Raw genomic sequence first — 56,829 nt, forward strand, 5'->3', positions numbered from 1 at the left:
CGGCTCCCTGCTGGTGCAGGCGGTGACCGCCAAGGACTTCGCCGTCGTCCAGGCGATCACGCTGCTCAGCGTGGCGGCGTTCGTCGTCGTCAACCTGATCGTCGATCTGCTCGTGCCGGTTGTCGATCCCCGGCTGTCCCTCTACGGGGAGGCTTCCCGATGACCACTGCCATCTCCCCCGCGCCCCCCTCCCCGGGCGAGCTGCGCCGCCGCCGGGGCCTGCGCGGACTTCAGGTTCTCGGCCAGGGCCCACTGTTCACGGCAGGTGTCGTCGTGCTCGCGGTGCTCGTCCTGATCGCCGTCCTCGCCCCCGTACTCGCACCGTACGACCCCGACGTGCTCGACCTGTCGGCGAGCCTGACAGGCACCAGCGCCGACCATCTCCTCGGCACCGACCAGTCGGGCCGGGACATCCTTTCGAGACTCATCCACGGTGCGCGGACGGGCCTGCTCGGACCGCTCCTCGTGGTCGGCGTCTCGACCCTCCTGGGCACGCTCGTCGGCCTCGTCGCCGCCTGGCGCGGCGGCTGGGCCGATGCCCTGCTGTCCCGGTCGATGGACCTGGCCTTCGCGATCCCCGGACTGCTGCTGGCCATCCTTCTGGTGGCCGTCCTCGGCTCGGGCATGGCCGCGCCCGTGATCGCCATGGCCGTGGCCTACACCCCGTACGTCGGACGCCTGGTCCGAGGCCTCGCCCGTCAGGAGAAGGCCCGCGCCTACATCGAGTCCTACCGCGTGCAGGGCTGGTCGGGCTGGACGATCTGCCTGCGTCATCTGCTGCCGAACATCGCGCCGACCGTGTTCGCACAGTCCGCGATGAACTTCGGCTACGTGCTCATGGATCTCGCCGCCCTGTCCTTCCTCGGGTTCGGGGTGCAGCCGCCCACGGCCGATTGGGGAGCCATGATCAACGAGGGCCAGTCGGCGATCCAGCAGGGAGCGATGCTGCCGGCGCTCGCGCCGTCCGCGTGCATCGTCCTCGCCGTGGTCGCCTTCGGCATCGTCGGCGAAGGGCTCGCCGACCGAATCGCGAAGCGGGAGCGGTGAGTTCCATGACCGAGTACGAATCCCCGGCGCTGGAGATCGACGGGCTGGGCGTCCGCCTGCCCGGCGAGCAGGCGGCCCGGCCCATCCTCGACGGCGTCACGTTGCGGGTCGACGCCGGCGAGACCGTCGGCCTGGTCGGCGAGTCCGGCTCGGGCAAGTCGGTCGCGTGCCGCAGCGTGCTCGGGCTGCTGCCGCCTCGGGCGCGAACGAGTGGTGAGGTGCGGGTCGCGGGCCGCGACGTCCTGGCCATGAACCGCGCCGAACTGGCCGGGCTGCGCGCCAGGGAGGTCGCGATGATCTACCAGGACCCGCGCGCGTCCGTGAACCCGCTGCGCCGCGTGGGCGACTTCCTCACCGAGGGACTGCGCGGTGCGGGCACCCCTGCCGCCGCGGCCGAGAACCGGGCCGAGGAGCTCCTCGACGCGGTGGGCATCCGCGATCCGAGGGGCGCGCTGCGCCGCTACCCGCACCAGTTCTCCGGCGGGATGCTCCAGCGTGTGGTCATCGCGGCCGCCCTCGCGGGCGAGCCCGCGCTGCTGGTCGCCGACGAGCCGACCACGGCCCTCGACGTCACCACCCAGGCGGAGATCATCGCAATCCTCACCCGCCTCCAGGCCGCACGCGGCACCGGAATGCTCTTCGTCACCCACGACCTCGAACTGGCCTCGGCGATCTGCGACCGCGTGTACGTCATGTATGCGGGCCGGATCGTCGAAACCAGCAGCACCGACGCGCTGTTCGACCAGCCACGCCACCCGTACACGGCGGGACTCCTCGCCTGCACGCCCCGTATCGAGGCCGGAGCCGCCGCCCCACGCCCGATCCCGGGCCGGCCCGTCTCCCTCGCCGAGGCCCCACCGGGGTGCGCCTTCGCAGCGCGCTGCGCCCACGCACAGCCGCGCTGTTTTGAGGGAACACCCGAACTTGCGCACCACGGCGACGGACTCGCCGCGTGCCACCGCGCCGACGAAGGGATCACACTGTGACCGGGGCAACCGAGGAACTCGTCGTCCAGAGACTGTGCAAACGGTACGGAGACCACACGGCGGTGCAGGATGTGTCCTTCACCCTGCCGCCGGGCTCCTCCCTCGGCATCGTCGGCGAATCCGGCAGTGGCAAGACCACGACGGTGCGGATGCTCGTCGGCCTGGAGCGCCCGGACCACGGTACGATCCGCATCAACGGACGTGACCGGTCGGCACCCGCCCGGGGCAGAGCCGAGCGACTCGCCCGCGCACGCGAGATCCAGATGGTCTTCCAGGATCCGTACCTGTCCCTCGATCCACGGGTGACCGTGGGCCGGTGCATCGAGGAGGTCCTGCGCCTCCACTTCCCGATGGACACAACGGCCCGGCGGGAGCGCGTCATCGAGCTCCTCGACCAGGTCGGGCTCGGGGAACGGGAGGCAGCCGCCTTGCCCGGCAAGCTGTCCGGCGGTCAGCGCCAGCGCGTGGCGATCGCCCGCGCGCTGGCCGCCGAACCACGCGTCCTCGTCCTCGACGAGGCCGTGGCGGCCTTGGACGTGTCCATCCAGGCGCAGGTGCTCGAACTCCTGGGCACCATCCGGCGCGAGGTCGGCATCGGCTTCCTCTTCGTCACCCATGACCTCGCCGTCGTGCGGCACATCACCGACGAGGTGATGGTCCTGAGGGAGGGACGAGTGGTGGAGGCGGGCCCCACGGCCGAGATCCTCGACGCGCCTCACCACCCCTACACACGCCTGCTGCTCAGCTCCGTCCCCCGACGCGGCTGGGACCCGGCCGACGCCGCGGCCGCCCGCCGCTCCCTCGGCTGACCCTGCCGTTCCAAGCCCCGCACCCGGACCGAGGGGCGGCGTACGCGCGCGTCCCGGCTGCCCGACCGCCGGCAGGACGTACCCGCCGCGTCCTGCCCGCCCTTGCGGTTCGTGAGCAGAGCCCCACAACATCCACGCATCGTCACCGTGTACATCTTCGGGACCGGCCTGCACACTGGGCAGCCCTTGATCCCTCTTGTCACGGTGCCCGGCGCAGGGCGCCGATCCCGAAGTCGTAAACAGCACTGCCCCGTCCGTACGCGGTCCTCTGGAGGACACAGTGAGACGAACCCTGTTCCCGGCACTGCTGTCGGGGGCGCTGTTCCTCGGAGCGCTCGGAGCTGCCACGGCGGCTGCTGCCACAGACACGTCGCCCACGACCCGCGTGCCGGCCGCGGGTGACACGGGCCGGCTCGCCGATGCGTGGACTGCGCCCCTGAGTACCCGGGGCCGGTACATCGTCGACGCCTCCGGCAACCGCTTCAAGCTCAAGTCCGCGAACTGGCATGGCGCACAGGGTTCCTGGAACGGGTCCGGAGACATCAACGCCCCCGCGAACCATCACGACGGCGAGAAGGCCGACCAGATGCCGCTCGGCCTGGATCGCGCGCCGGTCCAGGCGATCCTCGCCGATTTCCACGAGTTGGGCATCAACAGCATCCGCCTGCCGTTCTCCAACGAGATGCTGCACGATCAGCGGCCGGTCTCCGACGCCTCGGTCGCCGCCAATCCGGCGCTGCGGGGCAAGACCCCGCTCCAGGTCTTCGACGCCGTCATCGCCGCCACAACGGCGGAGGGCTTCGCGGTGATTCTCAACAACCACACCAACACCTCGCGCTTCTGCTGCGGCCTGGACGGCAACGAGCGCTGGAACACGAGCCAGTCCACCGCACAGTGGGAGAACGACTGGATCGCCCTCGCCCGCCGCTACAAGGACAACAAGCGCGTCGTCGGAGCCGACCTCTACAACGAGGTTCGCCGTACCGTCACCGACGACGCCAACTGGAACCGGGGCGACGAACACGACTGGTGGGCCGCTTCCCAACATCGGCAGTGACGAGATCAACCCGCAGGCCCGTGCGTGGTTCGGCAACTTCGTGGACTATCTGATCGACCGGGACGCCGACTTCGCCTACTGGCCGCTGGTCGGATGGACCGGACACGGCACCTGGTCGATCCTGAACTACGACACGCAGGGGCAACGGTCGGGGATCCTCGACGGCAATGACTGGCGCGCGGCCCACTGGAGCCGCCTCGTCGGCGCACCGCAGAAGAGCAGCCCGGTCGCGGACGCCGATACATGGGACATGCTCAACCTCGATCACGCGGACGCGGTCCAGTCACTCCGGACACGGGCCCGGGCAGACTGGGATCCGGGAGCCCGTAAAGGGGTGTGCCCCGACGGACAGCGTCTCACCGGTCTCGCCCACAGCGGTGGGCGGGGGCTGTGCACCGACGCCGGTCTCTCCCTGACCGTCCCTGCCGGGGCGCAGTCCGACGTGGTGCGCGACGAGCGTCATGTCCAGCAGGGCGACTGGGCCGGTGGGTACACCAAGTACCAGTGCGGAGTGGACCAGTTCGTCTCCGGGTACAGCGTGCGCGGCCAGGAGGTGTCGGCGGTGCTGTGCTCTCCCGCGGGCCGCGGGCTCGGGACGAGCGGTCGGACGGTGTGGTTCGACCGTGGGGACAACCGTCCTGCCGGTGAGCCCGGGGGCGAGTTCGCCCTGGGCAACTTCAAGGGCCAGTGCCGCACCGATGAGTATCTGGCGGGTGTCGCCTTCACCGGCGCCTGGGCCAAGGGGAAGACCCCGGACGCCCTTCTGTGCCGGAAGCTTGAGGGCTGACGCCCGCGACCTCAGGTCGTACTTCAGCGCGTCCGCTCCCCGCCCCTGGCCCCCTCGGCCACGCAACGGGTCACCCGGAAGGAGAAGCCCCGGCGGAGCGCCGTAACGGATCTTGTCCGGGGCCTCTGTCACACCTCGTGCGCAAGCCGTTCGACCGCCCGGCGGGGATCCTTGCCCGGGTGACCGGCCATCAGCTTCCGAAACCGAGGCCGAGCCGGTCGAGGGTCTTGAGCCAGAGGTTACGACGCCCGGAGTTCTCGTCCGCGCGGGCGAGGGACCACCTGGTGGCCTGGATTCCCGCCCATCGGACCGGTTCCGGCGGGAAGGGAAGGGGCTTGCGCCGCACCATCTCCAGTCGTGTCCGTTCGGTGCGCTCGCCGGCCAGGAGGTCGAGCATCACCTCGGCACCGAAGCGGGTCGCCCCCACGCCGAGGCCGGTGAATCCGGCCGCGAAGGCGACCCTGCCCCGGTGCGTGGTGTCGAAGAACGCGGAGAAACGGCTGCAGGTGTCGATTGCGCCGCCCCAGGCATGGGTGAAGCGCAGCCCTTCCAGCTGGGGAAAGGTCCGGAAGAAGTGCCGGGCCAGGGTGGCGAAGGTCTCCGGCCGCTGGTCGTGTTCGGCTCGCACCCGGCCCCGGTAGTGGTACACGGTGTCGTAACCGCCCCACAGAATCCGGTTGTCGGTGGAGAGCCGCACGTAGTGGAACTGGTTGGCGACGTCGGAGAATCCCTGCCGGTTGCGCCAGCCGACGGCGGCCAGCTGATCGTCCGTCAGCGGCTCTGTCATCAGCGCGTAGTCGTACACGGGGACGGTGTAGAGGCGGTGCCGCTTGACCAGGGAGGGGAAGGCGTTGGTAGCGAGTGCGACCCGGTTCGCCAGGATGCGTCCGTACGGCGTCCGCACCGTGATCCCCGGGTCGGCCTCCTCGATGGCCGTTGCCCTGGTGCGCTCGTGGATGCGTACGCCGAGGTCCAGACAGGCCTCTTTGAGGCCCCATGCCAGACGTGCGGGGTTGAGCATCGCCGTGCCCTCCTCGTCCCAGAGCGCACCCAGGAAGGTCGGCGAGGCGATCTCGGCCCGGACCTGGTCGGCGTCGAGCACCGTCTGCTCGGAACCGTAGCGGGCGGCAAGCGCGGCCAGCTCGTGCAAGTCGTCGACCTGGTACGGCTCGGTCGCCACGCTGAGGGAGCCGGTGCGCTCCCAGTCGCAGTCGATGCCGTATCTCTCGATCGCGTCCTCGATGGCCAGGAGGTTCTGGACGCCGAGCCGTTCCAGCTCGGCGAGCTCGTCGGGCCAGCGATCGAGGCCGTTGCCCAGACCGTGGGTGAGGCTGGATTCACAGAAACCGCCATTGCGCCCGGATGCGGCCCAGCCGATCTCCTCGCCTTCGATCAGGACGACGTCACGGGAGGGGTCGCGCTCCTTGGCGATCAGAGCGGTCCACAGGCCGCTGTAACCCCCACCCACCACGAGCAGATCGCAGCGGGTGTCGGCGACCAGGGCCGATATGGCCTGCGGGCGGCCGGGGTCGTCCAGCCAAAACGGGGTGGGGGCGGCATCCCGGAGCGCGTGAACGGGATCCATGGCGGACTCCTCGGGTGGTGCGTAGTGCGGCTGGTCCTACGGGTTCCGCCATCAGACTCCGGTCCGAAATTGATGTCAACGACGTTGACATAAGCCTCGTCACCGCAGCTCGACCGGACCCGGGACCGCGACCCGATCAGGACCTGCTGCGATCCGTCCGATCCGCGTCCCGGCGGGGCGTGCGGCGAGAGCGCCCGGTCCGGCCCCGGCCGGCCTCTCCGGCCGCCCCGGGCAACTTCGCTTCGACGGCGTCGAGCAGTAGCTCCAGCGCGAACGGATAGCCGCTGAGCATCATCTCGGCGGCCAACAGGCGCACGGTGGCGGCGATGTGGGGATAGTCGTTCGCATCCAGGAGGCCGTAACGGTCCTGCCACACCTGCAGATCGGCTGCCTGAGCAGGTGCCGGAAGGGCGAGCGCCGCCGCGTCCAGGGCCGCGAAGGCGAGCGCCTGGTCCACGAAGGCGTGATAGATCCGCACCGCTTCCCGATCGGGGAAACCCGCCGACCGCAGCACGCCGAGGATCGTCTCCACGGCCCGCATCTCGTTGTTCCGCCCGGTCGTCCGGTGCGCCGCCAACATGGCTGCCTGGGGGTGCGCCTGGTAGGAGGCGTGGATGCGCAGACCCAGCTCGCACAGGTCGGTACGCCATTCGCCGGTGGGCCGCCAGCCCCGCCGGGCACGCCCGATGAGTTCATCGGCGATCGCCAGCAGCAGGTCGTCGGTGTTGCGGAAGTACCGATAGAGCGCACTGGGGTCGGCACCCAGGGCGGCTCCCAGCCGCCGGACCGTCAGAGCGTCCGCACCATGCCGGCCGACCAGCCGCAGGGCCGTCTCCACGATGATCTGCTCGGACAGCACCGTGCCCTGCTTCGTCGGCCTTCTGCGCCGCCGCTGCGGCTCCGGAACCACACGCTCATTCATGGCGCGGAGCTTATGACAACGCCATTGACGTGTGAAGGGGGCAACGGTTTCATGGCCTGCCATCCGGGTCCTCCGGCCATCTTCCCCCGAAGCAAGGCGACGACCGTTGGCGGTACCAGTGAAGTACGCAAGCACCGCGCCGAGAACAAGCGCCCAGGCCCCGCAGGCCGCGATGGGGAAGTCCATCGGCGTCGTCGACGGCATCGTCCTCGCCGCGTCGAGCACAGCGGCCACCAGCAGTATCGGCATCGGACTCGGTCTGATGGCGAGCATCGTCGGCCTGCACCTGCCGGCGATCATGCTGCTGGCCTTCCTGCCCGTGCTCGGCATAGCCGGCGGATACGGGCGGCTCAACCGGGTCGAACCCCACGCCGGCAGCAGTTACAAGTGGGTCGGCCGCATCCTCAGCCCCTGGCTGGGCTTCCTGGTCGGATGGGTCAATGTCATCGGCACCATCGTGTTCATGGCCTACACCACCACGGTGACGGGGTCGGCGGTCATCCAGCTCCTGGTCCAGGCCGACCTCCACAGCGTCGGCGGCCTCTCCCTCGATCCCGACTCCACCCTCCAGTCCACGCTTCTCGGCATGGCCGTCCTGGTCGCCGCCGCGCTGGTCGCCGTTCGCGGACTCGGCCTCGCAGCGCGTCTCCAGAAGTACCTGCTGATCTTCGAGTACGGCGTGCTGCTCGCGTTCTGCGGCTATGGCCTGTTCGCCGGGGACCAGCCCTTCTCGATCCAGTGGTACAACCCCTTCGACATCCCCTCGGCCGCGGCCCTCGCCCAGGGCATGGTGCTCGCGGTCTTCTGCTACTGGGGCTTCGAGTCGGTCTTCAGCATCGGTGAAGAGGTCAGTGACCCGCGGGACGCCTCCCGCGGCGGTTTCATCGCCCTGACCGTGATGCTCCTCCTCTTCCTGCTCGCCGGCACAGCCTTCCAACGCGTCCTGCCGCTGGACGAGTTGGCGGGCAACGGCGCGCAGGGGCTCGCCTACTTCGGTACGAAGCTCGCCGAGCAGCCGTTGGCCGCACTGCCGCTCATCGCCCTCATGTTCTCCGCGGTGGCATCGCTCCAGGCCTCGGTCATCCCCACCGCCCGAGGGATGTACGCGATGGGCCGCGACGGCGTCCTCGGCCCCGTCTGGACTCGCCTGCACCCCAAGCACGGGACCCCCGCCGCCGGCACCCTGCTGATCACCGCGATCGCCCTGGTCCTCGCCGCGATGGCGCTGGTCATCCCCACCGTCAACGATCTGATCTCCGCCGCCGTCAACGCGATCGGAATCGTCGTCGCCCTTTACTACGCCCTCACTGCGGCGGCGGCCGCGGTGAGCTTCCGCCACTTGCTGCGCACATCACCGCTGGAGGCCCTGCGCGCGGTCGTCGGACCGGTGCTGGGCGCGCTCGCGCTGCTCGCCACCGGCGGCTACCTCACGTGGACGTTCTACCGCTCCACCGATCACTTCGAAGTCTCCGCCGACAACGGCTGGTTCGCGCTGCTCGTCCCGGTCCTGATGGTCGGCTCCGGCCTGCTGGCCGCCGCGTGGGCCCGCTGGCACCACCGGTCGCCCTACTTCACCGATACCCGTGAGGCCGCCGGCAGCGAACCGGTGAGCGCCGCCGTCTGACCGGCCATGACCAAGGCCGATCCGGTCTTCACCCGAGGCCCGTGCGCACCGGGGCTCCACCCGAAGCCGGGCGAGGAGCCTCGCCGTCATCGGGGAGCGGACCTCGGCCGTCGGCCACGACGGGGTACGGGATCTGATCGGCCCGAAGACAGGGGCGGCCGGCCTCGGGGGCAGGCCGCCTGTTGGTTCCCCGCCGCCAGGACTTCCGCATCCGAGATCACCGGTCCCCGGGCCCACCACACGCGCCGTGACCGGTCCCCGGCCTTCCCGCACCCGCCACTGGACTCCGGGGCCGCAGCCCCGGACGGGATCCGGCCCCGCACCCGCGCACGCTCCCCCGCGCTCACCCGATTCCTCCGATTCCACGAAAAGGACCACCGCATGACCGACCTCACCGACCTTGCCTATCTGCCGGCAATCGAGGCCCTGCACCGATTCCGCGACCGCTCCCTCTCACCGGTCGAGCTGATGACCGCGGTCATCGCGCGTGCCGAAGCCGTCGAGCCGAAGATCAACGCCCTTGCCGAGCGGACCTTCGAGGAGGCGCTCGCCGCCGCCCGCGTCGCCGAAGCGCGGTACGGCGGCAAGGGGGAGGCACCTCGCGCTCTGGAGGGCCTCGCGGTCGCCACGAAGGAGGAGCAGCCCATCGCGGGCCGCCGCAGCACGGACGGCTCCCTGGCGTTCCGGGAGGAGATCGCCGAGCAGACGCACCCGGTGATCGAGCGGGTCCAGGCTGCCGGCGGCATCGTGCACGCGCGGACCACAACCCCGGAGTTCAGCTGCGCGGGATACACACAGTCCCGGCTGTGGGGCGTCACCCGCAACCCGTGGAACCTGGAGTTCTCTCCGGGCGGCTCCTCGGGCGGCGCCGGCGCGGCGCTCGCGGCGGGCGCGGCGACGCTCGCCACCGGCTCCGATATCGGCGGCTCGATCCGCATCCCCGCTTCGTGCACGGGCACGGTCGGCTTCAAGCCGCCGTACGGGCGCGTGCCGGCGATGACGCCGTTCAACCTCGACACGTATTGCCACGACGGTCCGATGGCGCGCACCGTCGGCGACTGCGCACTGCTGGAGAACGTCATCGCGGGGCCCCACCCGTTGGACGCGGTCTCACTGCGGCCCGCACTCGTGCTGCCCGAGCGGTTCGAGGGCGTCGAAGGCCTGCGGGTGGCACTCTCCGTCACCCTCGGGGACTGGCCGGTCGATCCCGAGGTCGAGGCCAACACCCGCGCGGTCGCGAAGGCACTGCACATGGCCGGAGCCGTCGTCGAGGAGGTGGAGGTCCCCATCATGCGGGCGGACGTGACGCGGGCGGCGCTGATCCACTTCGGCTCGATCTTCGGCCCGTACGTGGCATCGGTTGCTGCTGAGCACAGCGACCAACTCACCGCGTACGCACTCGACTTCGCCCAGCGGGCTGCCGAGGCCGTCCGCGAGCCCGGCAGCTTCCTGCAGGGCCTTGAGATCGAGGCCGCGATGCAGACGACGCTCGGCTCCCTGCTGGACCGCTACGACGTCCTGCTGTGCCCGACGACCGCGATCCCGGCGCTCAGGGCGGACGACGACTACCTGTCGACCAAGGTCGTGATCAACGGCGTCGAACTGGACTTCTACCTGGAATCGGCGATGACCACAGCCTTCAACATAGCCAGCCGCTGCCCGGTGCTGAGCGTGCCGTCCGGTTTCGCCTCGACCGGAGTGCCGACGGGGGTACAGCTCGTCGGACGCACCTACGACGACGCCACGGTGTTCCGTGCCGCGGCAGCGATCGAGTCCATCCGCCCCTGGAACAGCGTCCCAGTCCTCTGACTGGCATCATGCCGCCGGAACCACGGACGCGGCCCCAGGGCGTTTTTCAGAAGTTCCGTCACACAGTCCGAACACGGTCGCGCAGCAGGTTCAAGGAGCCGCCTGGCCCCTCCGCGACAGCCAGGGCCTCTCGTTTGGAGTGTGACCCGACGGCCCTCCTGTCCAGGCAGCGTGCCTGTTCGGGAGGCCGTCGGTCGTTACGGGCGGCGCTGGTGGCCGACGTCGCGGGCGAGGTCCAGGCCGAGGACGCGGTCGAGGTGGGCGAAGGTCTCGAACTTGGCGCCTGACGGCATGTCCGACCGTCCCGCCACATCGGCCAGCAGCGCCAGGACGGCGGCGACGTCGAGGTCCTCGGCGAGCGCCGTATGCGACTGCCGCAGCAGGTCGGCGGGGATCGGCCTGGACGGCTCCTGCGCCCAGTCGGCGACCGACCTGCGCCATTCGCGCAGGGTCCGCCGGGCCTCGGCGAGCGCTGAACCGGTGACCGTGACCGGAGTTCCGTAGGGACGACCGAGCAGCAGCAGGCGCACCGCCAGTGGATCGGCGGTCTCCGGTTCCGTTGTGTCCGGGAGATCCGGGTCGAGGAGGTGGCGCGGGTCGGGGACGTCCTCCGTCGGTGGAGCCGTGCCGACCTGCGCCACCTCGATCCGGGCCCCGTCCGTGAGGTCGCCCGGGTCGGCGCCCATGGCGACCACGTGTACGTCGGCGGGGCCGCCCAGTGCCCCGTCAGGACGGTGCGCTCCGACGACGACGGGGGGATGGATGCCGAGCACCGCCATGACCCGGTCCAGTGCCCGGGACCGGTCGGGCGTCAGCTCCGGGGTGGTGAGGACCGTGACGACCTGGAGGCCGTTCAGCTCCGCGGTGCGTGCCAGTACGTCACCGATCAGCGGGACGCGCAGGTGCACCGGGCCGATCCCGGTTCCGGTGTCCACCCCCTCGCCGATGGCCGGCAGATGGACGCAGCTGCGCAGCAGGCGGCGCGGTGCGGCGGGGATCTCCACGAGGTGACCGGTGCGGGTGTCGGCGATACGCAGCATGATGCGGAGGCTAGTCGCGGAGGCATCCCGCGCACGAGAGCCCGTGCGCACCGTTTGCTCCTTATGCCATAAATGCCCTCCTGGGAGTAGCCTGGGTTGTGGGTTGGTGCACGCTCACGTGCACCGCCTGAAAGGGCGACCCCGGCGCGTATTACCGGGGTCGTTGTCATGTCGGCCGCCGGTGCAGGGCTCCCCGGCTACGCGGGGGTGATGCCGGCGGCGTCGAGTATCTGCACTGCGGAGGTGCGGTTGTCGTCCTGTACGGCCATGGTCATCGCGGTGTGTGCGGCCTCCGCGGAGGTCTGCGGTGGGATGACCAGGAACGCGAAGTGATCGTGGTGACCGCGAGTGATGATCATCGTGCTGTCGTCGACATCGGACCAGTCGATACGGACCTTGTGGTCACCGACGACGAGATGGGCCGGGACCTCGTCCCAGGCACTCGCGTCCAGGCCGACACGTGCGATGGGTCCGAGACTGGCCGTCAGCGCGTCGATCAGGTCGGGCAACTGGCTTCTGATGTCGCGCGAACGAGGCCACCAGGCACCGTCGAAGAACCCGGCACGGCTGGAGGTCGTCTCCAGCCGCAGTACGGCACTGCCCGGGACCACCGGCTGGTCGACGGTGTCCCGGAGAAGCAGGAGAGGTGCCGGGGTACGTGAATCGGCAGTCATCGGTTGCCACCCGTCCGCCCGAGACACGGGGTCGTTTCCGGGCGGACGGGCCGTCGGGGTGCCGGCGTCCGGGGCGCTGTGCCCTGGCCGCCCTCGGAGTCCCAGGCCAGTTCCCGGGTCGAGTCCCAGTCGGCCTCGGCCGCGATCCGGAAGAACTCCGCCTCACGCATCAGGCCGCTCGCGGTGAGAACCCGGAGGGGATCAGCGGCTGCGGTCATCAGCCGGGCGGCTGTGGCCGGGCCGGTCTCCGGCGGGATCACCAGCAGGTCCCAGCGACCGGTCGTGTAGGAGAGCAGCAGGAGCTTGTGCGGGTCCTGCTCGGCCTTGAACCAGCCGACGTGGACCAGATGCCCGGTGACCTGCACCTTGCGCGGGACGACCGGCCAGAACGTGGGGTTGACGGTGACCCGGGTGATCCTGCCCCAGAGCGCATCGAGTACGGCCATCAGCGGCGGCAGTTCCGCCGTCAGGTCGCGGGAACGGGGCCACCAGGCACCGTCGACAAGGGCCGGAGAGGTGCCGACGGGCGCCAGCATGAGTCGGAGCGGCAACGAAGGAGGGGTCCGGTCTTCGACCGCCTGCGGATACTCAATGATCGCGGTCATGACGCGAACCCTGCTCCGGGCCGGTCATGACCGGCCCGGTGTTGTGAATCGCCGAGAGCGGCACCGGCCTGAAAGCGGGTGCGCGAATTGTCCTCGGTCACTCCAGGGTACTCCTGACCAGGGGGCTTCCGGTCCGTGATGCCGGTCAGTTCTCCTCGGTCAACTGCTCGTCCAGTTCATCGAAGAGCAGCTCGCCGTGGTCGATCTGGCCGGTCCGGTAGGCGGTTCGCGCCACCAGGTGGGCGGCGACGGGGCCGGTCATCAGCTGGAAGAAGCCGATCAGCGCGAGGGTGGCGAGATCCATGCCGCTGCGCAGCCGCAGGGCGACCCCGGCGAGGACCAGGAGCATGCCGAGGGTCTGCGGTTTGGTCGCGGCATGGCTGCGGGAGAGCACATCCGGCAGCCGCAGCATCCCGATCACACCGAGCAGGCAGATGCCCGCGCCGATGAGGACCAGGACAGCGCCCGCCATGTCGAGGATCCGGAGCCAGGTGTTCACCGCGATTTCCCCTCGGAGCTGTCGGGGCCGTCCCCGTTCACGCCGTGTCGGGGCGGCCGGTCTCGTACGGCGATGAAGCGGGCGATGCCGACCGACCCCGTGAATCCGAGGAACGCCAGCACCAGCATGATCGGGAAGTAGAACGAGTCGCGCGCGAAGGCGGACTTGGCGCCGAGGCCCGCGATGATGAGGGCGGCGCACACGTCCAGCGAGATGGCCCGGTCCAGCATGGAGGGGCCTCGCCAGATCCGGGCCAGGAGCCCCGCTCCGGCGACGACGATCACCACGACGGCCGCGGTGAGCAGCGCCCGGTCGACGGTCTCCGGCACACTCATGCGTCGCCCTCCCTGTCGGGTGGTGTGGTCGAGGGTGGCGGTCCGGCGACGCGGGCGATCTCGTCCGGGGTACCGAAGGCCCGTACGGTCAGCCGTTCGAGGCGCCAGACGGAGCGGCGTGCCGCGTCGAGTACGGCGGGTCTGTCCGCGTCGAGGACGTGCAGAAAGACGGTGGCCGTGGCGCGGCGTACCTCGACGACCGATCCGCCGGGCACGTTGGACACGGCGACGGCCGTGGCCGCGAGCATCAGGTCGGAACGGCAGCGCAGCGGTACCGCGATGACGGCGGCCCGGTGCGGGTGGTCGACGAAGATCTGCCGGGTGACGCGTACGCCCGAGGTGTACATGTCGTAGAGCAGGTACCCGGCGAGCATCAGGATTCCCCAGGGGTGCAGGCGGAGCCCGAGGTCGACGCGGGGCAGTGGGAAGGCCAGGCAGACGGCCACCGCGACGACCGCGCCGGTGAGCAGGTTGGCGGAGTTCGGGCTGGACCAGAGCAGCACCCAGATGAGGGTGAGCCAGGCGATCAGCGGGAGGTCGAGCACGCGTCGTCGCCGCCCGCCGAACTCGCAGCTGAAGGGCGGCAGGTCCTTGTTCCGGAAGGACAGCGTGATCAGGCGTTTCACCGGCCGAGCACCGCCTGGACGTAGGGGGCCCGCGCGATGAGTTCGGCGGCGGCGCGGTCGGTGTAGGAGGTCAGTGGTCCCGCGAACACGGTGAAGGCGAGGCCGAGCGCCACGGCCGCGGCGGTGGCCGCGGTCATCGGCCGCGGCAGTTTCGCGGTGGTGGTGACGGCGTGTCCGTGGAGGGTGGCCGCGACCGCACGCCCGGCGGGCTGATGGCGGGGGCGGACCGGTTCGTCGCCGGTTCCGGGGATGCGGTCGGGGCCCTCGTCGGCATCGTCGTCGTCCTCGTCGGAGTCGGACTCCAGGACGGTGCCGTCGGCGGCCTGTCCGGGGGGTGCGGCCCGCCAGAACGCCAGGTTCCAGACCTTGGCCACCACGTACAGGGTGAGGAGGCTGGCCACCGCCGACCCGGTGACGAGGATCCATGCCCAGACGCTGCCGTCGGCGACCCCGGCCCGCATCAGCCCGAGCTTGCCGATGAAGCCGGACAGCGGTGGGATGCCGGCCAGGTTCATGGCGGGTACGAAGAAGAGGACGGCGAGCAGCGGGGCGGCCTTGGCGAGGCCGCCGATCCGGGTGAGTTCGGTGGTGCCGCCCCGGCGTTCGATCAGCCCCGCCACCAGGAAGAGCGTGGTCTGGACGGTGATGTGGTGGGCGACGTAGACGATCGCGCCGCCGTACGCGTCCCGGGTGGCGAGGCCGATGCCGAAGACCATGTAGCCGATGTGGCTGATGAGGGTGAAGGAGAGCAGCCGTTTCAGGTCGGTCTGGGCCACGGCTCCGAGGATGCCGACGACCATCGAGGCGAGTGCGGCGGCCATCAGCAGATCGCCGAGCCGGTTGCCGGGGAACAGGAGTGTCTCCGTACGCAGCATGCAGTAGACGCCGACCTTGGTGAGCAGGCCGGCGAAGACGGCGGTGACCGGGGCGGGCGCGGTCGGGTAGGAGTCGGGGAGCCAGGCGGCGAGCGGGAAGACGGCGGCCTTGATGGCGAAGACGGTGAGCAGCATCGCCTGGATCAGGGTCTGGACGCCGAGCGGGAGTTCGGCGAGGCGGCCGGCCAGCTGGGCGAAGTTCGCGGTGCCGGTCGCCGCGTACGTCATGGCGATGGCGGTGAGGAACAGCATCGACGAGAACAGCGAGATGATCACGTAGGTGGAGCCCGCGCGGACGCGGGGTCCGGTGCCGCCGAGGGTGAGCAGCACGAAGCTGGCGACCAGCATGATCTCGAAGCCGACGTAGAGGTTGACCAGGTCGCCCGCGAGGAAGGTGCAGGAGACCCCGGCGACCAGGATCAGATAGGCGGGGTGGAAGACCGCCACGGGTGTCTCCTCGTCCCGGTCGGCCATGCCCTGGCCGAGGGAGTAGACCAGCACGCAGAGCGTGACGGCCGAGGAGACGGTCAGCATCAGTCCGGACAGCCGGTCGGCGACCAGGGTGATGCCGAGCGGCGGGGCGAAGTCGCCGAGGTGGACGGTGAGCGGGCCGCGGGTGTCGGCGACGATCATCAGGGTGAGGGAGAGCCCCAGTACGGCGGTGAGCACGGCGACGCTGATGAGCCGCTGGACCTGTTTGAGGCGGGTGCCGAAGGCGAGGCTCAGGCCGGTGGCGCAGAGCGGCAGCAGCACCGGCAGGGGGACGAGTGCGTTCATCCGGTGGCTCCCGGGTCGGCGTCGGGGTGGGCCTGCTGTGATGCGTAGTCCTCGGGGTCTGCGCCCAGTACGTCGTGCCAGAGGTCCCCGGTGGCGTCCCGGCCGCGGGCCTGCAGGGCGCGGTCGGCGCGCAGCCGGGCCCGCAGGCGGCGGCGCTCCTCGCGGTAGCGGGCGCGTTCCTCGTCCGTGACCTCGGAGGCGGCCCGGTAGCGGGCGCGCAGTTCGTCCCGCTCCCCCAGCACCTCGGAGCGCAGCGCGATGCGACGGTCCTCCAGGTCGTCGTGGACCTCGTCCGTGCCGGTCAGCTGGTGGCTGCGGTACGCCATGGCGAGGAGGAAAGCCGTGGTGGCGAGGGTGATGACGATCGCGGTGAGCGCGATCGCCTGCGGCAGCGGGTCGGTGACCCGTCCCAGCGGGACGCCGTAGAGGAGCGGTTCCGCCCCGGCCCGTCCGCCGGCGGCGAGGACGAGCAGGTTGATGCCGTTGCCCGCGATCACCGCGCCGAGCAGGATGCGGGTGAGCGGCCGGGTGAGCATGAGGATGCCGCCGACCGCGCACAGCACCGCGGCGGTGGCCAGGAGGGAGACGCTGACGGTCATCCGGGGGTGCCTTCCGTGCCGGGTGCCGCTCGCGGTGGTGTGGCGGTGCTCGCAGCCGCCTTCTCGGCTGCCGCGCGCTCGATCTGACGGTCGATCTTGGCGCCGAGCGCGCGCACGATGTCCAGCACCACGCCCAGGACCAGCAGGTAGACCCCGAAGTCGAAGAGGATGGGCGTACCGATGTGGTATTCGCCGATCAGGGGCAGCCGGCCGTGGTGGGTCCAGGCGTGCAGGACCGTTCCGTCGGCGAGGCCGAGCAGGGCGACGCCGGTGGAGACGAACAGCCCGAGGCCGGTGAAGAGACCGGGCTGCAGAGGGGCGGCCTCGGCCAGTTCGAACCGGCCACCGGCCAGGTACCGGGTGATCAGGGCGAGTCCGGCGACGAGCCCGGCGACGAAGCCGCCGCCCGGCATGTTCTCGGCGCAGAACAGCAGATACAGCGAGAGCACCAGGACCGGGTGGAACAGCAGCCGGGCCACGACCTCGAAGACGACGGAACGGTGCTCGGGCGCCAGCGTCGAGCCGGCCGCGAGCCAGCCGCGCTCCGGCGCCCCTTCGTCGCCCTGCGGAAGTCCCGTCATCCCGGGGGCCGTCAACGACCAGGCGGTACGTCCGCCCACCTCTTCGCGCAGCGACGGTCCCTCGGTCCGGCGGTGCAGATAGATCAGGCTCGTGACGCCGACCGCCGCGGCGGCGAGCACTGCGGACTCCCCCATCGTGTCCCAGGCCCGCAGGTCGACGAGGATGGTGGCCACGACGTCCTTCAGTCCGTGGTGGGAGACCTCCGCCACCATGGCCGCGCCCGCCGAATCCGCCGTACGGGCCGCCGCCGCGACCCACACCACCACGCCGAGCGTCGCCGCCGCGGCCAGCGCCACCGGGATGCGCACGGCACGTCGCCAGCTGCTGACGGACTCCTGGAAGTGCACCGGCATCCGCCGCAGCACCAGCACGAACACAATCATCGACACGGTCTCGACGCAGAACTGGGTGAGCGCCAGGTCCGGGCCGCCCTGGACGACGAAGAGCAGCGCCGCGCCGTATCCGGTCAGCCCGGCCAGGACCACGGCCTTCATCCGGCGTCTCACGGTGAGGCACAGTAGTGCGGCCGCGCAGGTCAGCACGGCGATGGCGCCCTGCAGGGGGGCGTCCCAGATCCTCGGGGCGGCGGCTGCACGCCAGGGCCGGTCCAAGCCGAGGACGGTGAGTTGACCGGCCAGCATCACGAGCAGGGTGGTGGCGAGGTAGACGGAGAGCGAGCCGCGCTGGACGAAGCCGGTGAGCTGGAGGGAGAGCCGTTCCAGGCCGAGCAGCAGATGCCCGAAGACGCTGTCGGCGGTCGGCCAGGCGATCCGCCGGGAGAGCCGGGTCACGGTGGTGCGGCCCATGAAGAGCACCACGCCGCCCGCGATGGCGACGGCCGAGAGCAGCAGGGCCGTCCCGAAGCCGTGCCAGAGCGCGAGGTGGTAGGGATGGGCGGACGGGGGGAACGCGTCCGCGTACGCGCTGAACAGCCGGTCGGTCCATCCGACGCCCGGCCCCAGCACCAGTCCGCAGAGCGCGAGCAGAGCGGGCGACGCGAGAAACGCCCAGCCGACCCGGTGGACCGGAGTGTCCTCGACCCCGGGCTTGCGGACGAAGGCGCCCCAGACGAACCGCACGGTGTACGCGACGGTCAGCGCCGAGCCCGCGACCGTGACACCCAGCGCCCAGCGGTCGGCGGCCGATCCGTGCAGCAGTGCCTCGAAGGCGGCCTCCTTCGCGGCGAAGCCGAGCAGCGGAGGCAGGGCGGCCATGGACGCCGCGGCCACCACCGCGACCGTGCAGACGTGCGGCAGCGCCCGGCCCACACCGGAGAGCTTCCGCAGATCACGGGTGCCGGCCGCGTGGTCGACGATGCCGGTGACGAGGAACAGCGGGGCCTTGAACAGCGCGTGGCCCAGGATCATGACAGCGGCGGCCAGTGCCGCGTCCCGGTTGCCGACCCCGGCGAGCAGGGTGAGGAAGCCGAGCTGGCTGACGGTGCCGTAGGCGAGGACGAGCTTGAGGTCGTTCAGGCGCAGCGCCCGCCAGCCGCCGAGCAGCATGGTCGCGGCGCCGAGGACGATCACGACGGGGCGCCAGACCGGTACGTCGGCGAAGCCGGGCGCAAGCCGGGCGACCAGGTAGACACCGGCCTTCACCATCGCGGCGGCGTGCAGATAGGCGCTGACCGGGGTGGGCGCGGCCATGGCGTTCGGCAGCCAGAGGCTGAACGGCCAGATCGCCGACTTCGACAGGGCCCCGCACAGGATCAGCACCACGGCGACCGAGACGGCGAGGCTCGCCCCGGGCGGGTCGGCGAGGATGGCGGAGATCCGGTAGGTGCCCGCCGACTGACCGATGATCAGGAAGCCGACGAACATCGCGAGGCCGCCGAGAGTGGTCACGGTGAGCGCCTGGAGCGCGGAGCGGCGGCTGTGCTTCTGCTCGCAGTCGTACCCGATCAGCAGGTACGAGAAGACGGTGGTCAGTTCCCAGAACACATAGAGCGAGATCAGGTCGTCGGCGAGGACCAGGGCAAGCATGGCACCCGCGAACGCGAGGAGGTTCCCGGCGAAGCCGGCCAGTTGCGGGGTCTCGTCGGTGAAGTACGAGGAGCAGTACAGCAGGACGAGCGTGCCGATTCCGGCCGCGAGCAGCACCATCAGTTCGGCGAGCGCGTCGAGCCGCAGATCAACGGTGACGCCGTACGCCGGCATCCACTGCCACGACCAGGTGACCGAGCCGCCGGACGCCGCGGTGTCCCACTGTGTGGCGGCCCACACGGTGGCGGCGGCCGGCGGCAGCGCGAGCACGACGAAGGCGCGCCTGCCCAGCGCTCGTACCAGCGGGCGCGCGCAGGCGGCCAGGACGAAGTGGCAGACGATGAGCGCGGTCATACGGCCCCGGGGGGCGTCCCGCGCCCGCCCCGGTCGGGAATCCGGGGCCTGGGCGATACATCATGAACAAAGGGCACTGAATACAGATATATCCCCGACCGTGCTTCACCCGTACGGCGCGCCGCGCCCCGCTCGGCACGGTGGGTTCACCTGCGCTCGCCGCAGGGCGCGGGGGCGGTTCGGTGCCCACCGGTGACCTTCCTCGGTCGGTTCGTGGCTCCTTACGGACGCCTCAAGCGTCCCGCGCGATCACCCGGCCCGCTACTCGAACCGGCCCGAACCGGTTCGAACCGGTCACCTCCGGGACTCGGTGGCAGAGATGTAGTTGATCAGCGATGCGCTTGTGAGCCCACTTTCTTGCCATTCTTGCAATGCAACTAATATCAATGTGTCAAAGTTCTCAACTGATTTGACCAGTCGTGAGGCTGGCACCACCATCAAGGAGCACGCCCTGCGCACGCGCGCCTCACGGCGGACCGAGTCGACCACTATGTCGCTGCGGACAGCCCTGCTCGTACTGGCCATCGTTCCCGGCGTCACACTGGCCGCCTTCTGGGCCGACACCAGTGGTCAGACCCTGTTGGACTTCCAGCGCCAGTCAGCCCAGGGACAGTTGGCCCAGAAGGCGGGTCAGCCCTCCAACATCGTGTATTACAATCTGCAGGAGGAGCGTCGACTCAGCGCCGAGGCGCTCGCCCGACACAAGGGCGCCACCGATGCGCTGCAGAAGCAGCGCAGGCTGACCGACAAGGCGATCGAGCGTTTCCAGTCGCTCTCCGATGTGGCGGCCGACGCCGCCCCCGCCGAGGTCCGTGACGCGGTCACCGAGGCCCGCAAGGAGATCAATCAACTGCCCGCCCAGCGCGCCCTCGTCAACGAGGGCGGCAACGACCAGCAGCAGGTCGTGTACGGCTACTACACGGACCTGATCGCGGTCGACCTCCAGCTCTTCACGGCGCTCAGCCATGTCGACAACGGCAGGATCACCACGCTCTCACAGCCGCTGGCCGACCTGTTCTGGACCAAGGAGATGATCTCCCGTTCGGATGCTCTGCTGGCGCGCGGCTGGTCGAAGGGGAAGCTGAGCACCGAGGATCTGAAGCAGGTTCGAGAGGCTGTTTCCGGCCAGTCGCTCCAGTACTCCACCAAGGTCGTCCCCTACCTGCCGCCGGACGAGAAGGCCGTGTGGGAGAAGATCACCCGCAGTCCGGCCTGGAAGACCAAGACGCGGGTGGAGAACGAGGTGCTGCGTCCGGCCGATGCCGACGCGGACGGGTTCGTCGCCATCGACGCCGAGGAGAAGGCCTGGCGCGGCGCGATGGACGAGGTCGGCCCGCAGATCGAGGAGCTGCTGGAGCACTCCACCGCTCTCGTGATCGAGGAGGGCGAAAGCAATGTGATGTCGCTGCTGTTCAAGATGGTGCTGACCACGGTGGTCAGCCTGGTCGCCGTGATCGCGGTCATCTGGACCACCTGGCGCCTCACCCGTAACCTCCGCCGCCGGATCGGCAGCCTGCAGGAGCGGGCCGAGGAGCTGGAGAAGGCCCTGCCCGATGTCGTCGAGCGCCTCGGACAGGGGGAGCGCATCGATGTCGAGGCCGAGGCCCGCGCCATCGAGCACGACAGCAAGGGCGGCAAGACCGACGAGCTGAGCCGGCTCGGCGACGCGCTCAATCTGGCGCGCACCAGTGCGCTGGTGGCGGCCGTCAAACAGGCCGATCAGCAACGCGGCTTCGAGCGGCTGCTCCAGCGCATCGCGCGCCGCACCCAGCAGTTGATCGGTCAGCAGCTCAAGAAGCTGGACGAGCTGGAGCGCAAGCACGAGGACCCTGAGGTGCTGGACGGCCTCTTCGACCTCGACCACCTCACCGCCCGACTGCGGCGGTACGAGGAGAACCTGGTGATTCTCGCGGGCGGTTCCCCGCACCGGCGCTGGCGCAAGCCGGTTCCACTGCTGGACGTGATGCGTTCCGCCCAGGGCGAAGTACAGGACTACCGGCGTGTGGTGCTGGATCTCGACGGCAGCCCCTGGCTGTCGGAGCGGGCCGTAGGCCCGCTCTCCCATGTGCTCGCCGAGCTCATCGAGAACGCGCTGAGCTTCTCCCGGCCGCCGAGCCCGGTGGAGGTCAGGGCCGCCAAGGTGAGCCGCGGTCTGGTCATCGAGGTCGAGGACCGTGGCCTCGGGATGGAGGAGGATCAGCTGGCCGCTGCCAACGAGCTGATGGTCCGGCCGCCCCGGATGGACATGCTCGCCCACTCCGACGACATCCGTCTCGGTCTCTACGTGATCGCACGGCTCGCGGTCCAGCACGACCTGCGGGTGGAGTTCCGCTCCTCGGCGTACGGCGGTACCCGGGTGGTCGTGCTCGTCCCCGACGAGCTCACCGTCTCCGCACCGCAGACCGGTCCGGTCGGTGTGCCGTCTCCCGCTGCTACCGCCCCCGCCGCCCCCGCCGCCCCCGCGGCCGACGGTGCACTGCCCACCCGCATCCAGGGTCAGGCACTGGCCGGAGTCACCGCGCTGAACACGGCAGGCGCGCCCTACTCCGCCCCGGAGCAGCCGTACTCGGCGCCGGAGCAGGAAGAGCAGCGGTACCAGGCGTCCGAGGACGCGTTCACGGACGGCCAGGAACAGCCCTACGCGGCACCGGAGAACACGATTCCGGTGTGGGCCGAGCCCTATGGGGCGCCTACGAGCCCGTACGCCACGCACGAGGCCCCGTACGGCCCGCCCGAGCAGCCGTACATGACGGCCGCCGGCCAGTACCCCGTGGACCAGCCGCCGTACGCGACGACCGATGAGCCGTACCCGGCCCCGCAGCAGCCTTACGCCGCCCCGTACCCCTCCGACGTCGAGGCGGACCGTCCCGGCCTCCCGATCCCCGGGCCCCGGCACTCTGGTACGGACACCGCCCGCCCCGCGCAGCTGCCGGTGTCCGTACCCGACCACTCGGCCCCGCCGGAGCCGGACGCCGCCCGCACGGAGAACCGGTCCGACCGGCACGCCCTCCCCGCGCCCGGCACGGAGCCCCCACTGCCGCGCCGGGTACGGCAGGCCAGCCTGGCAGACGAGCTGCGGGGCGACCCGGCCGCCCGGTCCGCCGAGCCCAAGCCGGCGAGCCGGTACGAGAAACCGCTGCTGCGACCAGCCCCGCAACGGGCCGGCGCCGCGATCGGGGCGTTCCAGCGTCGGTCCCGCGCAGCCCGCGCGACCGACGAGCCGCCGACACAGCCCGCCACCCCCCTCCCCACGAGAGAAGAACGGTCATGACACGCACAACTGCAACCCATCAGGATCTCGACTGGCTGCTCGACGGCCTGGTGGACTCGGTGGCCGAGACCCGGAACGCCATCCTGCTCTCCGACGACGGTCTGGTGGTGAGTCATTCGCGCACCATCGAGCGTGCAGACGCCGAGCGGCTGGCCGCCATCTGCACCGGCCAGCAGAGCCTGGCGCGCGGCGTCGGCCAGCTCTTCGACGGCGGCAGCGTGCACCAGGTCATCGTCGAGCTGAACGACCTCTGGCTCTTCATCATCGCGGCCGCCCAGGGCACCCACCTGGCCGTGATCGCCTCCCAGGAGGTGGATGCCGAGATCATGTCGCTCGCCATGCACAACCTCGTGCAGCAGGTCGGCCAGAAGCTCGGCACCCCGGCCCGCGGTGAGTTCGACGTCTTCGGCACCGGAGACGGACAGCGCGCGTGACCCCGTACTGGGAGGAGGAAGAGGAGGAGGACGGGGCGGGCACGATGGTGCGCCCGTACACCATCACCCGCGGCCGGACCGCTCCCGAGCGGGACGACTTCACCCTCATCACCGTGCTCACGACCGCGCAGGACCCACGGGACGAGCACGGTGCGCCGATCCTGCCGGGGAAGCTCCAGCCTGAGCACCGGCTGATCCTGGAGCGCTGCCGCCGCCCGTCCGCGGTCGCCGAGGTCTCGTGCGACCTCGGCCTCCCGGTGTCGGTGACCAAGATCCTGCTGGCCGACCTCGTCGCCCCGGGCCTGCTGTTGGCCCGTGCCCCGCTCTCGGTGGCGCGTGTGGCCGGCGGGGTCGACATGGGCCTGCTGGCCACCGTTCGTGACGGACTCCGGAGACTCTGAACCAAGATGACAAGCAGTCAGGCGGCTTCCGCCGCCGTCAAGATCCTCATCGCCGGAGGTTTCGGCGTCGGCAAGACCACCATGGTGGGCGCGGTCAGCGAGGTCGCCCCGCTGCGCACCGAGGAGTACCTGACCAAGGCCAGCATCGGTGTCGACGACCTCGCCGGTATCGGCGACAAGGACACCACCACCGTGGCCCTGGACTTCGGGCGGATCACGGTCAGTTCCGAGCTGGTGGTCTACCTCTTCGGCACCCCCGGCCAGGAACGCTTCTGGTTCATGTGGAACGACCTGGTCAACGGGGCGCTCGGCGGTGTCGTGATCGCCGACACCCGCAGGCTGGAGACGAGTTTCGCCTCGATCGACTTCTTCGAGAGCCGGGACATCCCGTTCGTGGTCGCGATCAACTGCTTCCACGGTCACAACACCCGTACGCCGGACGAGATCAGGACAGCTCTCGACCTCGATCCGCATGTTCCGCTGCTGATCGGCGATGTCCGTGAGCGGCCGTTCGGCCGGGACGTGCTGCTGGCCCTGGTGGACCACCTGATGAGCCTGCCCGTCGCGGCCGGCTGACCGTTCGGTTCCCCCTCGGACCGACCGGCAAATAGGGGGCGGCGTCGCGGGGCTGGGCACGCACATCTGCGCGGCGTTGTCGTCGGTCGACAGCGCTCCGCGTTGCAACTGCACGCACCCAGCCCCGCTCCCGCTCCTTCTCCCACTCCCCATTTTCCGGTCGGTCCTACTTCTCCCACTCTGGAGACACCTGAGATGGCAACACCCCTGCGCGTCCTGATGCACGGCGGCGGCATCGGCGGGCTCACCCTCGCCACCGCACTGGCCCGGCGCGGTCACACCGTCGAGGTCGCCGAGCTCCGTGACGAGCTGGACGCGCTCGGCGTCGGCATCATCCAGCCGTCCAACGCCCTCCACGTCATGCGGGAGATCGGGGCCCTCGACGACTGCCTGGAGGCGGGCTTCGAGTGGGAGATCCTGACCATCGCCGACCCGGCCGGCAACACGCTCGCCGAGATACCCCAGCCGCGGATGGGCGACGCCCCCTCGAACAACGGCATCCCGCGCCCCGCCCTCGCCCGGGTGCTGAACTCCGCCGCCGTCGGCGCGGGTGCGAAGATCCGCTTCGGCACCACGATCACCGAACTGACCGACGACGGCTCCGGCGTGGACGTCACCCTGTCCGACGGCTCCTCGGGCCGCTGGGACCTGGTGGTCGGCTTCGACGGCATCGGTTCGCCGCTGCGCACCCGGCTCTACGGGGACCGTTACACCCCCGAGTACACCGGCTTCGCGAGCTGGCGGGTGACAGTGCCCCGGCAGCCTCAGGTGGGGGGTGTGGTGATGGGTACCGCGGGCAAGGAGGCCAAGGCTCTGCTCACCCCGATCACCGATGAACTGATGTACCTGGGTGCGGTGTTCGCGGAGTCCGAGGACTTCCGTCCGGACCCGGAGCGGGCCCATGAGCAGCTCACGGAGCGGCTGGCGATGTTCTCCGGACCGGTCGCCGAGGCGCTCGCCACCGTCACCGACCCGGCCTCGGTGGTGTACTCACGGATCTCCCAGGTGACGGTCCAGGAGCCGTGGCACGTCGGCCGGGTCGTCCTGGCCGGTGACGCCGCGCACGCCTCCACCCCGCACATCGCGCAGGGCGCGGCGATGGCCGTCGAGGACGCGCTGGTGCTCGCCGAGTCGCTGGACACCGAGGCCGGTGTGGCCGCGGCCCTCGAAGCGTGGGAGGCGCGCCGCCGTCCGCGCGCCATGTGGGTGCAGGCCATGTCGCGTGCGGTGCTCAAGCAGGAGACGGGCACCGGGACCACGCCCGAGGAGGACGAGCTGCTGAAGGTCGGCATTGCGGGCGCGGCGCATGTGCTGGTGAAGCCGTACTGATCCGCGCGGATCCGCGCATTGCCGGACGGGCTCGGCATGCCCGACCCGTCCGGCGCGTTCACGGCAGCACCGCCACCCCGTCGATCTCGACGAGCGCCTGCTCGTCCCAGAGCCTGGCCACCCCGATGACCGCCATCGCCGGATAGTCGCGGCCCGCCAACTGCCGCCAGATCCGGCCCAGTTCGGCGGCCCGTTCGCGGTAGTCGGCCACATCGGTGGCGTACACGGTGACCCGGGCGAGGTCCGCCGGGGCGCCGCCCGCCGCGCGCAACGCGGTGAGCAGATTGGTGAGCGCCGTCGCGAACTGCTCGGGCAGATCGTCACCGACGACCTTGCCGTCCTGGTCGAGGGCGGTCTGCCCGGCCAGGAAGACCAGTTGGCCGCCGGTGACCGTGACGGCGTGCGAGAAGCCCGTGGGCGGGGACAGCTCGACGGGGTTGATCCGGTGGACCGGACTCATGCGGACGCCTCCCGGCTCGCGTACAGCTCCTTGGCGATGATCGTGCGCTGGACCTCGCTGGCGCCCTCGTAGATCCGTGGCGCGCGGACCTCCCGGTAGAGGTGTTCGAGGAGGTGGCCGCGGCGCAGGGCTCGGGCGCCGTGCAATTGGACGGCGGTGTCGACGACGTACTGCGCGGTCTCGGTGGCGTACAGCTTCGCCATGGCGGCCCGGCGCGGCACGCCGGACTCCCCCGCGTCGTACGCGGCGGCGGCCGCGTACACCAGGAGCCGGGCGGCCTCGGTGCGGGTCGCCATTTCGGCGACCTGGTGGGAGACGGCCTGGAGGTCCTTCAGCGGGCCGCCGAACGCGGTGCGGTGGGCGGTGTGTTCCACCGTGGCGTCGAGGGCGGCGCGGGCCATGCCGACGGCGAACGCGCCGACGCTGGGGCGGAACAGGTTGAGGGTGTCCATGGCGACCCGGAAGCCCCGGTCCGGTTCGCCGAGGACATCGTCGGGGGTGACCGGGACACCGTCGAAGTCCAGGGCCCCGATGGGATGCGGCGAGAGCATGTCGAGGGCGGTGCCGGTCAGCCCGGGGCGGTCGGCGGGGACCAGGAACGCAGTGACGCCACGGGAGCCGGCGCCCTGGGTCGTGCGGGCGAACACGGTGTAGAAGTCGGCCTCGGGCGCGTTGGAGATCCAGCACTTCTCGCCGGTCAGCCGCCAGCCGCCGGGGGTGTGTTCGGCGTTCAGGGCGAGGGCCGCCGCGTCGGAGCCCGCGCCCGGCTCGCTGAGCGCGAAGGCGGCGACGGCGCGGCCCGCGCGCACCTCGGGGAGCCAGCGTTCGCGGTGGGCCGGGGTGCCCGAACGGACCAGGGGGTGGGTGCCGAGGCCCTGGAGGGCCAGCGCGGTCTCGGCCTCCGTGCAGCCGCGGGCCAGGGACTCGCGGAGCAGGCAGAGATCGAGGGCGCCGGAGTTCAGCATCCGGTCGAGGAGGCCCGATTCGCCGAGTGCGGCGATCAGCGGGCGGTTGACATGGCCGGGGTCGCCCTTCTCCGCGAGGGGGCGCAGTTGCTGCTCGGCAAGGGTCCTCAGCTCTTCACACCAGGCGGTTTGTGCCGGATCGAGCGAGAATGCCGTCATACCGGCGCCTCTCTTGTCGCGTCTTCCCGTCTTCTCGTGCCCGTTCTTCGCATCAGTACTCCGGTCTGTCGTCCCGTCCGTTTCCGTGCTCGTCTTCCCGCCCGCTCGTTTTCCAGTCCACTCGTCTTATCGCGGACCGTTGACTACCGTCACACAAACGATACGCTCCAGAGGCGACAAGGGGGCGATCCGTCATGGACCCGAAGACCTCAGCGCACCTCGACACCTTCGCCAGGGAGCACCTGCCACCCCAGGACGAGTGGCCGGAACTGCTCTTCGACCTTCCCGAACTGCGCTATCCGGACCGCCTCAACTGCGCGGCGGAACTGCTGGACCGCACGGCCGACCGCTTCGGCCCCGACCGCCCCGCCTTCCGCACCTCCGACGGCGCGGTCTGGAGCTACGGAGAGCTGCGGGAGCGGGTGAACCGGATCGCCCATGTCCTCACCTCCGACCTGGGGGTCGTCCCCGGCAACCGCGTCCTGCTGCGCGGCCCCACCACACCCCGTCTGGCCGCCTGCTGGCTCGCGGTGCTGAAGGCCGGCGCCATCGCCGTCACGGTGCTGGACCGGCAGCGGTCCGCCGAACTCTCCACCATCTGCTCCATCGCCCGGGTGAGTCACGCACTGTGCGACGTCCGGGCGGTCGACGACCTGGTGAAGGCCGAGGTGCCGGGGCTGCGGATCACGGTGTACGGAGGCGACGCCCCGGACGATCTGCTGCGCCTGGCCGAGGCCAGGACCGGGCCGTACCGCGCCGTGGACACGGCGGCGGACGATGTCGCGCTGATCGCGTTCACCTCGGGCACCACCGGACGCCCGAAGGGCTGTATGCACTTCCACCGGGATGTGCTCGCCATCGCCGACACCTTCTCGGCCCATGTGCTCCGGCCCACTCCCGACGACGTGTTCGCGGGCAGTCCGCCGCTCGGCTTCACCTTCGGGCTCGGCGGTCTGGTGGTCTTCCCGCTGCGGGCCGGGGCCAGTGCCCTGCTGCTCGAACAGTCCGGCCCGGCGCAGTTGCTGCCCGCGCTCGCCGCCCACCGGGTCTCGGTGCTGTTCACCGCGCCGACCGCCTACCGCGTGATGCTCGACCACATCGACGACCACGATCTCGGCGCGCTGCGACGCTGTGTCTCGGCCGGGGAGAACCTTCCGGTGGCCACCTGGCACGCGTGGCACGAGCGGACGGGGCTGCGCATCATCAACGGCATCGGCGCCACCGAGCTGCTGCACATCTTCGTCTCGGCCGCCGACGAAGCGATCCGCCCCGGCACCACCGGAGTCCCCGTGCCCGGCTGGCAGGCCCGGGTGCTGGACCGCGACGGCCGGCCGGTGCCGGACGGGGAACCCGGACTCCTCGCCGTACGCGGCCCGGTCGGCTGCCGTTATCTCGCCGACGGGCGTCAGCGGGACTACGTGGCGCACGGCTGGAACCTCACCGGTGACACCTATGTGCGCGACGCGGACGGCTACTTCCGCTACGTGGCCCGCGCCGACGACATGATCATCTCCTCCGGCTACAACATCGCGGGCCCCGAGGTCGAGGACGCCCTGCTGCACCACCCCTCGGTGGCCGAGGCGGCCGTGGTGGGCCGGGCGGACGAGCTGCGCGGCCAGATCGTGGTGGCGTACGTGGTGCTGCGCGAGGGCGCGGTGACGTCGGCCGACGAACTGCGCGCTCACGTGAAGAGCGAGCTGGCCCCGCACAAGTGCCCGCGCGTCATCGAGTTCCTGCCCGCCCTCCCCCGCACCGCCACCGGCAAGCTCCAGCGTTTCCGGTTGCGCAACGACGACTGACCCGGGAGACCGGGCAACCGGCCCCGAAATACGGGTGCTTCGTATCACGCGCACCCGGCAGGATGAGGCATGCCCTGGACCTTCACCGATGACGTCGACGCCTTCCTCGACGCGGCCGGCGCCTCGCTGGCCGCCCGGCCCGCCGAGAACACCGTGGTTCTGACCGTCACCGCGACGCTTCGGCGCGACGGCCCGCACGCCTACGGCGACGGCGCCCCGCTGCTGGGCTGGTGGCGCGGGCCGGACGGCGAGGTGGCGGGGACGCTGCTGATCAGCGCGGCGGAGCAGTGAGCGGGCCGCCGGAATCCGTCTGGCTGGTCGCCGCGAACGTGGTGCTGTGGCGGCGGTACGGGGAGCTGGGCCAGGAGTTCCGCCCCGGCACGAAGGCGTACCGGGGCGGGGCGAAGGTGTACGTCGTCGACACCTACCCGGGCATGGGGCACCAGCAGCTGACCACGGTGGGGCACGGGCGGCACACCGGTCACTGGATCACCATCGACACGGGGACCCGCCATCTGCACACCTTCCGGGCGCGGTTGGTGTACGTCCCGGCCGTGCTGAAGCGGTGTGCCGGCCGGGGTTCCGCCACCCGGGAGGAGGCCGAGGAACTGGCCGCGCTGCTGGAGCGGGTCGCCCGCGAGGAGCGGCGCGCCCACCACGGGGCACCGTGCCCGGACCGGTGCCGGTGCCGGTGCCACGAGTGCCTGCCCGTCATCCCAGGGTGAGCCGCGGCTTCGGTGCGTCCGTGCGGCCGGTCGGCGGGGTGCGGCTGCCCGCGCGGTACGGGAGCGGCCAGGGCGCGCCCGGTCCGCTGTAGCCCTGGTCGGCCGCCGCGTGCAGCGTCCAGTGCGGGTCGTAGAGGTGGGGGCGGGCCAGGGCGCAGAGGTCGGCCCGGCCCGCGAGCAGCAGGGAGTTGACGTCGTCCCAGGAGGAGATCGCACCCACCGCGATGACGGGCACGCACAGGGTGTTGCGGATCCGGTCCGCGTACGGGGTCTGGTACGAGCGGCCGTACTCGGGGCGCTCGTCGGGCACGACCTGGCCGGTGGAGACGTCGATGGCATCGGCCCCGTGGGCGACGAAGGCGCGGGCGATCTCGACGGCGTCCTCGGCCGTGGTGCCGCCCTCGGCCCAGTCCGTGGCGGAGATCCGGACGGTCATGGGCCGGTCGTCGGGCCAGTCGGCGCGGATCGCGTCGAAGACTTCGAGGGGGAAGCGGAGCCGGTTGTGCAGTGGTCCGCCGTATTCGTCGGTGCGGTGGTTGGTGAGCGGCGAGAGGAAGCCGGAGAGCAGGTAGCCGTGGGCGCAGTGGAGTTCGAGCAGGTCGAAGCCGCAGCGGTCGGCGCGCCGGGCCGCCGAGGCGAACTGTTCGCGCACGGCGTCGAGCCCGGCCCGGTCCAGGGCGTGCGGGACCTGGTTGACGCCGTCCGCGTACGGGATCGGGGAGGCCGCGGTGAGCGGCCAGTTGCCGTGGTCGAGGGGCTGGTCGATGCCCTCCCACATCAGTCTGGTGGAGCCCTTGCGCCCGGAGTGGCCGAGTTGCACGCCGATGGCCGTACCGGGCGCGCTCGTGTGGACGAAGTCGGTGATCCGGGCCCAGGCGGTGGCCTGTTCGGGGGTGTAGAGCCCGGTGCAGCCGGGGGTGATGCGGCCCTCGGCGCTGACGCACACCATCTCCGTCATGACGAGACCGGCGCCGCCGAGCGCGCGTGCGCCCAGGTGCACGAGGTGGAAGTCGCCGGGGACGCCGTCGACGGCCGAGTACATGTCCATGGGTGAGACGACGACGCGGTTGCGTAGTTCGAGGCCGCGCAGTCGCAGCGGGGTGAACATCGGCGGGACGCCCGGGGCGCAGCCGAACTCCTTCTCAACGGTGGCGGTGAAGGAGGCGTCGCGCAGCCGCAGATTGTCGTGGGTGACGCGGCGGCTGCGGGTGAGGAGGTTGAAGGCGAACTGGCGGGGCGGCTGGTCGACGTAGGTGGCGAGCTCCTCGAACCAGCGCAGGCTCGCCGCGGCGGCCCGCTGGGTCGATTCGACGACCGGCCGGCGCTCGGCCTCGTACGCGGCCAGTGCGCCCGGCAGGTCGGGCTGTTCCTCGATGCAGGCGGCGAGGGCGAGGGCGTCCTCGACGGCGAGTTTGGTGCCGGAGCCGATGGAGAAGTGCGCGGTGTGGGCGGCGTCGCCGATGAGGACGGTGTTGCCGTGCGACCAGTGGTCGTTGACGACGGTGCGGAAGGTGAGCCAGGAGGAGTTGTTGGAGCGCAGCGGCCGGCCGCCGAGGGCCTCGGTGAAGATCTTGGCGCACCGCAGGGTCGACCGCTCCGCGTCGCAGGTGTCGAATCCGGCGGCCCGCCAGACCTCCTCGCGCATCTCGACGATGACGGTGGAGGCGTCGGCCGAGAAGGGGTAGCCGTGGAGCTGCATCACCCCGTACGCGGTCTCGGCGGTCTCGAAGCGGAAGGCGTCGAGGGCGAAGTCGGCGGCGAGCCAGATGTAGCGGCAGCGGTGGGTGGTGAGGCGGGGGCCGAAGGTGTCGGCGTGGGCGGTACGGGTGAGGCTGTGCACACCGTCGGCGGCGATCACCAGGTCGTGGGAGGCGGCCAGCTCGGCGGCCGGCGGCGCCTCGGTGCGGAAGCGGAGGCGTACGCCGAGGGATTCGCAGCGGTCGTGCAGGATCCGCAGCAGCCTGCGTCTGCCCAGCGCCGCGAAGCCGTGGCCGCCGGACGTCTGGGTGACGCCCCGGTGGACGATGTCGATGTCGTCCCACCGTACGAATTCGTCCTGGAGGGCCCGGTACACGACGGGGTCGGCGTGTTCGATGCCGCCGAGGGTCTCGTCGGAGAGGACGACGCCGAAGCCGAAGGTGTCCTCGGGGGCGTTGCGCTCCCAGACGGTGATCCCGCGCTCCGGGTCGAGCCGCTTGAGCAGGGCCGCGGCGTAGAGCCCGCCGGGCCCGCCGCCGATGACCGCGATGCGCTTCACGCCGGTCCGGGCCGCACCGGGCGGGGCCGTTTCGGAGGGCATCGCTACCGGCCCTGCCAATTCGGTGGCCGCTTCTCGGTGAAGGCGGCATGGAATTCCGCGTAGTCCTCGCCGTGCATCAGCAGGGCCTGGGTGGCGGCGTCCATCTCGACCGCGGCGGCGAGCGGCATGTCGAGTTCGGCGGTGAGCAGGGCCTTGGTCTGGGCGAGGGCGAGGGCCGGTCCATCGGCGAGGCGGCGGGCGAGCGCCGCCGCGCGTACATCGGCCTGGCCCTCTTCGGTCAGCTCGCTGATCAGGCCGATCCGTTCCGCTTCGGGTGCGCGGACCGGTTCGCCGAGCATCAGCAATCGGGTGGCATGGCCGAGGCCGACGACGCGCGGCAGCAGGTAGGCGGCGCCCATGTCGCCGCCGGAGAGGCCGACCTTGGTGAACAGGAAGGCGAAACGGGCCGACGGATCGGCGATCCGGAAGTCCGCGGCCAGCGCGAGCACCGCCCCGGCGCCCGCCGCCACCCCGTGTACGGCGGCGATAACGGGGAAGGGGGTTTCACGAAGGGCCCGCACCACCTGTCCGGTCATGCGATTGAAGTCGAGGAGCTGGGCGGTGTCCATGGCGAGTGTCGCGCCGATGATGTCGTCGACATCTCCGCCGGAGCAGAATCCGCGGCCCTCCCCCGCGAGTACCAGAGCGCGCACGCTGCGTTCGCGGGACAGTTCGGCAAGCAGGTCGCGCAGATCGGCGTAGGCGCCGAAGGTGAGCGCGTTGAGTTTCTCGGGCCGGGCGAGCGTGACGGTGGCAACCCCGTCGTCCGTCGTCAGCCGCAGATGGCGCCAGTCGTCCGTGTGCGGGGCGGAGCTGGGAAACGGGCTCATGGAGGGGGCTCCCCTTCAGCCGTCGGGCTGCTACCTGCACCCGAACTTATCACTCGTTCGTGACTTCCGTCATGAGCACGCGATAAGCGGAGCGTGAGAACGCAGTGACCAACGTCCCTTTCATACCTGTCGGCGGCCCCTTGCCCGTGTCATTGCACTTCGTAAGGTTGAAACCGAGATGTCTTGATACCGGAGAGTCCCCGCACCCACGAACCCGCAACCACACCCGCACCCCACCCCGGAACGGAAACCATGCCGTGCCCCCCGATGTCCCTCTCCCCGCCTCCTGGCGGATCGCGCTACCGCATTCGACGGCGGCCGTACCGATTGCCCGTGCTCTGATCCGTACCGCGCTCGCGGACATCGACGCACCGGCCCACACCGACACCGCCGAGCTCCTCACCGCGGAGCTGGTCGCCAACGCGGTCGAGCACACCCGCAGCGACGAGCCGATCGAGCTGGTCGTGGAGCTCCTGCCGAGCGGCTGCCAGGTCGAGGTGCACGACCGCGACCCCGCCCCGCCGGGCGGTCTCTCCTTCCCCCTGCCCGGCGGCGAGCCGGACCCCTGGCAGGAACACGGCCGGGGTCTGCTGCTGATCCGGACGCTCAGCTCGTCCTGCGGCCACCGCACGACGGAGCACGGCAAGGCCGTGTGGTTCACCCTGCCGTCCCTCACGCCTCAGAGCCTGTCGGGTGGCCTCTGATCGGGCGGCCACGCCCTGGCACGCACGCTTCCGGCGTTGCCGGGATGCCCTAGTAGCTCCTTCCCCGAACTCTCAACTTCGTTCGAGCAGGGGAGGCCCCATCCGAGGGCATCCCGGCGCCTTGGAATCGCACGCACCATGCCGCGTCCGCTCTCCGATCGAAGGTCACCCGACAGGCTCTCAGAGCTGAGCCGCCGCCCTCACCGGGCCGCGTCGGCGGCGGCCAGCCGGGAGCGGCTGCGGCCGTAGAAGGCGTACACCGCCGAGCCGACGATCAGGAAGACCGCGAACTGGATCCAGGTCGCCCAGCCCGTCCCGTACATCAGATAGAGGCAGAAGCCGACGCCCAGCAGCGGGCTCAGCGGATAGAGCGGCACCCGGAACGAGCCCCTCACCTCCGGGTTGCGGCGCCGCAGCACGATCACCGCGACGTTCACCGCGACCATGGTGGCCAGGGTGCCGATGGTGGTCAGATTCACCACCACGTCGAGCGACGAGAAGGCCGCCGGGACCGCGAAGACGACCGCCACGATCCAGGTGTTGGCGACCGGCGTCGCCGTGCGCGGCGAGACCCGCTCGAAGACCCGCGGGATCAGTCCGTCACGGGACATCGACATCAGGATGCGGGTCTGCCCGTACATGACCGCGAGCACGACGGACGCGATCGCGACGACCGCTCCGAAGGCGATGATTCCGCCGCCGACGGTCGAGTCGGTGACCTGGTCGACGACGATCGAGAGCGCCGCCGGCCGGTCGGCGACGGCCTTCGGCCCCAGCGCGCCGATGGCGGCGAGCGCGACCGCGCAGTAGAGCAGCGTGACCAGGCCGATGCAGATCATGATCGCGATCGGGATGTTCCGCCGCGGGTTCTTGACCTCCTCGCCCGCGGTGGTGATGGCGTCGAAGCCGATGTACGAGAAGAACGCCAGCGACGCACCGGCCGTGACCCCGCCCGCGCCGTGGGCGAAGAACGGCGTGAGGTTCCCGCGCTCGAAGGCCGTGAAGGCGACGACGCAGAACAGGATCAGGATGGTGATCTTGAGGACCGCCATCGCGGCGGTGGCCCCGGCGCTCTCCCGGACGCCGCGCACCAGCAGGGTGGCGGCCATCATGACCACCAGGACGGCGGGCAGATTGATCACACCGCCGTCGCCGGGGCCCGCCGAGAGGGCGGCCGGCAGCTGCGCGCCGAACAGACTGTCCAGCAGCTCGTTGACGTACTGGCTCCAGCCGACGGCGACCGCGGAGACCGAGACACCGTACTCCAGCAGCAGACACCAGCCGACGAGGAAGGCGATGCGTTCGCCGAGGGTCGCGTAGGCGAAGGAGTAGGAGCTGCCGGAGACCGGGATGGCGCTGCCCAGCTCGGCGAAGGAGAACGCGGTGAAGATGCAGGTGATCGCGGCGAGTGCGAAGGAGAGCACGACCGCGGGTCCCGCCTCGGCGACGCTGTCGGAGAGTCCGACGAAGATGCCGGTGCCGACGACGGCGCCGACACCGAAGCACACCAGCTGGAAGAGCCCCATGGTGCGCTTGAGGCCGTGCCCCTCCAGGTCGGCGCCGGACTCGGCGATCAGCTGGTGGGGATTCTTGATGCGCGGTCCGGACAGGTGCGGGGGGATCGGTGGGCGCAGCGGACTCACGGGGATGGTCTCTTCTCTGGTGAAGCATGTGGGGGAAGTGCGACCGAGGGCTGTGGGGGCTCCGGTGACACACAAAAAATGGGGTTCGAGCGTGCGAGCTCGAACCCCACCAGGAGGCAACATATTAGTCGCCTTTGCGCATGTTCACCCAATCGGGCGCATGTTCATGCAGCGATCAGCCCTTGACCTCCGGGGACGCCATGGTCGCCACCAGAACGGCCTTGATCGTGTGCATCCGGTTCTCCGCCTCGTCGAAGACGACCGAGTGCGCGGACTCGAAGACCTCGTCGGTGACCTCCAGCTCCGTCAGCCCGTAGGCGGCCTCGATCCCCCGCCCGACCTCGGTACCGAGGTCGTGGAAGGCCGGGAGGCAGTGCAGGAACTTCACGTCGGCGTTGCCGGTGGCGCGGAGCACGTCCATGGTCACGGCGTACGGCGCCAGGGCCTCGATCCGCTCGGCCCAGACCTCCTTGGGCTCGCCCATGGAGACCCAGACGTCGGTGGCGACGAAGTCGGCGCCCTTGACGCCCTCGGCGATGTCCTCGGTGAGGGTGACGGTCGCACCGCTCGCACCGGCCAGCCGGTGGGCCTCGGCGAGGATCTCCTCGGCGGGCCAGTACGCCTTCGGCGCGACGATGCGTACGTCCATGCCGAGCAGGGCGCCGGTGATCAGGTAGGAGTTGCCCATGTTGAAGCGGGCGTCGCCGAGGTAGGCGAAGGCGATCCGCTCCAGCGGCTTGTCGCTGTGCTCGGTCATGGTGAGGAGATCGGCGAGCATCTGGGTCGGGTGCCAGTCATCGGTGAGCCCGTTGAAGACCGGAACGCCGCCGTGGGCGGCCAGTTCCTCGACGGCCGCCTGGCTGTCGCCGCGGTACTCGATGCCGTCGAACATCCGGCCGAGGACCCGGGCCGTGTCCTTGACCGACTCCTTGTGCCCCATCTGTGAGCCGGAGGGGTCCAGATAGGTCGTGGACGCACCCTGATCCGCGGCGGCCACCTCGAAGGCGCAGCGGGTGCGGGTCGAGGTCTTCTCGAAGATCAGCGCGATGTTCTTGCCGCGCAGCCGCTGCGCCTCAGCCCCCGACTTCTTGGCGGCCTTGAGCTCGGCCGCGAGCTCGATCAGGCCGCGGAACTCCTCGGCCGTGAAGTCCAGCTCCTTGAGGAAGTGGCGGCCTGCGAGGTCTATGGCCATGGGAGAGCTCCTGGGTCGGGCGAGGATCGCACGTACAGTGATTCTGGAAGTCTATACGACACCATGCATCGCTATACGGTGCGGTCGGCTCGCGCCGCGCCCGGCCCCGCCCCTACACCGGGTCGCGCTCCACCGGACAGCTCATGCAACGGGGGCCGCCCCTGCCCCGGCCGAGTTCGCTGCCTCGGATCTCGATGACCTCGATGCCCTCCTCGCGCAGAAAGGTGTTGGTGGTGGCATTGCGCTCGTACGCGACGACGACCCCCGGCTCGACGGCCAGCACGTTGCAGCCGTCGTCCCACTGCTCGCGCTCGGCGGCGTGCACGTCCTGGGTGGCCGTGAGGACGCGGATCGAGTCCAGCCCCAGAGCCCGTGCGATCGCCCGGTGCATGTGCTCGGGCGGATGGTCGGTGACCTTCAGGTCCCTGGGGCCGTCGCCGGGCTCGATGGTGTACGAGCGGAGCATGCCCAGGCCGGCGTACTGGGTGAAGGTGTCGCCGTCGATCATCGTCATCACCGTGTCGAGGTGCATGAACGCCCGGCGCTTGGGCATGTCGAGCGCCACGATCGTGCGGGCCGAGCCGGCGTCGAACAGTCCGCGGGCCAGCATCTCCACCGCCTGCGGGGTGGTGCGTTCGCTCATCCCGATGAGTACGGCGCCGTGGCCGATGACCAGTACGTCGCCGCCCTCGATGGTGGACGGGTAGTCGTCCTGCCCCTCCGACCAGTGGTGGAAGGCGCCCGCGTCGGGGCCGGTGAAGAGGGGGTGGTGGCGGTAGATCGCCTCGAAGTGGACGGTCTCGCGCTGCCGGGCCGGCCAGCGCATCGCGTTGATGGACACCCCGTCGTATATCCAGGCCGAGGTGTCGCGGGTGAAGAGATGGTTCGGCAGCGGGTCCAGCAGGAAGTCGTCCAGATCCATGACGTGGAAGCGGACGGAGGTCGGCTCGCTGTGCCCGTCCAGGAACTCCCGCTTGGTCATCCCGCCGACGAGGGCGTCGGCCAGCTCGGTACTGGGCAGCTTCTCGAAGGCGGCCCGCAGGTGCTCGGTGGCGAGCGGGCCGTACTCCTTCTCCTCGAAGACCCGGTCCAGGACGAGCCGCCTGGCCACCGGAATGTCCAGCGACTCGCGCAGCAGGTCGCCGAAGAGGTGCACCTCCACACCGCGGTCGCGCAGTACGTCCGCGAAGCCGTCGTGCTCCTGGCGGGCCCGGCGCACCCAGAGCACGTCGTCGAACAGGAGCGCGTCCTTGTTGCTGGGGGTGAGCCGCTTCAGTTCCAGATCGGGGCGGTGCAGGATGACGCGGCGCAGCCGCCCGGCCTCGGAGTCGACATGGAATCCCATGCCTCCATCCTCACCGTGCACGGGCCCGTTCACTCCCGCGAACCGCCAGCGGGTTTTCCGGTGATCCCACCGGAGAACCCGCCGACGACGCCCCACAGCCTGCTGCGAGGCTCCTCAGAGCCGCGGGTCGACCGGCTCCGACTCCAGGGCCAGCACCGCGAACACCGCCTCGTGGACCCGCCACAGCGGCTCCCCGTCGGCCAGCCGGTCCAGCGCTTCGAGCCCCAGCGCGTACTCCCGGAGCGCCAGTGACCGCTTGTGGCCGAGGAACCTGCCGCGCAGCCGTTCCAGGTTCTCCGGGCGGGTGTACTCGGGTCCGTAGATGATCCGGAGGTACTCCCGGCCGCGCACCTTGATGCCCGGCTGGACCAGCCTGCCCTTGCCGTCCCGTACGAGCGCGGCGAGTGGCTTGACGACCATGCCCTCGCCGCCGCGGCCGGTCATCTCCAGCCACCAGTCGACACCGGCGCGCACCGACGCCTCGTCCCCGGTGTCGACGACGAGCCGGCGGGTGACCTGGAGGAGCCCGGTCGGGTCGTGCTCGACCAGCCGGTCGAGCCAGGCCAGCTGCTCGTCGTGCGGTACGGAGGCCAGTGAGCGGCCCTGGACGGCGAGGATCTGGAAGGGCGCGAGACGGACCCCGTCCAGCCCCTGGGTGCTCCAGCAGTACCGGCGGTACGCCTCGGTGAACGCGGCGGCGTCCTCGGCGCGACCCCGCTGGCGGTCGGCGAGAGCGCCGACGTCCACGCCACGGGCCGCCGCGGCCGCGAGGGCCGCGTTGGCCTCCGGGAGGACGGCGCCGGACGCGGCGCCGACCGCGGCGTACTGCGAGCGCAGCAGCCCGGCCGCCTTGAGGGACCAGGGCATCAGCTCGGCGTCGAGCAGCACCCAGTCGGTGCCCCACTCCTCCCAGAGCCCGGCGGCGGTGACAGCGGCGCGCAGCCTGCCGAGGATCACCTCGGTGAGCGCGACGTCGTCGAGGAACGGCCGTCCGGTACGGGTGTGCAGCGCCCCGGTCGGGCCACCGGCGGAACCGAGGGCGTCCGAGGTGCCGCCCACACCGAACCGCTCACGGGCGGCGGCCGCGTCCCGGCAGACGAGCGCCACCGCACGCGACCCCATGTGCTTCTCCTCGCACACGACCTTGTCGACGCCGTCCGCCCGGTACTGCGCGAAGGCCTCGGCCGGGTGCTCCAGGTAGCCGTCCTCGCGCGAGGTGGCGGTGGGCGCCATGGTCGGCGGGAGGTAGCCGAGCAGCTGGGGGTCGACGGCGAACCGGCTCATGACTTCGAGCGCGGCGGCGGCGTTCTCCTCACGGACCGCGATGCGGCCCATGTGCCGGGTCTCGACGATCCGCCGGCCCTGCACATCGGCGAGGTCGAGCGGCCGTCCCTCCCGGCCACCGGGTGCCTCGGTGGCCAGCGGCTTGGCCGGCTCGTACCAGACCTGCTCGGCCGGTACGTCGACGAGCTCGCGCTCCGGCCAGCGCAGCGCGGTCATCTTCCCGCCGAAGACCGCTCCGGTGTCCAGGCAGATGGTGTTGTTGATCCAGGAGGTGTTGGGCACCGGGGTGTGTCCGTAGACCACGGCGGCACGGCCCCGGTACTCCTCCGCCCACGGGTAGCGCACGGGCAGGCCGAACTCGTCGGTCTCGCCGGTGGTGTCCCCGTACAGCGCGTGCGAGCGGACCCGTCCGGAGGTGCGGCCGTGGTACTTCTCGGGGAGTCCGGCGTGGCAGACGACGAGCCTGCCCCCGTCGAGCACGTAGTGGCTGACGAGCCCGTCGATGAACTCCCGGACCTGCTCGCGGAAGGCCGGGTCCTTCTCCTCCTCCCGGTCCAGCTGCTCGATGGTCTCGGCGAGTCCATGGGTGTGCTGGACGTTGCGGCCCTTGAGGTAGCGGCCGAGCTTGTTCTCGTGGTTGCCCGGCACGCACAGGGCGTTGCCCGCCGACACCATGGCCATGACGCGGCGCAGCACTCCGGGGCTGTCGGGGCCGCGGTCCACGAGGTCGCCGACGAAGACCGCCATACGCCCTTCGGGGTGCGCGCCGTCGACATAGCCGAGCTTGCCGAGCAGGGACTCCAGCTCGGAACTGCAGCCGTGGATGTCGCCGATGATGTCGAAGGGGCCCGTGAGGTGGCGCAGGTCGTTGTAGCGGCGCTCCAGCACCACTTCGGCGTGGACCGCCTCCTCCTCGGTGCGCAGGATGTGCACCTTGCGGAAGCCCTCGCGCTCCAGGCCGCGCAGCGAACGGCGCAGTTCGCGGCGGTGCCGCTGGATGACGTGGCGCGGCATGTCGGCGCGGTCGGGGCGGGCCGCGTTGCGCGCGACGCAGACCTCTTCGGGCAGGTCGAGGACGATCGCGATGGGCAGGACGTCGTGGCTCCTGGCCAGCTGGACCAGTTGCTTGCGGCTCTCGGACTGGACGCTGGTGGCGTCCACGACGGTCAGCCGCCCGGCTGCCAGCCGCTTGCCCACGATGTAGTGCAGGACATCGAAGGCGTCACGGCTGGCGCTCTGGTCGTTCTCGTCGTCGGCGACCAGACCTCGGCAGAAGTCCGAGGAGACGATCTCCGTGGGCTTGAAGTGCTCGCGGGCGAAGGTGGACTTGCCGGAACCGCTGGCCCCGATGAGGACCACGAGGGAGAGGTCGGTCACCGGCAGCGTGCGTGAGGTACTGGTCATGCGGCTTTCGCCTCCTTCTCGGTCCTGTTCCTGGTCTCGTCGGCCGCGGTCATCGTGAACACGGCCATCTGTGTGGGCGGCCCCACCTCGGGGTCGTCGGGCCCCACGGGGACGAAGTCGACCCCGTATCCGTGCCGCTGCGCCACCTCCCGGGCCCAGCCGCGGAATTCGGCCCTGGTCCATTCGAACCGGTGGTCGCCGTGGCGCACATGCCCGGCGGGAAGGGTCTCCCAGCGGACGTTGTACTCGACGTTCGGCGTCGTCACGAGCACGGTCCGCGGACGGGCCGAACCGAACACGGCGTACTCCAGCGCGGGCAGTCTCGGCAGGTCGAGGTGTTCGATGACCTCGCTGAGCACAGCCGCGTCGTACCCCTTGAGCCGCTTGTCGGTGTAGGTGAGCGAGCCCTGCCGGAGCACGACCCGGGCGGCCTGTCGCTCCCCCATCCGCTCCAGTTTCAGCCGTCGTGACGCGATGGTGAGGGCGCGCATGGAGACATCGACGCCGACGATCTCCGTGAAGCCCACGTCCTTGAGCAGTGCCTGCACCAACTGGCCCTGCCCGCAGCCCAGGTCGAGGACCCGGCTCGCGCCCGCGGCCCGCAGCGCGTCGAGGATCGCGGCGCGCCGCTGCTCGGCGAGCGGGACCGGCTTCTCCTCGGTGTCGGTCGTCTCGTCCACGGCGTTGTCGATGCTCTCGACGTCGAGGTCGTCCGACTCGGCGAGCCGCACCAGTTCGAGCTGCTGCATCGCCTGCCGGGTCAGCCCCCAGCGTCGCGAGAGATAGCGGCTGGTGATCAGCTTCTGCTCGGGGTGGGTGGCGAGCCAGCCCTCGCCCGCCCGCAACAGCTTGTCCACCTCGTCCGGTGCGACCCAGTAGTGCTTGGCGTCGTCCAGCACCGGCAGCAGCACGTACAGCTGCCGCAACGCGTCCGCCAGCCGCAACTCGCCTTCGAGCACCAGCCGTACGTACCGCGAGTCCCCCCACTCCGGGAACTGCTCGTCCAGAGGAACGGCCACGGCGTCCACACTCGTCCAGCCGAGCGGCCCGAAGAGCTTGCGCACCAGTTCCGCTCCGCCACGGGCCGGCAGCGCGGGCACCTCGATCCGCAGCGGCATCGGTGCCTCCGCGCGCTCGGGCAGCGCGCGGCACGCACCGTTCAGCGCGGACTTGAAGACCGTGCTCATGGCAACGGACAGCAACGAGGACGCCGCGTACGGGCGGTCGTTGACGTATTGCGCGAGCGCCGCGTCAGGAGCGCCGCCCCGGCCCTTGCCCTTGCCCCGGCGCACCAGGGCCACGGGATCCACTTCCAGCAGAAGCGCCGCGGTGCAGCGCTCGGCGGATGCCTCGGAATAGAAGACATGCGCGGTGCCATGGGAAGTGGAGAACGTCTGCGCCTTCTCGGGATGCTTGTGCAGCAGGAAGCCGAGGTCGGTCGCTGGACGTTCCGGGTTGCCGGTTGTGCTGATTGTCAGGAACACACGTCCGAGTATGGTCCGGTCCACTCGCCTACGACCAGGTATTTTCAGGTGTCCGAAGAGTCGGCTGGGTCAGTTCTCCGGGTCGGGTCTGCTCTCCGGGTCGGGTCGGTTCTTCTCGTCGAGCTCTGCGCGGACTCGTCGGCCGTCGTCGTACCGAGCAGCCCGGCCAGTTCCGCGACGGTGTCCGGGCCGACCCGGCAGCAGCCGCCGATCAGCCGGGCCCCGGCGTCCAGCCAGGCCGCTGCTCCGCCCGGGTCGAACGTGGGAGCGCCGGCCCATCCCCGTCCCCCCGCGTCCCACCGCTCGCCGCTGTTCGGGTACACGACGACCGGCTTCCCGGTCACCTCGGCGGCCACCCGCACCGCCCGGTCCGCATCGACCGGATCGCAGCAGTTCACCCCCACGGCCACCACGTCGTCGCGCCCCGAGGCGAGAGCGAAGGCCGTCTGCAGCGACTGGCCCGCCCTGGTCCGGTCGCCCGCCACGCTGTACGAGAGCCAGACGGGCAGCCCGCACCCCTCGACCGCCCGCAGCAATGCCTCGGCCTCGTCGACATCCGGCACGGTCTCCAGCGCCAGCGCATCGGGCCCGGCGGCGGCCAGCGCCTCGATCCGGGGCCGGTGGAAGCGCTCCAGCTCCCGGACGGAGAGCCCGTAGCGGCCCCGGTACTCGCTGCCGTCCGCCAGCATCGCCCCGTACGGGCCGACCGAAGCGGCGACCCAGACGTCCCGCTCCACCGCACCGGCGGCCCGTCGCGCCAGCCGGACACTGCGGGCGAACAGCTCCGCCGCCTCCGCCCGTCCGATCCCCCGCCGCGCGAACCCTTCGAAGGTCGCCTGGTACCCGGCGGTGATGAGCACCTGTGCACCCGCGCGCACATAGGCGGTGTGGGCCGCCTCGATCTGTCCGGGCCCGTCGGTCAGCAGACGGGCCGACCACAGCGCGTCGGACAGATCGCAGCCCTGCGCCTCCAACTGGTTGGAGAGACCGCCGTCGAGCAGGACCGGCCCTGCCGCGAGAGCACGGCCGAGCGGACGGGCGGGCGTGCCCAGGGGCGTGCGGGCGGACACACGGAGGGACGGTGAGTCGTCGGCCGGGCGGGCGGGGTGCACAGGTGGCCTCCTTTGCCCTCGGTCCTCAGAGGCTGTCCGAGGTCACCCGACAGCCTCTCAGCCGAGCTGGGACTGGATCTGGGAGGAGATCAGCTCCAGGTGGTCCAGGTCGTGCAGGTCCAGGACCTGGAGGTAGATCCGGGACGAGCCGATCGCGCCGTACCGGCCGATCTTGTCGACCACCTCGGCGGGCGAGCCCGCGAGCCCGTTCGCCTTCAGCTCCGCCACCTCACGCCCGATGACGGAGGCGCGGCGTGCCACCTCGGCGTCGTTCTTGCCGACGCAGACCACCAGGGCGTTGGAGTACACCAGGTCGTCCGGTGCGCGGCCGACCTCCTTGGCTGCCTCCCTGACCCGGCCGAACTGCTTCTCGCTGTCCTCCAGCGACGCGAAGGGGATATTGAACTCGTCCGCGTAGCGGGCGGCCAGTCGCGGTGTGCGCGTCGCACCGTGACCGCCGATCAGCACCGGCACCTTGGCCTGCGCCGGCTTGGGCAACGCGGGCGAATCGGTGAGCTGGTAGTAGGTGCCGTCGAAGCTGAACGTCTTGCCGATCCCGGTCGCCCAGAGCCCGGTGATGATCTCCAGCTGCTCCTCCAGCCTGCCGAACTTCTCCTTGGGGAACGGAATGCCGTAGGCCTTGTGCTCCTCCTCGAACCAGCCTGCGCCGAGACCCAGCTCGACGCGTCCACCGGACATCTGGTCGACCTGGGCGACCTGGATGGCAAGCACGCCGGGGAGCCGGAACGTCCCCGCCGTCATGAGGGTGCCGAGCCTGATCCGCTTGGTCTCACGCGCCAGCCCGGCCAGGGTGATCCATGCGTCGGTCGGGCCGGGCAGACCGTCCCCCGGGCCCATGCGGAGATAGTGGTCGGAGCGGTAGAAGGCGTCGAAGCCGAGGTCCTCGGTCGCCTTGGCGACGGTGAGCAGGGTGTCGTAGCTCGCCCCTTGCTGGGGCTCGGTGAAGATTCGAAGATCCATGCATCCATCCTGCACCTCCGGATACCGGTCGTTCTTCTCCTGCTGCCTCCCCAGCGCCGTCGCTGTCGAAGTCCTGTACAGTCACCGCCTTCCCGTCCGACGGCGCGCTCAAGGCCGCCCGGTCACCCCCGAATCCGCTGCGCGGTCGCACCCGTCACCCGGCCCGGTCACTCCCGAAGTCTTGCGCGGCCACGGCCGGCCGCAGTCGTACCTGCCGGTCCGCCGACCGCGCCGTACGGGCCGTCCCGCCCCCGGCCGCGCTCCAGATTCTGCTGCCGCTCCCTGTCCTGCTCGTCGAGGCGGCGGAGCATTCCGTGCACCCGGTCCATGGACTCGTCGGCCGCGTCGATCGCCTCCATGCACTGCCAGTAGAGCCCCTGCTCATCGGTCTCGCAGGCCACTCCGACCAGAGCCATCCCCACTTCCCCGAGCAGTGTGCCGAGCCCCGTCAGCGTCGCCCGGGGTTCGGCGAGCTCGGAGAGCTGTGCGGCCCGTGCCACCCCGGCCCGCGCCGCCGGGTGGTCCAGCGCCCCGCTGCTCCGGCCGCCGATCTCGCTCAGTCCGCGCGCCTCGCCCCGTAACTCCTTCGGTCCGTCGGCCGCCAGTCGGCTGCCGATCGCCTGGGCCAGCGCCTGTGCCTGCCAGGCCTCCGCGATGATGTCCGGCGTCCCCCTGCTCTGCGCCAGAGCACGCCGGCTGACTCCTACAAGACGTTCCGCTTCCATGCGTTCCCCCGTCCGTACGAAAAGCCGCTCACCTCATCCATTACCCACAGTGAGGTCACCGGTACCGAAAAGCCAGGGGAATTCGGAAATCTGTGGACACTAAATCGATTGTGAACAAGTCGATCACTCCGAAGAGTGACGGTCGCTCGATTCTGTGGGGTCCTGGCGTCCCGGCACCGGAAATCGGGACTCGTTCCGGTCGATCTTCTGCGACAGCGCCGCGAGCGCGTCGATCCCCAGCACTTCGCAGAACTGCAGCAGATACGCGAGCACATCCGCGACCTCGTCCGCCACCCGGTGCGCCGTCTCGGGCCGCTCCATCACCCGCGCCGACTCCTCCGGCGTCAGCCACTGGAAGATCTCGACCAGTTCGGATGCCTCGACGCTCAGCGCCGCCGCCAGGTTCTTCGGGGTGTGGTACTGCTCCCAGTCCCGTGCGGCCGCGAACGCGGCGAGCCGTCGCTGCAGGGCCTGTACATCAAGTTCTGTCACGGTCCAGGTCTACCACCGTCACCCCGGGCGTCTCCCGGGCCCGTACCGCGCCCGGTTCCGTGACCGTCCCGGCCAGCCTGAGGTGCCCGGCCGCCCCGATCGACACGGCCAGGGACAGCAGTTCGCGCAACTGCCTTCCGTCCAGGTCCCGGTCGAGTCCGTCGGCCAGCACGGTGAGGGTCTGCATGGCCGACGGCACCTCCCCCACGGCGTCCACCGCCAGCACCCCGGGGCCGGTGAGCAGCACGAGGGCGAGCGCGAGATACCTCAGTTCGCCGTCCCCGAGCCGCCCGACCGGGGTCGCCGGGGTGGCAGGTCCCCCGCCCCGCCCGACCGTCGCCCGCAGCGATCCGTCCCCGAGCCGCTCGACGCCCAGCGCGGTCACCTGCCCCGCGCACCCGGCGTGCGCCGCGGCGACCAGCCGGGCATGGCGCTGGACGCACTGCGTGTGCGTACGCTCCAGCACCGCCGCGAGGTTGTCGCAGCCGCGTCGCAGCCTGCCGTCACCGGCCGGCACGGGGGCACGCATCCACTGCGGTTGCGGTTCGCACGCGAAGACCGACCGCAGGGCCACGACCATCTGTTCCGCGGCGGCCAGGACCCGTAACTGCCCCTCGGTCCTGCCCGCGACCCGCAGCGGCAGCAGGGCCGTGCCCAGACGGTCGTCCGGCAGCGGCGCGCGCGTCACCGGGACCGTGCCGGCGGTGTGCCAGGCCGCCTGGACCATGGAGCGCCCCGGGTCGCGCAACGCGGTGGTGAGCAGGGTCTCGCCGCCGGCGGTGAGCCGTTCACCGACGATGCGGAGCGTGGGCTCCGCCTGGACGGCGACATCGAGCCGTACCGGTCCTGCCGGGCCGTCCGCCGTGCAGCCGATCCGGAAGCCGCGGCGCCCCTGCGGGTCGGCCGCGGCCCCTTCCGGCACGCAGCCCGCCGGGTCCGGGAACACCTCGTCCAGCGGGTCCCCGCCGCCCAGGCGCGCCAGCGCCTCGTAAGCCCGTAACGCATTCGTCTTGCCGCTGCCGGCGGGCCCCGCGAAGAGCGTGACCGGACCGATGGGGAAGGCGGCACCGCGGTGCGAGGCGAAGGCGGACATTCGCAGTTCGGTGACGACGGGTCCGGCGGCGCGGTCCGGCCCGCCGGAGCGCCGCGCGGCCTCCGGACGGGCCGGCCCGGGAGTGGCGGCGGGCGCGCCACCGGCCCCGGAAGGTTCGGCGGGCAGTGGCGGGGTGGCCCCTGGTCGGAGTGCGGTCATGGACGGACGGTATGCGGGCCACGGACCGGCGAACCGTTCCGCCTGACCGGCCTTCCTACGATCGGGTTACATGAACCACCGCGCCCCGCCCACCCGAGCGCCCCGCCCCCGCCCCAGCGGCCTCCGGCGGGCCACTAACCGGGCAGTCCCGCCGCCGTGACTCCCTCGACCTCCATGCCGACCGGGGACAGCAGGAAGACGTTCCGGTCGACCCGGTGCATTCCGCTGCCGAGGCCGAAGACCACCCCGCTGGTGAAGTCCAGGATGCGCTTGGCCACATCCGTCTCGGCGCTGGTCAGGTCGAGCAGCACCGGAATCTGGGAGACCAGGTACTCGGCCACCTCCCGTGCGTCCGCGAAGACCTGGACCCGCAGCACGACGAGTCGCCGTTGCTCGGACGCCGGGCTCTCGTCGGGGACCGTGCGGTGATCCACCCTGGACGGCCACTCGTTGCGGCTGCGCAGAGGTACGACCTGGGCAAGCCCCTCCCACTGCTCGTCCGTGACGTCGTACCTGTCGTACCTGCTCACCGGACCACCCCGTCTGTGCTTCGGTTGGCGTTGCGCCGGCTGCGCTCGCTGTTCATCGGGCAATTCTCTCGCCACTCACCCGTTCGGCGTACCACCGACACGGTTCATGGGCCGATCGACACCGCCGGCGGCCCGTCCTCGGCCTCCCCGGCGGACCTGAGCCGGTGTGCTTCCGCACTCATGTCGACGGGGGTGAACCGTACCGGAAGCCGGACCAGCGCGCGGTGGAACGGTCCCGGACGCCACTTCAGAGCACGCACCGGAACGGCCAGTTCCGCGTCGCACAGCTGACTGGTGAGCTGCTCGATCGCGGTCATGGCGATCAGGAGCGCCGGCTGCTTCGCCGGGCATCGGTGCGGACCCGCGGACCAGGCGAGGTGGGCGCTGGCCCCGGAGCGGACCGTGGGGTCCGAAAGTCCGGGCGCCGAGCGGGTGTTGGCCGCGGCGTAGGAGACCAGGAGGAGTTGTCCCGCGCGCAGCCGCACGCCGTGGAACTCCGTGTCGTGCCGCGGGTAGTGGGCGGCGAGATTGGCCAGCGGCGGGTCCTGCCAGAGGACCTCGTCGATCGCCTCGTGCGCCGTCATCGCCCCGCCGTGCAGCGAACCGGCGTAGCGGGCGTCGGTGAGCATGTGCAGCAGTGCGTTGCCGATCAGATTCGTTGTCGGATCGTGGCCCGCGCTCATGATCAGGGTGATCTGACGCACAGTCTCGTCGTTGTCGAGATTGGCCGGGTGACCGAGGAGGTACGAGGTGAGGTCGCGGCGCGGCCGGGTGCGCCGGTCGGCGACCAGTTCGGTGACGACCTCGACGAGGTCGGCGTACGCGGTGGCGGCGTTCTCGGCCGAGTTGAACATGCCGGCGATGCCGTTGACGATGCGTTCGCCGTCGCCCGGCGGCACACCGAACCAGGTGACGAAGACGTGCAGCGGCAGCCGTCGGGCGTACTGGGCGATGAGATCGCCGCTTCCGGTGGCGGCGAATTCGCCGATGAGCCGCCGGGCGACCCGGGCGACCTCGGCCCGCAGGACGTGCGGCTCGATCAGGGCGAGGCTGTCGTTGATGGCGTCGCGGTAGCGGGCGTGCACGTCGCCGTCGCTGAAGAGCGCGGTGGGCCGGTAGCCGAGTATGGGCAGGACCGGCGAGTCGTCGGGCACCGTGGCCTGCCAGGCGCGCGGGTCCTTGGTGAAGGTGTGGGTGTCGCGCAGCAGATCGACGGCGGCCTGGTAGTCGGTGACCAGCAGGGCGTCGATGCCCGGGGCGAGCCGGACGGGCGCGAGAGGCCCGTGTTCTCGCAGGCGTCGGTAGTGGCTCCGCGGGTCGGCGGCGAATTCCGGACCGTACAGGGCGAGGGGCTGCGGCGGCTGTGCGTACGGTGTCATGACGGGTCCTCGGGCCTGGGCATCCTGGTGAGCACGTGCTCGGCCAGCGCGATCAGCGCATCGATGCTGCCGCGGCGTTCACGGGCGTCGCACTGCACCAGGGGGGTCTCGGCTGCGAGGTCGAGGTGTTTGCGCAGGACCTCGTCGGTGTGGGCGGGGGCGTCGGGGAAGCGGTTGACCGCGACCGCGTACGGCAGGCCCTGCTCCTCGACCATGTCCATGACCGCGAAGGAGTCGGCGAGTCTGCGGGTGTCGACCAGGACGAGTGCGCCGAGCGCACCGCGCGCGATGTCCTCCCAGAGCGGCAGGAACCGCTGCTGGCCGGGGGTGCCGAACATGTAGAGCACCAGGTCGTCCAGGACGGTGAGCCGGCCGAAGTCGATGGCGACGGTGGTCGTGGTCTTGTCCGGCAGCCCGGCGGTGTCGTCGAGCCGGGTGCTGGACTGGGTCATCGCCTCTTCGGTGTGGAGCGTGGCGATCTCCGACAGCGTACGGATCAGGGTGGTCTTGCCGACGCCGAACGGACCCGTGACGACGAGCTTCATCAGGGTCCGGGCGGCAGGCGGCAGATAGCCGATGCCGGTGCGGTCAGTGGAGGGAGCGGAGTCCAACGAGCAGCCTCTCGACGAGCGACCGGTCGATCTCCCCGGCACTGGGGATGGGCGGTCGGGTGTGCAGATGTCCGGCGGCCGCGAGGTCCGTGGCCAGGAAGACGGTGGCGCTGACCGGCAGGTCCAGGTGGGCCGCGCACTCGACGACGGTGAGCGCCCCCGGTTCGAGCAGCTCGCACAGTCTGCGCTGTTCCGAGCCGGTGTCCGGGGGCAGCTCGGTGTCGGCGCGTACGAGTACGTCGAGCCGGTCGAGCACGGGACCGGCGGGCCGGGTCCGGCCGCCGGTGACCAGATAGGGGGGTATCAGACGGCGCCCTGGGCCGGAGGTCATGGCCGGGCGGTGGTGTCCGGCAGGCGGGCGGGTGCGTTCATCGCCCGGGTCAGGGCGGTGACCTGCACCTGCATCTGGTACGCGATGTCGCCGAGCTTGGCTCCGGGTTCCGCGAACAGGGCGAGCGTGGTGTTGTTCCCGGCCGGTACGACGATGGCGAAGCCCTGGTCGGACTCGACGACGGTCTGGGCCAGGCGCGGTGCCTCGACATCGGTGAACGCCGTGGTGAACGCGCGTGCCGCGGCGTGCAGCGTGGCGGTCATGGCGGCGACCCGCTCGCCGGACGCCCGGTCCAGGCCGGGCGACGCGCCCTCGACGAGACCGTCTCCGGTGGCGACCACGGCGTGCTGGACTCCGGGCAGCTCCAGCAGCGGGGTCAGCACCCATGCGAGGTCACCGGTGGTGGAAGTGGGGGCGCTCACGTCTGGTCGTCTCCTTGCTCGTCCCGGTCGTCCGGGTGGTCGTGGTCGTCCGGTGCCGGTGCGGATGGCCGCCCGGCGACGCTCCTGCCGTTGAGGGTGCCCTGTTGGAGTGCCGCCCAGGAAGCCCCGGCCTGCTCCGGTGTACGGGGCACCTGTTCGCGGCCCGGGGCGGCGTCGGCGGACGCGGGGCGGGCCGGGGCCGGACGCGGGGCGCGTCGGCGTCGGCTGGGCAGCGCGGCAGCCTCCCCGCCGGCGGGTTGCGGCACGGGGGCGGTCTCCTGCTCGGTCGGGGCGGGAACGGCGGAAGTGGCCTGCGCCTGCACCGGCTTCGGGGCCAGGGCGGAGAGGCTGCGGTCCTCCTCCATCACGGTCAGCAGATGGGCGGGGACGCGCAGGATCGTGCGCATGCCGCCGAACGGCGATGCCTCGATGTGGCAGTTGAAGCCGTACTGCAGCACCAGCCGGCCGACGACGGCGAAGCCGGTCTGCGGCGGGTCGCCCAGCTCGGTCAGGAGGACTTCGGGCGGGCCCGCCAGCAGCGCCCGTGCGTGGTCGAGCGCGTCGTCGTCCATGCCGATGCCCGCGTCGTCGACCACCAGGAACGCGCCGCGGCCGCCGCTCTGCTGGAGGGTGACCTGGACATCGGTGTCGGGGTGCGAGTAGGCGGTGGCGTTGGCGAGCAGTTCGGCCAGTGCGATGGCGAGGGGTTCGGCGGCGCGGGCGACGAGCGCGAGCCGTTCGTCGCGCAGGTGGTTGGCGACCTTGACGCGTTCGTAGCCGGCGACCCGGGACTGGGCACCGAGCACGATCTCGACGAGCGGCGAGTTCTGGCGGGCGAGGCCCGGCCAGGCGTCGCAGAGCACCGCGGTGGCCTGGGTGCGCCGCAGCGCCAGCTCGTTGCGGAAGTCCAGTTGCAGGATGCGCGGGTCGTCGTACTCGTGCTGGAGCTCGTGCAGCAGCTGCTGGGACTGGTTGAGCAGGGACTGGATCTTGGCGGAGGTGCCGCGCATCGCCGCGCGGGCGGCCGCGTCGACGCGCCCGCGCTCCTCGACGACGGCCTTGCGGGCGGCCTGCACCGCCTCGGTGAGCAGCCGCGCGGAATCGCCGTCGACCTCGGCCGCCTCCCGCAGTCCGGGGACCTTGGCGGTGGGATGGGAGAGGGCGAGCGCGGCGGCGGGTATCCGGTTGTGGGCCAGCTGGCGGATCTCGTCGGTGAGGGCCGCGGTACGGGCCTCGGCGGCCCTCGACTGGCGTTCGGCCAGCTCTGCGCGGGCCAGGGCGATGTGTTCGGCGCGTGCCGAGTTCTGTGCGCGGACCGCTGCCGCCACGGCAGCGGCGACGGCGATCACCGCCTTTATCCATCCCATGCCGTCACCGCGTTTCTGTTGTCGGATCGGTCTTCCGGCCGAAGCGGCGGCAGATGCTCCGCCTACCGCTCCGCGGGGCCCGCCGGCTCATCCGGCTGCTCCAATTCTTGAGCGACCACGGCGACCTCGGTCATCACCTGGAGCACTCCGGGCAGTTCGGAGCCGTCGAGCTGCCGGTACTCGCTGCCGATGGTCACCACCAGCCGCTCGGGCAGGCCCAGTTCCGGGTAGCGCCCCTCGCCGATGACCCGGCGGGCGGCCTCGACGGCGGGAATCCCTGCCGTGTGGAAGGCGTGGGCGCGCTCGCGCACGTACTCCAGGTACACGATGTGGTCGCGCACCCCGGCCCGGTCGAGGAGCGGGCCGTGTCCCGGGACGACGGTCTCGGCGCCGGTGGCCAGCACGCGTTCGCAGGCCGCGATCAGATTGCTCAGCGGACCCGCCCAGTGCACCGGGTGGTCGCCCGGCTGCTCCGGGGTGGAGGAGAAGATGATGTCCCCGGTGAACACGGCACCCTGCACGGGCAGATGGACCATCAGGTCGCCGGTGGTGTGCGCGGACGGAAGCGCGGAGATCTGGACCGGGTACTCCCCCAGGGTCAGTTCGAGCTCGCCCGTGAAGTAGGTGGTCGGCACCACCGGCTCGGTCTGCGACCAGTCGAAGGGGCCGAAGTGACGTGCGAGATAGCCGCCGAGCGGGGTGGCCGGATCGCCTGCGGCGACGAGGGCGTGCTGCTGCTTCGGGGTGGGTTCGTAGTGGATGTGCTCGCGGGCCTCGCGGGTGGCGATGATCTCCGCGTCCGGGAGTACGCCCGCGCCCCAGAAGTGGTCCCCGTTCGCATGGGTGACGATCACCCGGTCGACGTGGACGCCGTCGGGCAGCCGCTTCGTGGACTCGGCCAGGAACTGGCCGGCCAGCACGGCGTCGTACGGGGTGTCGATCCAGAGCGCACCGCGGGGCGAGACGAGCAGACCGCAGTTCGCCAGCCCCCAGCCCCGTTTCGGCGGGAGCCATGCGTAAAGGCCCCGCCCCAGGTCAACGACGTCTCCACCCGTGATCGACATGGACGCGATTATGCCGACCGAAATCCGGCCACGCGTTCGAACTCGGCCACCATGAGGTCCCGTTGGCGCAAATTCATCGCTCCCGCTCCCCGGCAGCGGAGCCATGGTGACCCTGCGAGACCGGCGCACCCCGCCCCCACCTGTCACCTTCCGGATGAACCTTCTCAATTCACCCGACGGTGTCACGCGTCGCGGCGAACAGCTGCCGAGCGGTCGCCAAACCGGAATGAGCCGATTACCCACCGAGCATGGCCGAAAACAGTCGCAAAAAAGACCTCCGGGGTCAGCGCCGGAAGGCGCTGTCCCCGGAGGTCTCCCGGGCGGCGAACGAGTCGCACCCGTCGTACCGACTACTGGCGGACCTGGCCGCCCTCGAAGTAGGCGATCAGCTCCGGGTCGAGGGCCGGCACCTCGAACGGCGCACCGCCCTCGCGCAGGGAACGGGTCGCGAGCACACCGGCGGCGACGCTCATCCGCGCGGCGACCGGCGAGGTGTCGGTGACGCCCCCGTCGCGCACGAACCGGCAGAACTCCTCCATGATCCGGGTGTCCCCGCCGCCGTGCGACCCACCGGCCTCCGGAACCCGGTAGGTGATGTCGGCGTCGCGGCGGTAGCCGCTGGGGCCGGTGTTCCAGACCTTGACCTCGTCACCGGGGCTGTCACCGAAGTTCTCCAGGCGGCCCTCGGTGCCGATGACGGTGTAGTTCCGCCAGTAGTCGGGGGTGAAGTGGCACTGCTGGTAGGCGGCCACGACGCCGTTGTCGAGCTGCATGTTCATCACCGAGACGTCCTCGACGTCCACGATGTGGTGCAGGTCCTTGCGGGCCGTCGGCGGCCAGTCGAACTCGCGCAGCCAGTTCGCCGGGCGCGGGGTGTCCGCCTCGCGGCGCGGCAGGTCGCCGTAGACGAGAAGGTCGCCGAGCGCGTTGACGCGGCGGGTGTAGCCACCGGCCAGCCAGTGCAGGACGTCGATGTCGTGCGCGGCCTTCTGGAGCAGCAGGCCGGTGGTGCGGGTCCGGTCGGCGTGCCAGTCCTTGAAGTAGTAGTCACCGCCGTAGCCGACGAAGTGCCGCACCCACACGGCCTTGGGCTCGCCGATGTCGCCGCGGGCGATGATGTCGCGCATCAGCCGCACGACGCCCATGTGGCGCATGTTGTGTCCGACGTACAGCCGGGTGCCGGTCTCGTACGCGGCGCGCAGGATGTTGTCGCAGCTCTCGACGGTGATCCCGAGCGGCTTCTCGACGAAGACGGCCTTGCCGGCCCGCAGCGCGTCGATGGCGATGGTCTCGTGGGTGTCGTCCGGGGTCGCGACGATGATCGCGTCGAGGTCGTCCCGGCCGAGGAGCAGCTTGTAGTCCTCGACCGCGACTTCGGTGCCGAAGCGCTCGGCCTCGCGCCGGCGCACCTCGGGGTCGAGGTCGCAGACGGCGGTGATCGCCGAACCCTGTCCGGGGTGGTGGGCGGACATCGCGATGGAACGGCGCAGGCCGAGCCCGATGACGCCGAGTCGCAGGTCTGACACGGGGGTCCCTTCTGTCTGTACGGGGTGGTGCGGGCGGAGACTACTGACTGCGGCTACTTGCCGGCGAGCGAGGCCTCGAACTCGGCGCGCATCTTGTCGCCGCCGCCGGAGCGCCACTTGCGCAGCTCCTCCTTGTAGGCGGAGATCGGCTTGCGGCCCGCGACGATGTCCTTCTGGCAGTCGCTCATGGCGGTGGTGAGGGAGGCGCTCTTGCTGGTGGACGTGTCGGAGAAGTGGCCGCTCGTCGGGTTCGTCTGGTTGATCTTGAGGAGCTCCTGCTGCCAGCCGTGGATCCGGCCTGCCAGCTCCGCCTTGCCCGGCAGGTAGATGTACTCGGGGCCGGCGGCCAGGAAGGCGAGCGGCATGGCGGTGGTGACCGCCTCCGCGGTCCCCTTCGGCGTGAGCTCGATGTCACCGTTCGACGCGTGGGTGAAGTGCGTGCCCTCGATGCCGTTGTCGAGGAAGAGCCGCTCCTCGGTACCGAAGGGCGCGGCCAGGTAGTCCAGCACGCCCAGCAGCATCTTGACCCGCTTGTCGTCGGCCTTCTTGTTGATGGCGGTGTAGCCGACGGACCCGTATCCCATGCTGTACCGCGGCTTCGCGCCGGACTTGGCGGCGAACGGCGTGATGATGCCGAACGGGAAGTCGTAGTTCTTGACGTCGACCAGGAAGCTGGGGAAGGACTGCACATAGGCGCCCAGCGTGCCCTGCGCCATCTTCTCCATGACGGTGGAGAGGTTGGGATCGGGCCAGAAGAGACCGGCCTTGGCGACCTTGACTCCGAACGCCAGGGCCTCCTGGTACTCCTCGGTCTCGTACATGTGCGTCAGCTTGCCGCCCTCCAGCCGCCAGCCGCTGGGGGCGCCGAACCACTGGCTGAACATGCCGACGTGGTTCACGTACGCCGGCTCCAGGACGTACTTGTTGCGCTTGGCGTCGAGGAGCTCCTTGCCCTTGGCGAGGAAGTCCTCGGCGCTGGTGAACTCGGCGCCGCCGACCGGCTTCCAGAAGTCCTCGTTGACGACGTAGACCTGGCCCATGGAGCCGTAGGCGACGGTGACGCCGCGGATCTTGCCGTTGATGACGGCGGTCTTCCACGCGGTGGTCGGCAGGTTCGCCAGGTTCGGGTACTTCTTGACGGCGTCGCCGGACAGGTACGGCGTGAGGTCGTGGAACTTGGCGTCCAGCAGCTCGGGCACGCGCTGGATGCCCTGGTTCGGCGGGAACCAGACCAGGTCGGGTATGTCGCCGCTGGCCATCATGGCGTTGAACTTGGTGAGGTACGCGTCGACGCCCTGGTCGACGACGATCGTCATGTCGAACTGCGCCCCGAGACGCTTGTTCAGCTCCTGCCAGTAGCCGTTCTTGCCCTGCGGCGGGGCGGGCGTGGTGAACGTCTCGGTGAGGGCCGTGATCCGGCTGCCGTCGCCGGGCGCCTTGGCCACGGACCTGGTCAGCTTCTTCGGGTAGCGCAGATACGTGGCATCCAGCCCGGCCGCGTTCCCGGCGAGGTCCGCGGGGGCGGTCTGCGCGGGGACGTACGCCGGGAGCTTCAGCTTGGCGGACGCCTTGGCCCCGCCCTTGCTGATGGTGGCGCCGCTGCCGCACGCGGTCAGGGACGTCAGACCGGCCGCGGTCAGGCCGGCGATCCCCGCCGCGCCCATGAAACCGCGCCTGGACAAGTTGGTGGACATGGGTGCTCCTTGAAGTGTGTGAAGTGCGTGGGGCGACGGGATGTCCGGGCGGGCGGGTCAGCCCTTGATCGCCCCGGTGAGGACGCCCTTGACGAAGAACTTCTGCAGGAAGGGATAGACGCAGAAGATGGGCACGATGGCGATGATCAGCACGGCCATCTGCAAGGAGGTCGCGGGCGGGATCGCGTGCACGCCCATGGCCTGCGCGTTGATGCTCTGGCCGTTGAGGACATAGCTGCGCAGGATCACCTGGATGGGGAACTTGCTGGAGTCGTTGAGGTAGAGCACCGCGTTGAAGAAGCTGTTCCAGTACCCGACCGCGTAGAAGAGGCCGACCACGGCGAGGACCGCCTTGGAGAGCGGCAGCACGATCCGGAAGAGGACGGTCACCTCGCTCGCGCCGTCGATCCGCGCGGCGTCGTACAGCTCCTCGGGAATGCTCTGGAAGAACGAGCGCACGACAACGATGTTGAACGCGTTGAGCAGTACGGGAAGGATCAGCGCCGCGTAGGTGTCGAGCATCTTGAACTGCTGGACGGCCAGGTACGTGGGGATGATGCCGGGGGCGAAGAGGAAGGTGCCCAGCACCAGCAGCAGGATCGGCTTGCCGAGGACGGTGCCGGGCCGCGAGGTGCCGTACGCGATCATCACGGTGCAGGCCAGGCTCAGCGCGGTGCCGATCAGCGTGATGAAGATGGAGACCACGGCCGCCTGGGTGACGACTCCGCCGGAGAGGATGACCCGGTACGCCTCCAGCGTCGGGTGCTTGGGCAGCAGGACGTATCCGCCGTTGGCGTTGAGCTCCTCCCGCCCGGCGAGGCTGGTGCCGATGGCGAGGACGAACGGGTAGAGCACGATCACGGTCAGGACGACCAGGGCGGCGGCCTTCGCGCCCTGCCCGTACCAGTGGGGCCGTTCCATCCACGGCGGGCGGCCGGAGGAGGCGCGGCGGCGCTCACCGCCGCGGGCGCCGGGGCGGGCGGTTCGCAGCCGTGCCGCAAGGGTCTGCTGACTCATCGGTACACTCCCTGCTCACCGAAGCGGTGGGCCAGCTTGTTGGCGGCGAGGATGAGGGCGAATCCGATGACGCCCTTCATCAGGCCGGCGGCCGTGCTCATTCCCCAGCTGCCGTCGATGACGCCGTGGAAGTAGACGTAGGTGTCCATGACTTCCGAGGCGTCCGGACCGACCGCGTCGCGCTGGAGGATGATCTGCTCGAAGCCGACCGAGAGGATGTCGCCGAGCCGCAGGATCAGCAGCATGAGGATCACCGGCCGGATGCCCGGCAGGGTGATGTGCCAGATCCTGCGGAGCCAGCCGGCTCCGTCCATGGCGGCGGACTCGTACTGGCCCATGTCGATCGAGGCGATGGACGCCAGGAAGATGATCGTCCCCCAGCCGCAGTCCTTCCAGATGGCCTGGGCGGTGATCAGCAGCTTGAAGGTGCCGGGATCGGTCATCA

General features: G+C 70.8%; 51 protein-coding genes and 1 pseudogene (2 of these 52 running past the window's edge). 16 read left to right on the forward strand and 36 right to left on the reverse strand.

Annotation, left to right across the window (positions count from 1 at the left end):
- The 5 genes and pseudogenes from ACFVX4_RS21065 to ACFVX4_RS21085 all read left to right on the forward strand — a co-directional run.
- Window positions 1–163, forward strand: partial view of an ABC transporter permease gene (locus ACFVX4_RS21065; protein ID WP_389979402.1) — the end only. The gene continues 791 nt to the left of window position 1, outside the view; only the last 163 of its 954 coding nucleotides appear in the window; its start codon lies off the left edge, out of view; it ends in the stop codon at window positions 161–163.
- On the forward strand, window positions 160–1,047 hold the full coding sequence (locus ACFVX4_RS21070) for an ABC transporter permease (RefSeq protein WP_389979405.1): 888 nt from the start codon (window positions 160–162) through the stop codon (window positions 1,045–1,047). The genes ACFVX4_RS21065 and ACFVX4_RS21070 overlap by 4 nt, the downstream gene beginning before the upstream one ends.
- Before the next feature lie 5 nt (window positions 1,048–1,052).
- Window positions 1,053–2,033: an ABC transporter ATP-binding protein gene (locus ACFVX4_RS21075; protein WP_389979408.1), complete on the forward strand. Its 981-nt coding sequence runs from the start codon at window positions 1,053–1,055 to the stop codon at window positions 2,031–2,033.
- A complete protein-coding gene (locus ACFVX4_RS21080) occupies window positions 2,030–2,842 on the forward strand; it encodes an ABC transporter ATP-binding protein (protein WP_389979411.1) in 813 nt (270 codons plus the stop codon). The genes ACFVX4_RS21075 and ACFVX4_RS21080 overlap by 4 nt, the downstream gene beginning before the upstream one ends.
- 280 nt (window positions 2,843–3,122) lie before the next feature.
- Window positions 3,123–4,686 (forward strand): annotated as a pseudogene (locus ACFVX4_RS21085) (glycoside hydrolase family 5 protein).
- A 190-nt stretch (window positions 4,687–4,876) separates the two neighbouring features.
- On the opposite strand, the gene ACFVX4_RS21090 reads toward ACFVX4_RS21085, so the two are convergent.
- Together ACFVX4_RS21090 and ACFVX4_RS21095 are read right to left on the reverse strand one after the other, a co-directional pair.
- Window positions 4,877–6,271, reverse strand: coding sequence for an NAD(P)/FAD-dependent oxidoreductase (locus ACFVX4_RS21090; RefSeq protein WP_389979414.1), 1,395 nt, complete (start codon window positions 6,269–6,271; stop codon window positions 4,877–4,879).
- Window positions 6,272–6,407: 136 nt separating this feature from the next.
- Window positions 6,408–7,193, reverse strand: a complete 786-nt coding sequence (locus ACFVX4_RS21095; RefSeq protein WP_389979417.1) for a TetR/AcrR family transcriptional regulator — start codon at window positions 7,191–7,193, stop codon at window positions 6,408–6,410.
- 172 nt (window positions 7,194–7,365) lie between these two features.
- Between ACFVX4_RS21095 and ACFVX4_RS21100 the strand changes: the two genes are divergently transcribed.
- Both ACFVX4_RS21100 and ACFVX4_RS21105 read left to right on the forward strand, forming a co-directional pair.
- Window positions 7,366–8,817: an APC family permease gene (locus ACFVX4_RS21100; protein ID WP_389979597.1), complete on the forward strand. Its 1,452-nt coding sequence runs from the start codon at window positions 7,366–7,368 to the stop codon at window positions 8,815–8,817.
- Between the two features lie 381 nt (window positions 8,818–9,198).
- A complete protein-coding gene (locus ACFVX4_RS21105; RefSeq protein WP_389979420.1) occupies window positions 9,199–10,626 on the forward strand; it encodes an amidase in 1,428 nt (475 codons plus the stop codon).
- A 197-nt stretch (window positions 10,627–10,823) separates the two neighbouring features.
- Here the strand turns inward: ACFVX4_RS21105 and ACFVX4_RS21110 are convergent, their stop codons facing one another.
- From ACFVX4_RS21110 to ACFVX4_RS21150, 9 genes are all read right to left on the reverse strand, one after another.
- Window positions 10,824–11,666: a hypothetical protein gene (locus ACFVX4_RS21110; RefSeq protein WP_389979423.1), complete on the reverse strand. Its 843-nt coding sequence runs from the start codon at window positions 11,664–11,666 to the stop codon at window positions 10,824–10,826.
- Between the two features lie 197 nt (window positions 11,667–11,863).
- Window positions 11,864–12,340, reverse strand: coding sequence for a DUF5994 family protein (locus ACFVX4_RS21115; RefSeq protein ID WP_389979426.1), 477 nt, complete (start codon window positions 12,338–12,340; stop codon window positions 11,864–11,866).
- A complete protein-coding gene (locus tag ACFVX4_RS21120; RefSeq protein WP_389979429.1) occupies window positions 12,337–12,945 on the reverse strand; it encodes a DUF5994 family protein in 609 nt (202 codons plus the stop codon). The genes ACFVX4_RS21115 and ACFVX4_RS21120 overlap by 4 nt, the downstream gene beginning before the upstream one ends.
- Window positions 12,946–13,090: 145 nt before the next feature.
- Window positions 13,091–13,444: a monovalent cation/H(+) antiporter subunit G gene (mnhG, locus tag ACFVX4_RS21125; protein ID WP_389979432.1), complete on the reverse strand. Its 354-nt coding sequence runs from the start codon at window positions 13,442–13,444 to the stop codon at window positions 13,091–13,093.
- The gene (locus tag ACFVX4_RS21130; RefSeq protein WP_389979436.1) at window positions 13,441–13,779 is read right to left on the reverse strand and encodes a monovalent cation/H+ antiporter complex subunit F; all 339 of its coding nucleotides are present in this window, start codon (window positions 13,777–13,779) and stop codon (window positions 13,441–13,443) included. Before ACFVX4_RS21130 ends, mnhG begins: the two co-directional genes overlap by 4 nt.
- Window positions 13,776–14,405, reverse strand: coding sequence for a Na+/H+ antiporter subunit E (locus tag ACFVX4_RS21135; protein ID WP_389979439.1), 630 nt, complete (start codon window positions 14,403–14,405; stop codon window positions 13,776–13,778). The genes ACFVX4_RS21130 and ACFVX4_RS21135 overlap by 4 nt, the downstream gene beginning before the upstream one ends.
- On the reverse strand, window positions 14,402–16,057 hold the full coding sequence (locus ACFVX4_RS21140) for a Na+/H+ antiporter subunit D (protein WP_389979442.1): 1,656 nt from the start codon (window positions 16,055–16,057) through the stop codon (window positions 14,402–14,404). The genes ACFVX4_RS21135 and ACFVX4_RS21140 overlap by 4 nt, the downstream gene beginning before the upstream one ends.
- Complete coding sequence (locus ACFVX4_RS21145; RefSeq protein WP_389979445.1) at window positions 16,054–16,656, reverse strand: Na(+)/H(+) antiporter subunit C; 603 nt, start codon at window positions 16,654–16,656, stop codon at window positions 16,054–16,056. Before ACFVX4_RS21145 ends, ACFVX4_RS21140 begins: the two co-directional genes overlap by 4 nt.
- Window positions 16,653–19,577 carry a Na+/H+ antiporter subunit A gene (locus ACFVX4_RS21150; protein WP_389979448.1) on the reverse strand — a complete coding sequence of 975 codons (2,925 nt, stop codon included), beginning with the start codon at window positions 19,575–19,577 and terminating at the stop codon, window positions 16,653–16,655. Before ACFVX4_RS21150 ends, ACFVX4_RS21145 begins: the two co-directional genes overlap by 4 nt.
- A gap of 409 nt (window positions 19,578–19,986) precedes the next feature.
- On the opposite strand from ACFVX4_RS21150, the gene ACFVX4_RS21155 reads away from it, so the two are divergent.
- The 5 genes from ACFVX4_RS21155 (at window position 19,987) to ACFVX4_RS21175 (ending at window position 25,588) form a co-directional block, all read left to right on the forward strand.
- Window positions 19,987–22,848 (forward strand): nitrate- and nitrite sensing domain-containing protein, encoded by a 2,862-nt coding sequence (locus tag ACFVX4_RS21155; protein ID WP_389979451.1) that lies wholly within the window; start codon window positions 19,987–19,989, stop codon window positions 22,846–22,848.
- Window positions 22,845–23,282 (forward strand): roadblock/LC7 domain-containing protein, encoded by a 438-nt coding sequence (locus ACFVX4_RS21160; protein WP_389979454.1) that lies wholly within the window; start codon window positions 22,845–22,847, stop codon window positions 23,280–23,282. Before ACFVX4_RS21155 ends, ACFVX4_RS21160 begins: the two co-directional genes overlap by 4 nt.
- Window positions 23,279–23,683, forward strand: a complete 405-nt coding sequence (locus tag ACFVX4_RS21165) for a DUF742 domain-containing protein (protein ID WP_389979457.1) — start codon at window positions 23,279–23,281, stop codon at window positions 23,681–23,683. The genes ACFVX4_RS21160 and ACFVX4_RS21165 overlap by 4 nt, the downstream gene beginning before the upstream one ends.
- 6 nt (window positions 23,684–23,689) lie before the next feature.
- Window positions 23,690–24,259, forward strand: coding sequence for an ATP/GTP-binding protein (locus ACFVX4_RS21170; RefSeq protein WP_266428150.1), 570 nt, complete (start codon window positions 23,690–23,692; stop codon window positions 24,257–24,259).
- A 195-nt stretch (window positions 24,260–24,454) separates the two neighbouring features.
- Window positions 24,455–25,588 carry an FAD-dependent monooxygenase gene (locus ACFVX4_RS21175; RefSeq protein WP_389979460.1) on the forward strand — a complete coding sequence of 378 codons (1,134 nt, stop codon included), beginning with the start codon at window positions 24,455–24,457 and terminating at the stop codon, window positions 25,586–25,588.
- Window positions 25,589–25,646: 58 nt separating this feature from the next.
- Here ACFVX4_RS21175 and ACFVX4_RS21180 read toward each other — a convergent pair whose 3' ends face one another.
- Window positions 25,647–26,048 (reverse strand): RidA family protein, encoded by a 402-nt coding sequence (locus ACFVX4_RS21180; RefSeq protein WP_385328198.1) that lies wholly within the window; start codon window positions 26,046–26,048, stop codon window positions 25,647–25,649.
- A complete protein-coding gene (locus ACFVX4_RS21185; RefSeq protein ID WP_385328200.1) occupies window positions 26,045–27,172 on the reverse strand; it encodes an acyl-CoA dehydrogenase family protein in 1,128 nt (375 codons plus the stop codon). The genes ACFVX4_RS21180 and ACFVX4_RS21185 overlap by 4 nt, the downstream gene beginning before the upstream one ends.
- A gap of 194 nt (window positions 27,173–27,366) precedes the next feature.
- Between ACFVX4_RS21185 and ACFVX4_RS21190 the strand changes: the two genes are divergently transcribed.
- The 3 genes from ACFVX4_RS21190 to ACFVX4_RS21200 all read left to right on the forward strand — a co-directional run bounded on the left by ACFVX4_RS21190 (window position 27,367) and on the right by ACFVX4_RS21200 (window position 29,696).
- Window positions 27,367–28,971, forward strand: coding sequence for an AMP-binding protein (locus ACFVX4_RS21190; protein ID WP_389979465.1), 1,605 nt, complete (start codon window positions 27,367–27,369; stop codon window positions 28,969–28,971).
- Window positions 28,972–29,040: 69 nt separating this feature from the next.
- Window positions 29,041–29,262 carry a hypothetical protein gene (locus tag ACFVX4_RS21195; RefSeq protein WP_389979468.1) on the forward strand — a complete coding sequence of 74 codons (222 nt, stop codon included), beginning with the start codon at window positions 29,041–29,043 and terminating at the stop codon, window positions 29,260–29,262.
- Window positions 29,259–29,696: a hypothetical protein gene (locus ACFVX4_RS21200; protein WP_389979471.1), complete on the forward strand. Its 438-nt coding sequence runs from the start codon at window positions 29,259–29,261 to the stop codon at window positions 29,694–29,696. Before ACFVX4_RS21195 ends, ACFVX4_RS21200 begins: the two co-directional genes overlap by 4 nt.
- Here the strand turns inward: ACFVX4_RS21200 and ACFVX4_RS21205 are convergent.
- Together ACFVX4_RS21205 and ACFVX4_RS21210 are read right to left on the reverse strand one after the other, a co-directional pair.
- Window positions 29,683–31,995, reverse strand: a complete 2,313-nt coding sequence (locus ACFVX4_RS21205; protein WP_389979474.1) for a bifunctional salicylyl-CoA 5-hydroxylase/oxidoreductase — start codon at window positions 31,993–31,995, stop codon at window positions 29,683–29,685. The two genes, ACFVX4_RS21200 and ACFVX4_RS21205, sit on opposite strands and share 14 nt — an antisense overlap.
- A 2-nt stretch (window positions 31,996–31,997) precedes the next feature.
- Window positions 31,998–32,825, reverse strand: a complete 828-nt coding sequence (locus ACFVX4_RS21210) for an enoyl-CoA hydratase family protein (protein WP_389979477.1) — start codon at window positions 32,823–32,825, stop codon at window positions 31,998–32,000.
- Between the two features lie 257 nt (window positions 32,826–33,082).
- Between ACFVX4_RS21210 and ACFVX4_RS21215 the strand changes: the two genes are divergently transcribed.
- Window positions 33,083–33,529, forward strand: a complete 447-nt coding sequence (locus tag ACFVX4_RS21215; RefSeq protein ID WP_389979480.1) for an ATP-binding protein — start codon at window positions 33,083–33,085, stop codon at window positions 33,527–33,529.
- Window positions 33,530–33,729: 200 nt separating this feature from the next.
- Here ACFVX4_RS21215 and ACFVX4_RS21220 read toward each other — a convergent pair whose 3' ends face one another.
- The 21 genes from ACFVX4_RS21220 to ACFVX4_RS21320 form a co-directional block, all read right to left on the reverse strand.
- The gene (locus ACFVX4_RS21220; protein WP_389979482.1) at window positions 33,730–35,172 is read right to left on the reverse strand and encodes an amino acid permease; all 1,443 of its coding nucleotides are present in this window, start codon (window positions 35,170–35,172) and stop codon (window positions 33,730–33,732) included.
- Window positions 35,173–35,347: 175 nt separating this feature from the next.
- Window positions 35,348–36,364, reverse strand: a complete 1,017-nt coding sequence (gene argF / locus ACFVX4_RS21225) for an ornithine carbamoyltransferase (RefSeq protein WP_389979485.1) — start codon at window positions 36,362–36,364, stop codon at window positions 35,348–35,350.
- A gap of 112 nt (window positions 36,365–36,476) precedes the next feature.
- Window positions 36,477–37,709 carry an arginine deiminase gene (locus ACFVX4_RS21230; RefSeq protein WP_389979488.1) on the reverse strand — a complete coding sequence of 411 codons (1,233 nt, stop codon included), beginning with the start codon at window positions 37,707–37,709 and terminating at the stop codon, window positions 36,477–36,479.
- 114 nt (window positions 37,710–37,823) lie between these two features.
- Window positions 37,824–40,397, reverse strand: a complete 2,574-nt coding sequence (locus ACFVX4_RS21235) for a polynucleotide kinase-phosphatase (protein WP_389979491.1) — start codon at window positions 40,395–40,397, stop codon at window positions 37,824–37,826.
- Complete coding sequence (locus ACFVX4_RS21240; RefSeq protein WP_389979494.1) at window positions 40,394–41,881, reverse strand: 3' terminal RNA ribose 2'-O-methyltransferase Hen1; 1,488 nt, start codon at window positions 41,879–41,881, stop codon at window positions 40,394–40,396. Before ACFVX4_RS21240 ends, ACFVX4_RS21235 begins: the two co-directional genes overlap by 4 nt.
- A gap of 44 nt (window positions 41,882–41,925) precedes the next feature.
- Complete coding sequence (mmuM, locus tag ACFVX4_RS21245; protein ID WP_389979600.1) at window positions 41,926–42,933, reverse strand: homocysteine S-methyltransferase; 1,008 nt, start codon at window positions 42,931–42,933, stop codon at window positions 41,926–41,928.
- Between the two features lie 117 nt (window positions 42,934–43,050).
- Window positions 43,051–43,974 (reverse strand): LLM class F420-dependent oxidoreductase, encoded by a 924-nt coding sequence (locus ACFVX4_RS21250; protein ID WP_389979497.1) that lies wholly within the window; start codon window positions 43,972–43,974, stop codon window positions 43,051–43,053.
- 167 nt (window positions 43,975–44,141) lie between these two features.
- A complete protein-coding gene (locus ACFVX4_RS21255; protein WP_389979500.1) occupies window positions 44,142–44,699 on the reverse strand; it encodes a DUF6099 family protein in 558 nt (185 codons plus the stop codon).
- 123 nt (window positions 44,700–44,822) lie between these two features.
- The gene (locus ACFVX4_RS21260) at window positions 44,823–45,191 is read right to left on the reverse strand and encodes a nucleotide pyrophosphohydrolase (protein ID WP_389979503.1); all 369 of its coding nucleotides are present in this window, start codon (window positions 45,189–45,191) and stop codon (window positions 44,823–44,825) included.
- Window positions 45,178–46,443: an ATP-binding protein gene (locus ACFVX4_RS21265; RefSeq protein ID WP_389979506.1), complete on the reverse strand. Its 1,266-nt coding sequence runs from the start codon at window positions 46,441–46,443 to the stop codon at window positions 45,178–45,180. The genes ACFVX4_RS21260 and ACFVX4_RS21265 overlap by 14 nt, the downstream gene beginning before the upstream one ends.
- A 134-nt stretch (window positions 46,444–46,577) precedes the next feature.
- Entirely contained in the window at window positions 46,578–46,973 is a 396-nt protein-coding gene (locus ACFVX4_RS21270; RefSeq protein ID WP_266428106.1) for a cell division protein SepF, read from the reverse strand.
- 104 nt (window positions 46,974–47,077) lie between these two features.
- Window positions 47,078–48,352 (reverse strand): cytochrome P450, encoded by a 1,275-nt coding sequence (locus ACFVX4_RS21275; RefSeq protein WP_389979509.1) that lies wholly within the window; start codon window positions 48,350–48,352, stop codon window positions 47,078–47,080.
- Window positions 48,349–48,963, reverse strand: coding sequence for an ATP/GTP-binding protein (locus tag ACFVX4_RS21280; RefSeq protein WP_389979512.1), 615 nt, complete (start codon window positions 48,961–48,963; stop codon window positions 48,349–48,351). Before ACFVX4_RS21280 ends, ACFVX4_RS21275 begins: the two co-directional genes overlap by 4 nt.
- Entirely contained in the window at window positions 48,941–49,294 is a 354-nt protein-coding gene (locus tag ACFVX4_RS21285; RefSeq protein ID WP_389979515.1) for a DUF742 domain-containing protein, read from the reverse strand. The genes ACFVX4_RS21280 and ACFVX4_RS21285 overlap by 23 nt, the downstream gene beginning before the upstream one ends.
- A complete protein-coding gene (locus ACFVX4_RS21290; RefSeq protein ID WP_266428095.1) occupies window positions 49,291–49,716 on the reverse strand; it encodes a roadblock/LC7 domain-containing protein in 426 nt (141 codons plus the stop codon). Before ACFVX4_RS21290 ends, ACFVX4_RS21285 begins: the two co-directional genes overlap by 4 nt.
- On the reverse strand, window positions 49,713–51,083 hold the full coding sequence (locus tag ACFVX4_RS21295; RefSeq protein ID WP_389979520.1) for an ATP-binding protein: 1,371 nt from the start codon (window positions 51,081–51,083) through the stop codon (window positions 49,713–49,715). Before ACFVX4_RS21295 ends, ACFVX4_RS21290 begins: the two co-directional genes overlap by 4 nt.
- A gap of 62 nt (window positions 51,084–51,145) precedes the next feature.
- Entirely contained in the window at window positions 51,146–52,147 is a 1,002-nt protein-coding gene (locus ACFVX4_RS21300) for an MBL fold metallo-hydrolase (protein ID WP_389979523.1), read from the reverse strand.
- Window positions 52,148–52,497: 350 nt separating this feature from the next.
- Entirely contained in the window at window positions 52,498–53,673 is a 1,176-nt protein-coding gene (locus ACFVX4_RS21305; protein WP_389979526.1) for a Gfo/Idh/MocA family protein, read from the reverse strand.
- 53 nt (window positions 53,674–53,726) lie between these two features.
- A complete protein-coding gene (locus ACFVX4_RS21310) occupies window positions 53,727–55,367 on the reverse strand; it encodes a hypothetical protein (RefSeq protein WP_389979529.1) in 1,641 nt (546 codons plus the stop codon).
- A gap of 57 nt (window positions 55,368–55,424) precedes the next feature.
- Window positions 55,425–56,384 (reverse strand): carbohydrate ABC transporter permease, encoded by a 960-nt coding sequence (locus tag ACFVX4_RS21315; RefSeq protein ID WP_389979532.1) that lies wholly within the window; start codon window positions 56,382–56,384, stop codon window positions 55,425–55,427.
- Window positions 56,381–56,829, reverse strand: the end of a protein-coding gene (locus ACFVX4_RS21320) for an ABC transporter permease (RefSeq protein ID WP_389979535.1). Its footprint extends 562 nt past the window's final position; 449 of the gene's 1,011 nt are visible here — the last part of the coding sequence; the start codon falls outside the window, past its right edge; the stop codon is at window positions 56,381–56,383. The genes ACFVX4_RS21315 and ACFVX4_RS21320 overlap by 4 nt, the downstream gene beginning before the upstream one ends.

The sequence above is a fragment of the Streptomyces sp. NPDC058240 genome, from assembly GCF_042882135.1.
In the GTDB taxonomy this organism is placed as follows: domain Bacteria; phylum Actinomycetota; class Actinomycetes; order Streptomycetales; family Streptomycetaceae; genus Streptomyces.

Excerpts from the sequence above, each read along its gene's own strand:
- ACFVX4_RS21070 (WP_389979405.1), top strand. The coding sequence starts at position 160 with ATGACCACTGCCATCTCCCCCGCGCCCCCCTCCCCGGGCGAGCTGCGC.
- ACFVX4_RS21075 (WP_389979408.1), top strand. The coding sequence starts at position 1,053 with ATGACCGAGTACGAATCCCCGGCGCTGGAGATCGACGGGCTGGGCGTC.
- ACFVX4_RS21090 (WP_389979414.1), bottom strand. The coding sequence starts at position 6,271 with ATGGATCCCGTTCACGCGCTCCGGGATGCCGCCCCCACCCCGTTTTGG.
- ACFVX4_RS21095 (WP_389979417.1), bottom strand. The coding sequence starts at position 7,193 with ATGAATGAGCGTGTGGTTCCGGAGCCGCAGCGGCGGCGCAGAAGGCCG.
- ACFVX4_RS21100 (WP_389979597.1), top strand. The coding sequence starts at position 7,366 with ATGGGGAAGTCCATCGGCGTCGTCGACGGCATCGTCCTCGCCGCGTCG.
- ACFVX4_RS21105 (WP_389979420.1), top strand. The coding sequence starts at position 9,199 with ATGACCGACCTCACCGACCTTGCCTATCTGCCGGCAATCGAGGCCCTG.
- ACFVX4_RS21110 (WP_389979423.1), bottom strand. The coding sequence starts at position 11,666 with ATGCTGCGTATCGCCGACACCCGCACCGGTCACCTCGTGGAGATCCCC.
- ACFVX4_RS21115 (WP_389979426.1), bottom strand. The coding sequence starts at position 12,340 with ATGACTGCCGATTCACGTACCCCGGCACCTCTCCTGCTTCTCCGGGAC.
- ACFVX4_RS21120 (WP_389979429.1), bottom strand. The coding sequence starts at position 12,945 with ATGACCGCGATCATTGAGTATCCGCAGGCGGTCGAAGACCGGACCCCT.
- ACFVX4_RS21130 (WP_389979436.1), bottom strand. The coding sequence starts at position 13,779 with ATGAGTGTGCCGGAGACCGTCGACCGGGCGCTGCTCACCGCGGCCGTC.
- ACFVX4_RS21140 (WP_389979442.1), bottom strand. The coding sequence starts at position 16,057 with ATGAACGCACTCGTCCCCCTGCCGGTGCTGCTGCCGCTCTGCGCCACC.
- ACFVX4_RS21145 (WP_389979445.1), bottom strand. The coding sequence starts at position 16,656 with ATGACCGTCAGCGTCTCCCTCCTGGCCACCGCCGCGGTGCTGTGCGCG.
- ACFVX4_RS21150 (WP_389979448.1), bottom strand. The coding sequence starts at position 19,577 with ATGACCGCGCTCATCGTCTGCCACTTCGTCCTGGCCGCCTGCGCGCGC.
- ACFVX4_RS21160 (WP_389979454.1), top strand. The coding sequence starts at position 22,845 with ATGACACGCACAACTGCAACCCATCAGGATCTCGACTGGCTGCTCGAC.
- ACFVX4_RS21170 (WP_266428150.1), top strand. The coding sequence starts at position 23,690 with ATGACAAGCAGTCAGGCGGCTTCCGCCGCCGTCAAGATCCTCATCGCC.
- ACFVX4_RS21175 (WP_389979460.1), top strand. The coding sequence starts at position 24,455 with ATGGCAACACCCCTGCGCGTCCTGATGCACGGCGGCGGCATCGGCGGG.
- ACFVX4_RS21180 (WP_385328198.1), bottom strand. The coding sequence starts at position 26,048 with ATGAGTCCGGTCCACCGGATCAACCCCGTCGAGCTGTCCCCGCCCACG.
- ACFVX4_RS21185 (WP_385328200.1), bottom strand. The coding sequence starts at position 27,172 with ATGACGGCATTCTCGCTCGATCCGGCACAAACCGCCTGGTGTGAAGAG.
- ACFVX4_RS21190 (WP_389979465.1), top strand. The coding sequence starts at position 27,367 with ATGGACCCGAAGACCTCAGCGCACCTCGACACCTTCGCCAGGGAGCAC.
- ACFVX4_RS21195 (WP_389979468.1), top strand. The coding sequence starts at position 29,041 with ATGCCCTGGACCTTCACCGATGACGTCGACGCCTTCCTCGACGCGGCC.
- ACFVX4_RS21205 (WP_389979474.1), bottom strand. The coding sequence starts at position 31,995 with ATGCCCTCCGAAACGGCCCCGCCCGGTGCGGCCCGGACCGGCGTGAAG.
- ACFVX4_RS21210 (WP_389979477.1), bottom strand. The coding sequence starts at position 32,825 with ATGAGCCCGTTTCCCAGCTCCGCCCCGCACACGGACGACTGGCGCCAT.
- argF (WP_389979485.1), bottom strand. The coding sequence starts at position 36,364 with ATGGCCATAGACCTCGCAGGCCGCCACTTCCTCAAGGAGCTGGACTTC.
- ACFVX4_RS21230 (WP_389979488.1), bottom strand. The coding sequence starts at position 37,709 with ATGGGATTCCATGTCGACTCCGAGGCCGGGCGGCTGCGCCGCGTCATC.
- ACFVX4_RS21235 (WP_389979491.1), bottom strand. The coding sequence starts at position 40,397 with ATGACCAGTACCTCACGCACGCTGCCGGTGACCGACCTCTCCCTCGTG.
- ACFVX4_RS21250 (WP_389979497.1), bottom strand. The coding sequence starts at position 43,974 with ATGGATCTTCGAATCTTCACCGAGCCCCAGCAAGGGGCGAGCTACGAC.
- ACFVX4_RS21255 (WP_389979500.1), bottom strand. The coding sequence starts at position 44,699 with ATGGAAGCGGAACGTCTTGTAGGAGTCAGCCGGCGTGCTCTGGCGCAG.
- ACFVX4_RS21265 (WP_389979506.1), bottom strand. The coding sequence starts at position 46,443 with ATGACCGCACTCCGACCAGGGGCCACCCCGCCACTGCCCGCCGAACCT.
- ACFVX4_RS21275 (WP_389979509.1), bottom strand. The coding sequence starts at position 48,352 with ATGACACCGTACGCACAGCCGCCGCAGCCCCTCGCCCTGTACGGTCCG.
- ACFVX4_RS21285 (WP_389979515.1), bottom strand. The coding sequence starts at position 49,294 with ATGACCTCCGGCCCAGGGCGCCGTCTGATACCCCCCTATCTGGTCACC.
- ACFVX4_RS21295 (WP_389979520.1), bottom strand. The coding sequence starts at position 51,083 with ATGGGATGGATAAAGGCGGTGATCGCCGTCGCCGCTGCCGTGGCGGCA.
- ACFVX4_RS21300 (WP_389979523.1), bottom strand. The coding sequence starts at position 52,147 with ATGTCGATCACGGGTGGAGACGTCGTTGACCTGGGGCGGGGCCTTTAC.
- ACFVX4_RS21310 (WP_389979529.1), bottom strand. The coding sequence starts at position 55,367 with ATGTCCACCAACTTGTCCAGGCGCGGTTTCATGGGCGCGGCGGGGATC.
- ACFVX4_RS21315 (WP_389979532.1), bottom strand. The coding sequence starts at position 56,384 with ATGAGTCAGCAGACCCTTGCGGCACGGCTGCGAACCGCCCGCCCCGGC.